The sequence below is a fragment of the Deltaproteobacteria bacterium genome (assembly GCA_019309545.1).
GTDB lineage: Bacteria > Desulfobacterota > Desulfobaccia > Desulfobaccales > Desulfobaccaceae > Desulfobacca_B.
Genome location: JAFDGA010000012.1, coordinates 1 through 55542, shown reverse-complemented (window position 1 = coordinate 55542; position 55542 = coordinate 1). Strand labels below are relative to the sequence as shown.

Here is a 55542-nt window from a genome sequence, read left to right as displayed (position 1 = left end):
CCCGGTAGCTACCGGCAAGCCCTGGGCGCGCAGAGCGGTGACCAGGGCTTCATAAAGCTCTTCGGCGAGCTGGGGAGGGGCCGCCTGGTCAAAGGAGGGCCGCCGTCCTTTGCGGCAATCGCCCAAGATAGTAAACTGGGACACCAACAATACCGCGCCGCCGATGTCCTGGATGGAGCGGTGCATCAGACGGCCGTCACCTTCGAAAACCCGCAGATGAGCAATCTTTTGAGCCATATATGCCACGTCCTGCGGTCCGTCGTCTTGAGCCACCCCGACCAGCGCCAGTAATCCGGGGCCGATGCTCCCGACCAGTTCCCCGGCGATGGTCACTGACGCTGATTTTACCCGCTGCAGCACGGCGCGCATCTCTTCCTCCCCCAACAACAATCCGAAAATTGACACTTTCTTATCACCAGATTATCATAACATAAATGAAGATTTGGAATGCTGTCAAGATTGCTCTGGTCTCCATCCGGCTCCACAAGCTGCGCAGCGCGTTGACCATGCTGGGGATCATCATCGGCGTCGCCGCGGTGATCGTCATGGTGGCGATTGGCAGCGGGGCCCGGGTGGAGATTAACCGGCAAATCGCCGGGGTAGGGTCAAACCTGCTGCTGGTGCTGCCGGGCACTACCACCTCCGGCGGCCTGCGCATGGGGCTGGGCACCGCCCCTACTCTGACCGCTGGGGATGCCCAGGCCATTGTCCAGGAAATCCCAAGTGTCCGTTACGTCGCTCCTTACTGGGGGGATGTAGCCCAGGTGGTTTTTGGCAACCGCAACTGGAGCACCATTGTTAATGGCACGCTGCCGGAAGTGCAATGGGTACGGAATTATGATTTAATCGCTGGGAGGTTCTTCACCGATTCGGAAATCCATCGCGCCGCCCGGGTCTGTGTTCTGGGATATACGGTGGCTAAGGAGCTTTTCGGGGCCGAGAACCCACTCGGTCAGACCATCCGTATCCAAAAGATGCCGTTTACCGTGGTCGGGCAGCTGGCCCCCAAGGGGCGGACCCCTCATGGCCGAGATCAGGACGATGTAATTCTGGTCCCCTTAACTACTGCCCAGAAACGACTGTTTGGCTCCAGCCTGCCGGGTGTGGTAAAATTTATCATGGTGCAAGCTACCGGTCCCGAGACCCTGAAGCAGGCCGAAGAAGAGATTGATCGCCTTCTGACCCAACGACATCACCTACGCCCCGGGCAAGAAAAAGATTTTTCCATCCGTAACCTGACAGAATTATTGAGCGCCCAACAGGAAACCGCCAAAACCATGTCTTGGCTGCTGCGCTCCATTGCCTTTGTCTCCCTGGTGGTGGGCGGAATCGGCATCATGAATATTATGTTGGTGTCAGTGACCGAACGGACCCGAGAAATCGGCATCCGCCTGGCCATCGGGGCCCGGAGCCGGGATATTTTAGGACAATTTCTGATCGAAGCGGTGGTCCTGAGCTCGGTCGGGGGCCTGGTCGGCATTGTGGCCGGCATTGCCACCGCCCACATTATGGCCTATTTTACCCAGTGGCCGGTGTTGATCTCCGTACCTACTTTGGTCGGCTCGTTCCTGATTGCTGGCGCCGTCGGGGTGTTTTTCGGCTTTTATCCGGCCCGCAAGGCTGCACAATTAAACCCCATCGAGGCGTTGCGCTACGAGTAACTTATTAATTTTAATAAAAAATCATTGGCAAACCGTAGTTTATAAATTCTCCTTACCCAAAATGCCGCCGGAAGCGGACGGCGCAGAAGCCAAAGAGGAGCAAGCCCAGGACGGTCAGGCCCACAAACTCCGGCCACAACTGAGTCAGGCCGGCGCCTTTGAGCAGGATGCCGTAGGCGATAATGATATAATACTTTAAAGGAGAGATATAGGTGATCAGGCGCATCCCGAGAGGCATGGCTTCCAGAGCAGTCCAGGACCCGGACAGAAACATGATCGGGGGGAGCACTATCAATAAAAAAAGAATGGTTTGGGGCAGATTCCGGCAAACCGTGGCAATGAGCAGGCCGACCCCGGTGGCGCTGAAGACAAAAAGAGCAGTGGCCACCATATAGAGTAACATGTTGCCGCGCCAGGGCAATGCAAAAATCGGGTAAATCACCAGGAAAAGGCTGAGGAAGGATGACACCAGGACGATAGAGGCCATGGAGATCACCTTGGCCAGCATGATCTCCACCGGGGTGATGGGGGTGACCATCAGTTGTTCGATGGTGCCCCGCTCTTTTTCTCGGACCATGGCCGCCGCCGGTAGCAGAATAGACACCACCGTTATTACACTGAAGAGTTCCATCAGAGAAGAAAACCATTCCGCTTTCTGATTGGGATTATATTTGACCCGCGGTTTGAGCTTCACCTGAGGCTGAAGGTGTTCGGCGCCGGGCACGGTGCGCCCCAGGCGCCGGCCCACCTCTTGAGCAAATTCCCCGGCGATCTGGCTGGCATAACCCAGGGCCAATAGGGCGGTATTTGACAGGGTGCCGTCAGCAATAGCCTGGACCTCGGCGTGATTTTTTTCCACCAGGTCACGGGCGAACCCATAAGGAATGACCAGCACCAGGGAAACGGTGCCTTTATTGAGCAGGGTAACCATCTCTGAGTCAGAATAGATCAGATGGGTCACCCGGAAATAAGGCAGGCGAAACTTTTCCGCCAACTGGACGCTAAGCTGGGTATTATCACGGTCATAGATGGCGGTGGGATAGTTGCGCACCTCGATGTTGAATCCGGACCCAGCCACATAAATCTCGACCGTAAAGAGATAAAGAACAATATAGATCAAGGCCCGGTCCCGGAAAAACTGGAGATATTCCTTGCGGAGCATGGCTAGCAGGCGTTGGAGCATCCTCATCCCACCCGCTTCTTCAATCTGTGAATGCCAAGACCAAGAAAAATTATTAAAAACATCATCAGAATCAACAGGTTACTCCAATAAACCTGAATCCCCAGACCTTTAAGGTAAACCCCCCGAACCAGCTCCATAAAGTACGTGGCCGGCAAAATATAGGCCATGAACTGGGCTTCCGGCCCCATGCTGTTAACCGCGATAAAAAAGCCGGAATAAATGAAGGCGGGGATCATAGTGGTTACCATGGTGATCAGCATGGCCGCCACCTGGGTGCGGAACAGAATGGACATCAGCAGCCCCCAGGCGGTGGAAACCCCGGTATAAATTACCGCCGCCAAGGTCAGAAAGACAAAGCTGCCGCGAAAAGGAACGTCAAACAGATAATCGGAGAGCAGGAAGATCATCACATAATTAATCAACCCAATCCCCAAATACGGCAGGAGCTTGCCGATCACATATTCCCACCGCCGGATCGGGGAACAGTAAATGTTGAAAATCGAGCCGGACTCTTTTTCCCGCACAATGGCAATCGACGCTAACAGGGCGGGATAGAAAAAGAGGGTGGTGACCATCAGGCCGGGGACAATGAAATTTTTGCTCTCCAGATCGGAGTTGAACCAGGCCCGGGTATCCACCTCAATCCAAGGAGGCATAGAGCCCGTTGATGACTGCCACCGCCGGGCTAACTCCTGATTGAACTCCAGATTGATCGCCTCCAAGTAACTGCGACTGGTCAGGGCCCGGTCCGGGAAAGACCCGTCAATCAGGGCCTGCACTTCGGTTTCCTGGCCCAGGGCCAGGGTGCGGTCAAAATCCGGAGGAATAATCAGCCCCAGACGGAGCCGCCCTTTTAGCAATCCCTGGTAAATAGGGCCGTAGTCGAGAAGATAGCGTTCCAGGGTAAAATAGCGCGACCGCCCGACCCGATCAACGTATTCGCGTGATGCTGGAGAACGGTTCCAATCGAGCACCGCGGTGGGGATATTTTTAACATCCAGGGTCAACCCGTAACCGAACAGGATCTTCAAAAACACCGGCACCACGAAAGCCATGGCCAGATAAAGTTTATCCCGGTAGATTTCCCTGGCTTCTTTCCGGACCACACTCTGGAGGCGGCGATTAAGACGCATTAGCCTTCTCCAGTTCAGCGGCCTCGATGAAATATATAAAGGTATCTTCCATGGACAGCGGGATTTCCAGGATCTGATCGAGCGGTAACCGGGCCTGGGCCAGCAGTTGCTGGATCTGCTCCCGGTCCGGGGCCGGGTGCAGGGTGGGAATATGGACCTGGCTGCCGTGCAGGATGGCCTGGGGGAAATGCTTTTGGAGCAGGAGGAAGGCCTCGCGGAAGGTCGGAGTGCAGATGTCCAGGATGCGGCCGGTAGCCGCTTCGGCCTGGACCCGAAGTTCATCCGGGGTCCCCACCGCCACCAGGTGGCCCTGGTGCATCAAGGCCAGCCGCTGACAGTGTTGGGCTTCATCCATATAATGGGTCGAGACCACGATAGTCACTCCGGCGGCCGCCAACTGGTGAATGATCTGCCAGAACTTGCGCCGGGCAAGGGGATCCACTCCCGAGGTCGGTTCATCCAGAAAGACAATCCGGGGACGGTGTAGAATGGCGCTACCGAGGGCCAGTCGCTGCCGGATCCCCAGGGGAAGCCCGGCAGCCATCTGGTCTTCCCGGCCCTGTAGATCGGCCATGGCCAGAATCTCTGGAATGCGGCTTTCTAAATCAGCCGCGGCCATCCCATATATTCCGCCATAGAGCCGGAGGTTTTCCAGCACGGTCAGATCCCGATAAAGGGAAAATTTCTGCGACATATAGCCCAATTGAGACTTGATCTGCTGACGGGCGGAGCGGAGGTCAAGGCCGCCAATGGAGGCCTGGCCGCTGGTAGGAGGCACAATGCCGGTAAGCATCTTGATCACCGTGGTTTTACCGGCCCCATTGGGCCCCAGGAACCCGAAGATTTCCCCTTGCCGCACCTCAAAACTGACCTGATTCACCGCCACGAATTCGCCGAATTTCTTGGTAAGGGCTTCGACGGCGATGGCCGGGGCCGCGGTTTCAATGGCCGGCGGCGCCACCGCGCCTGGAGCCATCATCACCAGTGGAGCCGATTCCCCGGTCTCCTGTTCTAAAGCCCGGATGAACACCTCCTCCAGACTCCGGGGCCGTCCCTGGGCATCAGTGCCGGCCTGAGCCTGGAGGTCGGCCGGAGTTCCCTGAGCAATTATATGCCCCTGGTACATAAAAGCCACCCGATGGCAACGTTCGGCCTCATCCAAATAAGAAGTGGTCATGAGCACCGTGGTCCCCTGCTCCACCACCAGCCGGTTGATGATCATCCAGAATTCCCGGCGGGAAATCGGGTCCACCCCGGTAGTCGGTTCATCTAAAAAGATCAGCTCCGGCAGATGAATTAAGGTACAGCAGAGGGCCAGTTTTTGCCGCATGCCGCCCGAGAGTTGGGCCGCGGGCCGATCCCGAAAGCGTTCCAGGCGGGTGATCTGCAACAACTCGGCCTTATTGCGTTCAAAGGTCGGGGTTGGCACCTCCCGCAGATCGCCGAAAAAATCAATATTTTCATCAACTGACAGGGTGTCGTAGAGGTTGAGCCCCAGGCCCTGGGGCATGTAACCGATATGGGGCTTGACCGCTTCCGGGTTGGCAAAGACATCAACGCCGTTGACCGTGGCCTTTCCTTCGGTCTTGCTCAGCACTCCGGTTAACATCTCGATAATACTGGATTTACCTGCCCCATCGGGCCCTAACAGACCGAAAACCTCTCCCCGTTCAATCGAAAAAGACACTCCCTGGACGGCAGGCTGCCGGCGATAGGATTTAGATAGGTTCTGGACTTCGATAACCTTGGGGTCGGCACTCACCGCGGCCGTTGCCAAGGTACCCCCTCCTGGACCCGAATTACCCCGTCACCCGGCATCCCCGGCTTAAGATAGCCTTCCGGGTTTTTCGCCAGGAGTTCCACGGCAAACACCAGTTTGACTCGCTCAGCGCGGGTTTCGACATATTTCGGGGTAAACTCGGCCCGCTGGGCCACCCGGGAGACCTGAGCCTTGAAGGCCCGGTCGGGAAAGGCATCAACATAAATGCGGGCCTCCTGACCCAACCGGATCTTACCGATATCCGGCTCGTTGATATAGACCTTGAGAAAGAGTTTATCCATATTGACCATGGTAAACAGCGGGGTCCCGGGATTCACCACCTCTCCCGGTTCTACCTCCTTGGTGAGGATTGTCCCTCGCGACGGGCTGTAAATATAGGTATCATGGAGATTGGCCTGGGCTTCCTGAACCGCGGCCCGGGCGGCCGCGAAGCTGGCCTGGACGGCCTCATAGGCTTGCCGTTTCATTTCTACCGTCTTGAGCAACAAGCGGGCCTGCTGCAATTGCGCCTGGGCCAGCTGCAACTCTTGCCTACTGGCCTGGAGACTGGCCCTGGAAGCCTGGTAGGCGGAGGTTACTTGATCCAACCGTTGTTTGGGTACCACTTGGCGGGAAAATAACGACCGGTAACGATCGTAGTCCAGACGATTCTTCACATAAATGGCCTCAGCTTCAACGACCCGCGCGGCTAAGGCCCCGACACGGGCACGGCTTTCAGTAATGCTGGCTTGCACGTGGCGTTCAGTGTAATCCAGGTCTATGCCGGCCTGTTCTACCTGTTTCTGCCAATAATCAGCTTCCTTCTGGGCTCGTTGCAATTGAGCGGTTATCTGGTCCGAGTCCAGCCGGGCCAACAATTCCCCGGGCTCAACCGGATCGCCCTTATCTTTGTTAACCAGGATAACTTTCCCGGCAATCTTAGGAGCAATCACCACCTCGTCGCCCTCGATGCGGCCACTGGCGACCAGCAGGCCTTCGGGCAGGGCATACCACCAGCGGTAGAGCAAAGAGCCGGCCAGCCCTAATAATAATAAGCCGCCGAGGACGCTGATAACGATCTTTTTATTGGGCTTCATGAGATTTTGGTTAAAATAATGACTAACTACCTATTAATGACAAGTTAATCTAGATTTATCTCTTTCTTGCTAAGGGCCGATCACCATCTTTAAAATTTTTGTCGAATGCTTTTCACTTGCTGGGAAAAACAAGGGACTTTTGGTATAATTCTGGGAAATTTATTTTGTAGAATAAATTATTCCACCTTGAATCAATCTTTTCGGATCAGGTCGCCCTGCCGCGCCATTTTCCCGTTGGGGCGGAGATATTGATGCACCCGAGCTATCTCATTGCCTGCCATATCTTTGTATGTTAACATCTGACTGTGTGTGCAGGTCGGTTCGGCGGTCTTTAAGGGATCTAAGTGTCTTTCTTTTACTAACTAATTGCTGGAATTCACCTGATAGCGCACGGGACCAGTAATTTCCATCATTGAACATCTGACGTAATTGTTTACGACCAATACATTTAGAAGGTGAATCTGCCATGAAACCTGCCCTCGATTTAGAGATTCGTGAATGGTTAGCTCGATATCTTGTTGAAGAGATTTCTTATGAGGATTTCTTGGCTTGGTTTGTGCCATCATCTTGGAATGTAGGTCAAAGTGCGAACCAAGCTGTAATTGATCTTGTTTATGAGATTGAGCTCTGGCTCGCCGAATTTTCTAATGATATCTGGAGCGAACAGGAGTTGAAACAAAAGCTCCGTCCCTTAGTCGAAAATTATAGGGTAAATCTGGTAGCCGATTCCTCTATATCATCAGCTTCTGATATTAAGATTGAGCGGTGGTTTTTTCCGTCCTGTCCCTTTGGTATACGACACGTAATGGCATCCGGGTAATTAATTGCTCATTAAGCATCACATCAAACCAATATAACCCTTCTTCTTCCATACGGATGGCTAAATTCAATACCACGTTTACTCCGTGGTCTTCCCCCTCAAAAAGTACAGGCCCCGAGAATTCTGGCATTTTTTGCCAGATGGACTAGTCGGCAGAAGTTTTAGGGTATATTTCCCCCGGGCTTTACCTGATTTAAAAGAAAGTACGGCAAACGCGTTGATTATTATCGAAGGCATGGTTTCTGGAGCATCCGGAGCAGAGATAGTGTGAGTAATACGGTTTACAATGCGAATGGCGCTCAAAGTGCCGTCTTTTTCCTCTAGAACTTTATCACAGAAAAATGCTGCCGCTAAAAAAGGTCCGCTATTCTCAATATCCATCCTATCCACCTTATCAACCCACAATATTATTCAAATTTACTGATTAACCCGACCTATTGCGGCCATATACAGTGCCACTTCTTCCTGGCCGTCGATCTGGAGCAGACGCTCGACCTCGCCATCCAAGAAGGCCCCCACCGGACAACACCCTAACCCTAGCGCGGTAGCCGCCAGGTGCAAGCTTTGGCAGATATGGCCGGCATCCAGGAAGAGATAGCGAATGGCCCGCTGCCGATATTTCCACAGCGACCGCCGCAGAATACCGGACCAGATGAAGACCACCGCGGCAGTACCCAGAAAGCTCTGGTTAAGCCCGGCGGCCACCAGTTCCCGGCGACAATCTCCCGGGCTCACCAGTTCCAGGCCAAATTCCCGGACCTGGAAGTGCCAGATGCCAGGGTTGAGGCCGGTTACCCGGTGGACGGCCACATAGGTCTCGACTGGATAGAGTGCTCCAGCAGATGGGACGGCCCGAAAGGCAAAATTGCGAAACGTCAGAGTGACCCCCTGGCTGGCCCACAATAACCCGGCTAGTGCGGCCTGACTCACAGGGCTATCCAGATAATCCCGGAGCGAGCGCCGCTGCCGGACCACAGTCCAGAAATCGGCCTTAAATTGATCGGCTACGATGGGCAGGCTCACCCGTTGGGTATCCGGGGGATACTCTTTAAAGGCCGGAGCCCGGGCGAAATGCTCCCGCGACTCCCCCAGACTTTCCCGATCATAACGGGTCTCAAAGAGATAGCGGATGCCAATGCCGGCGCCCAGGTCGGTCATGGCCCTAGTCCTCCTTTCGAGGTCGGTTCCGATAATAGATAATTTTCAGCCCTTCCAGGGTTAGAAACTCGTCGACCCGATCCACCGTCTGAGTCTCAGGAGCAATCAGATCGGCCAGACCGCCAGTAGCGATAACCGTCACCGGCTGCTTCAGGGCTTCCTTGATCCGCTGCACTACACCGTCCACCAGCCCGGCAAAGCCGTAAATGATGCCGGCATTCATGCTACTGATGGTATCCTTGGCAATAATGCTGCGCGGTTTCATGAAAATCTCCACCCGGGGCAGTTTGGAGGCCTTATGAAACAGGGCTTCGCAGGAAATGGTCACCCCCGGGGCGATGACCCCACCCAGATATTCCCCCTGGTTGGAGATCACATCAAAGGTGGTGGCAGTGCCAAAATCAACTATGATGACGCTGCCCTTGACCTTTTCATAAGCGGCCACGGCATTGACAATGCGATCAGCCCCGACTTCCTTAGGATTATCATAGTAAATTGGCATGCCGGTTTTAATGCCAGGACCGATTAACAAGGGCTTGACCCCCAGGTAACGCTGGCCGAATTTTTCCAAGGTATTGATCATGGGCGGGACGACACAGGAGATCGCCAAATCAGTATTTGGCTCCAAAGACAAGCCCCGTGATTGAAAAAGATTCCTGAGCAGTAATCCATACTCGTCAGCTGTGGTATCTTTTTCCGTGCGGATGCGCCAATCACTGACCAGGCGGTCATTCTGGTAAACCCCGATCACTGTGTTGGAATTGCCCACGTCAATGACGATGAGCACTTTAAACCCTCCTTAATTTAAGTGAGTCTGAATTAATGCTGCCACTTCCTGGGCGATGGTCTCGACTTCCTGGGAGTCTTCTCCCTCGCACATAACCCGTAACAGAGGTTCGGTGCCGGAGTAACGAATCAGCAAGCGGCCGCGCCCTCCCAGGGCTTTTTCGGCGGCTCGAATCCCCTGGATTACTGGCGGAACTTCAGACAAATCCCTTTTTTCCCGCACCCGAACGTTAAGCAGGGTCTGAGGATAAACCTCCATGACCGAGGCCAATTCTGCCAGGGATTTTTGTTCCCGTTGCATAACGGTTAATAATTGCAATGCGCTCAAGATGCCATCGCCGGTGGTGCTGTGGTCCCGAAAGATCAGATGCCCAGACTGCTCGCCCCCCAAATTACAGCCCATCTGGATCATGGTCTCGACGACATAACGGTCCCCTACCATGGTGCGCACCAGGCGCCCCCCCATCCGCTTGAGAGCCACCTCCAACCCCATGTTACTCATTACCGTGGTCACTACCGTTTTTTTGTGTAAAGTGCCGGCCTTGAGCATGCTGCCCGCACAAATCGCCATCAGGTGATCACCATCTATCAACCGACCTCGATGATCTACCATGATTACCCGATCGCCATCGCCATCCAGGGCCAGCCCCAGATCTGCCTGGTTACGCTTGACCAGGGAACTAATCATTTCCGGGTGCGTAGAGCCGCAGTTATGATTGATATTTTTGCCATTCGGTTTGACCCCGATAGTTATCAGGTTGGCCCCTAGTTCCTCCAGCACCGCTGGGGCTACCCGATAAGTGGCACCATGAGCGCAGTCCAGGACAATTTTTAACCCATCCAGGCTCAGCTCCTTGGGAAAGGTACTTTTTAGATAGGCGATGTAACGACCGCGGGCATCGTCGATGCGAAAGGCCTGTCCCACCTCGGTGGCGGTCGGACAACAGTTCTCAACCTCTGAGCCGGCCATTAAAGTTTCCATGCGGGCTTCCAGTTCATCAGGAAATTTGAACCCCTGGCCGGAAAATAATTTAATGCCGTTATCCTGATAGGGATTATGTGAAGCAGAGATAACCACCCCGGCATCGGCCCGCATGGAATGAGTAATAAAGGCGATGCCGGGCGTGGGCAGCGGCCCTAACAAGAGGACATCCACCCCCATCGAACATATGCCGGCGGTGATGGCATATTCCAGGATGTACCCTGAGATGCGGGTATCCTTGCCCACCACAATGCGATGCCGGCGCTGACTATTCTTGATGACATAAGCCAGAGCCCGCCCCAACCGCAGTGCCACCTCGGCGGTCATCGGGTAAACATTAGCGGTGCCCCGGATACCATCCGTGCCGAACAATTTCCTCATCTCTACCTCTCTCGATTCTGAGTAAATCTGAATTTTATATATAGCATAATTCCCCAATGGCCACGATAGAGATCTTTTATCGTGGTTTTGGCTGGTAAAATTTAATCACCATCTTCATCCCAGAGGATACAATGTACCGGACAGATATCGACGGCCTCTTGAATCTTTTCGGCCGCAGCACCATCCGGGTGCACTACCTGGGCATAACCCAAAGACTCATTGAGCTGAAAAACTTCGGGGCAGACATCCACACAAGCCCCACAGGCCAGACAATCTTCCGAGACGATATAAGGTATCCCCGACATAGTTCAACTCTTGGAGAAGATCGAAATTTGGAGCTGTTAAAAGCTCTTGCCCTGAGGTGAACAGTGATCAGTGAGCCAGTAATTGATGATTAGCTCTCTTACCACCACTGCACTATTTAAAGTTGTTCTGCAAAGCCACGGCTGGCGGCGCCGTAAAAAATGGTCACCGCATAATGACGCCTGCCGCTGCGGCCCGTGCCATAGCGCGATAGCACCGCTGAGACCCGGTGGCGAAAGCGCCGCCAGTCGGCAGCGGCCCCGGTGCAGTCGCTGTACCGCTCCCCCACCACCACCAGATAATGAACGTGGGGGCAGCGGCAAATGGCAGCCAGGGATTGTCCTGGCGGCGGCCAGGCGTAGAGCACCACTTGGGGACAAAATCTCCAGATCTCGGTAAAAACATCTCCCGGCTCAACGATAGGATGAGATGCCAGGCCCGGATTGAATTCGCCTTCCTGACGGTCGATGGCTTTGAAGGCGATTCCGGCCTGCGCCAGCAAGGGGCATAAAGCCGCGGCCAGATATCCCCGTCCGGCCCCGGCCTCCAATACCCGGCTTACCCGGAGCTTTTGCAAAAAGCGGATAAACACCTTAACCCACTGCCTGGAAGGGAAAAAATATATGCCGGTGGCCTGGGACAGAGCCATCAACTCCAGTTCCGCATCCTGATCAGGAGGAAACCGGGCCAGCCATTCCTGCTCGTCCAAAAGATGCCCCAGGGGGTCTGCGGATGGTCCGGGAAGACGGATAAGGGCTTGCGCCTGCTGCTGAAAATATTGCTGTTCCCGCCAACTTTTGAGCTTGGAAAGATTTAGAGAGGTTAACCTGATCATCAAAAAGCCAACGCCAAGCCCTTAGGAAAAATTTATTATAACCGGTATTCCTTATCGGCAGGCCAAACTTGTTGGGTTTATAATACATTTTTATTCCTGGTTGACAAGCCCATATTAACGGCCCAAACGAAGGTTTTTGCCTCAACAGGAAAGAAGATCTTCAGCTTTCGAAAAAATCTGGTATGGTAAATTGTCGACAGGCGATATTTGCTGGTTGAGGATATGATAGCTTATCTTGAAAGGGGACCTCATGATTTTTAGAGTATTCCCCCAATTCAGCCGGTTAGAGTTATATTGCTTAGGTCATAAAATAAATAAACTGGGGTCAGGGAGAAAACGGCTCTCTCATACCCAGTTCCCCAGCCACATAATTGGGGTTGGGAAGGGAGCTTGAGGAGAAGGGGATCAGTGATTTTCGACCCTCCCCTCAGATTAACCTTTTAAATCCTCTGAGTGATAATTAGCTAAATAACCTTTAGATTTTCAGAATGAGGCCGCACATTAGCTCAAAAGATTATTGCCGGGTGAGGTCCCGGTGGCTGGTGCTGATCTTCACCCTGAGCCTGGCACTCATAATCGGGTGTCGCAGTCAGACAGACCAACGCCACACCTTGACAATTGCCGGCTCCACCTCAGTGCAACCCTTTGCCGAAAAGCTGGCGGAAATCTACATGCAGGAGCATCCCGACCTGTTGATCAATGTGCAAGGCGGGGGCTCCAGCGCTGGCATCCTGGCCGTGGAGCAGGGCGCCGCCGACATCGGCACTTCTTCCCGGGACCTGACTCCGGAGGAAAAACACCTGAACGACATTGCTATTGCATGGGACGGGATTGCTATTATCGTACATCCCAGCTGTCCTCTGGAAAATCTTAGCCTGGAGAAACTGCGCCAGATTTTTACCGGCCAGATTCAGAATTGGCGCCAGTTGGGGTTAGAACCCCATGGTATCCACGCCATTACCCGCGAGGAGGGTTCCGGTACCCGCAATGCCTTTGAGGAACTGGTAATGGGTCAGGCGGAAATAACTCCGGCGGCCCTGGTCCAGGATTCGAATGGCTCGGTGCGGGAGATCGTGGCTAACGATCCCTATGCCTTAGGATATATTTCCGTCGGTCTGGTCAATGACCGGGTCAAGGCATTGGCTATTGACGGCGTCAAGCCTAGCTCAATCAACATCAAGGAAAAACGTTACAAACTGATCCGGCGTTTTTATTTTGTCACCCGGGACACTCCCAGCAGGACTGCCAAGAACTTCATCGACTACGTCTTGAGCCGTAAAGGTCAGCTCCTTTTAGAGGTCGAGGGTTTGGTATCAGTTCATTAAGAAACCGATCCGATGGGAAAAGAAAAACTTATTGAAAAAACCTTGTTATTACTGGCCCTATCCGCCATCGGTTCTTTACTATTAATCACCATCTTCATCTTTCTGGAAGGTCTGCCCATCATCCTGGCCACCGGGATCAAGGCCTTCATCCTGGGAACGCATTGGGCGCCCACCAAGGGCCATTTTGGCATTTTTGCCATGATTGTCTCGTCTATTTACGTCACCCTGGGAGCCTTGATCACTGGCGTCCCGCTGGGTCTGGCCTGTGCCATTATCCTGGCTGAATTTTCGCCGCCGGCGCTGACCCGTATCCTAAAGCCGACCATTGAACTGCTGGCTGGGATTCCCTCTGTGGTCTATGGTTTTTTAGGGGTGGTGTTGTTGGTCCCCCTGATCCGCAAATTCCTGGGCGGACCAGGGCTGTCCTTGCTGGCCGGAGCGTTGATCCTGGGAATTATGATCCTGCCCACGGTAATCAGCATCTCCATCGACGCTATCAGCGCCGTGCCCATTATTTATCGAGAGGGTTCTATCGCCCTGGGGGCTACCGAGTGGCAGACCGTGCGCCGGGTGGTGTTGCCTGCCGCCCGCTCGGGAATTATCACCGCGGTGATTCTGGGGATGGGACGGGCCGTTGGCGAAACCATGGCAGTGATCATGGTGGCCGGCAATGCTCTCAAAGTACCGACCTCGATTTTGGATCCGGTCCGCACCCTCACCAGTAACATTGCCCTGGAACTGGGTTATGCCGCAGGCCGACATCGGGAGGCCCTGTTCGCCACCGGTATCGTCCTGTTTATCATTATTATGATTTTAAATACCTTGGCCACTGTCATTACTCGAAGGGAATGACCCGAAAATGCGATTAGATCCATTATTTACCCAACGTTTGATCAAGAGCCTGCTCTGGAGCCTGACCGGCCTGACCATCATTTTATTGGTTTTTATTATTGCCTTTATCTCGGTGCAGGGGTTACCCCAGGTAACCCTGCATTTTTTGTTATCCGATATTCAGGACATGGGACGCTCTGGAGGCATCTTCCCCACCATCGTCACTACCGCTTATCTTACTCTGGTGGCTCTGGTGGTGGCCTCCCCCCTGGGAGTGGCGACCGCCATCTATCTGGTCGAATATACGCGGGAAAGTTGGGTAACCAAAATTATTCGTTTCGGAGCTGAATGCCTGGCCGGAGTGCCCTCCATTATTTTAGGGCTGTTTGGCTTTGTCCTGTTTGTAATGAAAATGAAATTGGGTTGGTCCATCCTTTCCGGCGGGCTGAGTCTGTCGATTATGATCCTGCCCACCATCATTCGTACCAGCGAAGAGGCAGTCAAGGCTGTTCCCCGGGAGTATCGCCAGGTGTGCTATTCTTTAGGGGTGACCAAGTGGCAGACCATTACCCGGGTGGTGTTACCCTCCGCCCTGCCCGGCATCATGACCGGGATTGTGCTGAGCATTGGCCGCTCCATTGGCGAAACCGCGGTGGTATTGTTTACCGCCGGGGCCTCCCTGCGGACTCCGGCCACGCTGTTTGACTCCGGCCGCAGTATGGCGGTGCATTTTTATATCCTGGCCCGGGAGGGACTTTCCATGCCCAACGCCTATGGCACTGCCGCCATTCTGATGATCTCCATTCTGCTGATCAATATCACCGCTTACAGTCTGACGCAACGTTTTATCGGCAAGTATTCCTAAAGACCAGAGAACCTGGCTGAAAATCCGCAAACATGTGGAAAGCGAGATCACAAAAACCTGATGGCTGAGGTAAAAATCCAGGTCCGAGACCTGTCATTTTTTTATGGAGCTTTTCGGGCCCTGGAGAACATCAATCTTGATGTAATCACGGGAGAAATTCTGGGCCTGATGGGGCCGGCCAAAAGCGGCAAAACCACCTTCTTGCGCATTCTCAACCGGATGTCGGATCTTATTCCCGACAGTCGAGTCACCGGCACCGTGCTTCTGGACGGGGATGATATCCTGACCCCGAATTATGATATTGACCTTCTGCGTCGGCGGGTGGGGATGGTCTTTGCCAAACCCATTCCCTTGCCGCGCTCGGTTTATGAAAATCTGGCTTTTGCGCCCCGGCTCCACTTCAAAAAGAGCAGGGCCGAAATGGACGAACTGGTGGAATGGGCCTTAAAGGCAGCCCAACTCTGGGATGAAATCAAAGATCGGTTGCATGACTCGGCCCTGAAGCTGTCCGGCGGCCAGCAGCAGCGTCTCTGTCTGGCCCGTACCCTGGCCATGGAGCCGGAAGTCATCCTGCTGGACGAACCGACCAGCGGCCTGGATCCAATCTCCACCGCCCGCATTGAGGAGACCTTGTCCCAACTAAAAAAAGACTATACTATTATCTTAGTCAGTAATAACACCAAACAAATCGCCCGGGTGGCCGACAAGGTCGCTTTTTTACTGATGAGCCAGTTGATCGAGTACGGCGTCACCCCGCAAGTTTTTACTGTGCCCCAGGACAAACGCACTGATGACTACATCACCGGGCGGTTTGGCTAACGGGCCGGAAACTATGTCAGAACCCATTATTATCCTGCACTTTTTGAATCTCTACTACGGGTCCTTTCATGCTCTCAAGGATATCAATGCCACCTTTAGCCGCAAACGCATTACCGCCCTGATCGGACCTTCGGGGTGCGGCAAATCGACTCTATTGCGAGTGTTGAATCGGATGAACGATCCCATCGAAGGGGTCTCCATCACCGGCCAGGTTCTGATCGAGGGGGAAGACATTTACCGCAAAGGCACCAACCTTATCCAATTGCGCAAGAAAGTGGGCATGGTTTTTCAGCGGCCCAACCCTTTCCCGCTGTCCATTTATGATAATATTGTCTATGGTCCCCGACTCCATGGTCGGCCCCGGAAGGCGGAACTGGAAGACATCCTGGTGCGCTCTCTGGAGGCGGTGCATATGTGGGATGAGGTCAAGGATCGGCTGTCAAGCCCGGCCTTGAGCCTTACCGAGGAGCAGCAGCAACGCCTGTGCATTGCCCGCCTGCTGGCGGTGGAGCCCGAGATTCTGCTCATGGACGAACCCTGTTCGGCCCTGGACCCCCTGGCGACGCTGCAGTTAGAAGAATTGATGCGGGAACTGATCAAGGATTACACCATCATCATCGTCACCCACAACATGCAGCAAGCAGCCCGGGTCTCGGACGACACCGGCTTCATGCTGCTGGGCGAGTTGGTGGAATTTGCCCCCACCCCTCAGGTCTTTACCCGTCCTAAAGATCAACGCACCGATGATTACATTTCGGGGAAATATGGCTAAGGTTTCATTTAGGTGTGGAAATCCGGGGGAACAAGGGCTGCTAGTCCCTGGCCCCCTCTCCAACTTTAAATCTTTTATAAAAAAAGATACTTAAAAATCATCTTGATAAGGCAAAATGAACCAAACCATTATACTAAAAGACAGTCCTAAAGCCTACACCTATGACCTGGACAAGACCTGTGCTCCCGAAGAGACGGTCCAGCGGGTGCGAAGTCGGTTTGCAGAGCTTAACCTGGACATTCTAAAAAATACGCTGCGAATCGACAGTGGCCGTCTCGATATTCCGGTTTATATCAGCCTCTGCGGCATTGACGCGATCCGCACCATCGGTACTCAGAAACAGATGGGCAAAGGTGCGACGCCGGCCCAAGCCGAGGCCAGCGCCCTGATGGAGTTGGTGGAACGCTACAGCTTCTTTGATTTTCTGCACCATGGTCCGTTGATTTATTCCACTCCCCGGCAGCTTTCTGAGACCGTGCTACCTTTTTCGACCCTGGCCCGGTCATTGTTTGATAACGCTCCGGAGGTCGCCCAGGCCGCCGAGATCTACCAGGACTGGCCGCTGCATTTTACTCCAGCCACCAGCCTCACCCATGGCCATGCGGTGATGCTGCCCTTTCACTGGTTTTATCTGATTAATGAATACAATGGCCCAGCCGCCGGCAACTGCCGGGAAGAGGCCATCCTGCAGGGGTTGTGCGAGGTGGTGGAACGTCACGTCGGCTCGATGATCAGCTACGACCGCCTGTTCACACCCGCCATTGACCCGGACTCGGTGCAGGATCCAGTGGGACGCGAGCTGCTAGCCAAATTTCAGGCCCAGGGCATTGTCCTGCATCTTAGGGATTTCTCCCTGGATACCGGCATCCCCACGGTCGGGGTGCTGGCCTATGATCCGGCCACCTTTCCGGAGGCCAGCGAAATCGTGTTTACCGCCGGAACCACGCCGCACCCGGAGAAGTCCCTGATCCGGGCCTTAACCGAGGTGGCCCAGCTCGCCGGAGATTTTGATAAACACACTTCTTATAAACCGACCCTGCCCAAATATCAGAATCTCACCGACGCCAGCTATCTTATGCAACCCGAACCAATGATTGCCATTGATTCGCTACCCAACCGGGCGCATGACAATATCAAGGTGGAAATCGAAAATTGTGTGGCCGCCCTGGCCGGCCGGGGGCTGGAAGTGCTGGTGGTCGACCTTACCCATCCCGACATCCAGCTCCCCGCGGTCTATGTCATAATCCCCGGCACTCATTTCCGGGAGCGCACCCGGAATACTAACGTCATTTTTCACCTGGCCAAAGTCGCCGGTCTGTATGCCGCGCCGGCGGAGGCCCTGGCCGCGCTCCAGCGTCTGAACCAGTCCTTTCCGGGCCGCTTTGATGTGCTGTTTTTCCTGGGGCTGACCCTGGACCAGTTAGGGGCCACGGCCGAGGCCTTAAATTACCTAGAGGCATCTCTGGCGGCCCGGCCTCCGGACCAGGAGGTCGCCAGCGTCTATTGTCACATCGGCTCCTGCCATAAAGACCTGGGAGATTATCGCGCCGCCATCAACGCCCTGAAACAGGCCCAGGCGGCCAACGACCAGTTGAAGGAGGTCTATCACCTGCTGGGTTTCTGCTATTTCAAGCTCAAAGAATTCCACCAGGCAGTGGAATGTTTTGAAAAAGCCATAGAACTGGACCCCGGCTCCGGGATCGACTATGCCAATCTGGGGATTAATCTGCGGGAATTAGGGTTCAAAAAAGAGGCCGCCCACCTGCTGCGCCTAGCTTTGGAGCTGGACCCCGGCCTCGACTTTGCCCGCCAGGCCTTGATCGCCCTGGAAGGATAAGTTGTGGTTGGGTATTTCGCCATTAGGGGCGCGGATCGGCGGGGCGCCCCTCCGTTTTTTTGGGTTGACAAAACCCTATATCAGACTTATATTGAACATTAGTTCAATTATGGGTTTAGATGAGGTAATGGTTAGAAGTTGTTAACGTTTCATTACCTGGCGGGGAAGAGAACCATTTGGCCTTGCGGTTTCTTCCCCGGTTTAATGTTAAGATTCAAACTGTTAAGGGAGGATGACAATGCCTGGTGGCTTTAAAAATAAAGGTGGTCAACGTGGACGCGGTGGCGGCCCTGGTGGCAGGCGGGGTTTAGAGGCAAATTTTAACCGGGGTGGCGGTGGCGCCGGAGCCCAGAGCAATAATTGGGCCACAGCTTCAAACCCTGGTCAACGGCGATCGTCATGGTGGCGCCGCTGGTTGGGTCGCTGGTGGCCAGGATCGTCGTCCCGAGGCCCTGGGGGTAGAGGCAACCGGAGTGGAGGTGGCTGGAACCGGGGCCGGGGCTCTGGGGCCCAGTCCTATGGCGGGGGCCGTGGCCAGTAAATCAAGAAAAATCAATCCGCCCTCAGCTCCGCAAAATAATTTTAGGATTATCCTGAAATTCGCTGAACTGAGGCGATCACTTAAGAAAACCATTGACATTAAGGAGGATTAAAGATATGCCCAGATTTGATGGAACCGGACCACGGGGACAAGGCCCGGGTACGGGGAGAGGTAGAGGATATTGTCGGACCCGTTATGAGGGCCGGGGTCGCTTCGGCCCAGGCCGCGGAGCAGGATCAGGCCGGGGCCTTGTATGCCGATTCCAGGGCCGTGGATATGGAGCACTGGCGTGGGACCCAACTCCGGCGGGTTATCTCCCTGGGAGGGGGGCCTACCCTACCCGGCAGCCGGAGCTGGCCGAACTCCAGACCCAGGAACAGATGTTGACCCAGGAACTACGGGCGCTTAGGGACCGAATTGCGGCTCTGGAAAGCTCCACCGGCTGAATCAGACGGTCAGGTTAAAAAATTTACCTAAAAACTAAGTACTAGCCTTAATTCGGGCGTGAGGTTGATCTTCACGCCCGTGATGATAATAAAATTGACAAAAAATTGTTAAGAGCAGAGGAGTAAGGAGTACAATGAAGACCATCGCAGTCAGCGCCATCGAGAAAAGTTTCGATTCACCGGTAGATCCCCGCTTTGGCCGGGCCAAGTATTTTGTTGTGGTAGATCCGGAAACTATGGAATGGGAAGTCCTGGATAATACCTCTAATAATAACGCCGCGCACGGAGCCGGCATTCAGACCGCCCGTCTGGTGTCCCAGCACCGGATCAAAACCGTTCTCACCGGCAACTGTGGGCCGAATGCCTTCCAGACCCTTCAGGCCGCCGGGATTCAGGTGGCAATCGGGGTTAACAGCACAGTACGCCAGGCGGTTGAGCGATTCAAGCGTGGCGAAATAAATATGGCCCAGAATCCCAATGTCAAAGGGCATTGGAGCTAAAATCAGGATCAACCTGAGGATGGGATGGCATTAGCGGCTTCTTCAGGGCACCACGGGTATTTGGCAATGGAAGGCTCAATGCCATCGACTTGACTTTTTAAACTTTTAGTCATCTAATTAATTAAGAAATTTTCTAAGGAGGATTTGAACATAATGCACGATTCTTCTCATCATCAGGGGGGTCCCAGTTGCTCCACCTGTGGACACCAGCATCATCACGATGAAGAAGCCCAACAAGAGGAACGCCAGCTGCGCAACGCTCTCCAGCAGATTCGCCATAAACTGCTGGTGATGAGTGGGAAGGGCGGCGTCGGCAAAAGCAGTGTGGCGGTGACCCTGGCCTTAGCCCTGGCCTGGCGGGGTTTCAAGGTGGGCATCATGGACGTCGATCTGCACGGACCCAATGTACTGCGGATGTTAGGGTTGAGGGAGGCCCTGGACCTGACCCATGGTAGCTTTGTGCTACCGGGCGATCTGTCCGATAATTTGAAGGTGATCTCCATTGAGGCCCTGATGCAGAACCGGGATTCGGCGGTTATCTGGCGGGGTCCGCTCAAACACCGGGTCATTCAACAATTTATCACCGATGTGGAATGGGGCCAGCTTGATTACCTGATCATCGATTCCCCGCCCGGCACCGGCGATGAACCCTTGTCGGTGGCTCAGACCATACCGGATGCTCAGGCCATTATTGTTACCACTCCCCAGGAAATCTCTCTGGCCGATGTCCGCAAGTCAATCAATTTCTGTCGCAAGGTCAACATGAAAATTCTGGGCCTGGTCGAAAACATGAGCCACCTGATCTGCCCCAAATGCGGCGAACAAATCCCCTTGTTTAAATCCGGCGGCGGGGAAAAGACGGCCCAGGTTATGAAGGTGCCGTTATTGGGCAGCCTGCCCTTTGATTATAATGTCGTTGAAGCCGGCGACGCCGGGCAGATGCCGCTGCTGAAACTTAAAAAGAGCCCCTACCTGGAAACTTTTAAACCCATAGTAGATAATATTGTCGAAATCCTGGACAAAGAAGCGGCAGAGAAAAGGACCCAGGCCCGGCAGCCAGGTACTGCAAAATTCGCTTTCCCGTTGGAAAATGGGCGCTTGGCCGAGCATTTCGGGCATGCCCAGCAATACGCCCTGTTGACAGTACAAGATCATAATATCTTAAACCAGGAGGTGGTCACCCCGCCCCCCCATGAGCCCGGCGTCTTGCCGGCCTGGATGGAAGAGTTAGAGGTAACCCATATCTTTGCCGCGGGCATGGGGTCGAGGGCCCAGGCACTGTTTCAGCAGAAGGGTATCGAGGTCATAACCGGAGCACCGTTGCTTTCTCCCGAGGAGTTACTCCAGCAATACTTTGACAAGTCCCTGGTGACCGGTCCTAATGTTTGTGATCATTGATGAGGCCGGGGAATCATGAAAATTGCTATCGCCAGCGGTAAGGGCGGCACCGGCAAAACCACCCTGGCGGTCAACCTGGCGGCCGCCCTGGGAAATCAGGCACAACTGCTGGATTGCGACGTCGAGGAGCCTAATGCCCATCTGTTTCTGCCTCTGTTCCAGGCAGAGAATGAGACCGTCACGGCGCCGGTCCCCCAGGTTGATCTGGACCGCTGTAATTTCTGTGGCGCATGTGGCCAGATCTGCCAATTCAGCGCCATCGTCCCCTTGGAGCAGACGGTGCTGATTTTCCCGGAAATGTGCCATAGTTGTAGAGGCTGCTTTCTGGTCTGTGAAGCAGAGGCCATTCATGAGAGGACCCGGCAACTGGGAGAAATCCAAAGTGGTGTGTGCCAAGAGGGAGTGCATTGTGTCTATGGCCGCCTGCGGGTTGGTGAAGCCATGGCCCCGCCGCTGATCCGTGAGGTTAAAGGCCGGATGGACCTCAGCCGGACGGTAATCATCGATGCCCCCCCGGGCACTTCCTGCCCGGTCATCGCCGCCCTTAAGGACGCCGATTACGTGATACTGGTGACCGAGCCGACGCCGTTTGGCTTCCATGACCTGAAGCTGGCGGTAGAGACCGTCCGGACCATGGGGCTGCCCATGGGAGTAATCATCAACCGGTCGGATGTCGGGACTCCAGAAGTGCAAGACTATTGCGACCGGGAAGATATACCGGTGCTCCTGTCTTTGCCTTATTCCCGGCAGATAGCCGAAGCCTATTCCCGGGGCCAGTTACTGACCGCGGCCATTCCGGGATTTAAAGAGCAGATGGTAGGACTGATGGAGCAGATAACGAAGGGATGGCAAGGATCATGAGGGAACTGGTAATCTTGAGCGGTAAAGGCGGGACCGGTAAAACCTCGATCACCGCCGCCCTGGCAGCCTTAGGGGAGTCCCTGGTGGTGTGCGATTGTGATGTCGACGCCGCTGATCTGCATCTGCTGCTGGCTCCCACCATCAATGAGAGTTATCAATTTTCCGGCGGGCACAAGGCCCGGATCGATCCGGATCGTTGCACCCAGTGCGGCCAGTGTCGGGAATTATGCCGCTTCGAGGCCATCACCCCCGATTTTCAGGTCGATCCCTTTTCCTGCGAAGGGTGTAAGGTCTGCGTCCACTTCTGTCCCGAAAAGGCCATTGACTTCCTGGACACCGTCGACGGCGAATATTACGTCTCCGACACCCGCTTCGGGCCCATGGTCCATGCCCGCTTGCACATCGCCGCGGAAAACTCTGGCAAACTGGTCACCGTGGTCCGGCGCAAAGCCCAGGAGATCGGCGAAGCCCACCACAAAGACTATATCCTGGTGGACGGCCCTCCGGGTATCGGCTGCCCGGTGATCGCCTCCCTAACCGGGGCCCATGCGGTGCTGCTGGTCACTGAGCCTACGGTCTCCGGCCGCCACGACCTGGAACGGGCGGCGACCCTGACTGCCCATTTCCAGATACCCACTTATGCCCTGATCAACAAATGGGACCTCAATCCGCAGATCACCGAGGAGTTAACCCGTCTCTGTCAGGAACGCAATTTTCCGGTACTGGGACGTCTGCCTTATGATCCGGTGTTTATTAAGGCCATGGTGGCAGAAAAAACTTTGCCGGAGTATACTGATGGATTTTTGATCGAGGAGTTTAAAAATCTTTGGCGCAAGCTGCAAGCGGCCCTGCAACATACCTCTTGAAATTTTGCCTTATTTAAAGGGGGGCCGTTGCTAACCGCTTAACCAGGCCCCCTTTGTGGCCTTGCTAGGCTAAATAATCTTTATGCTTATAAGTCGGCCGGTTCTCTTTCTGAACTATGGTTTCAGACCAAAGCGATCACCGGTAGTTGCGGCCCCGGCCGCCGAAAGAGCCTCTCTGCTGTTGTGGTCTGGCTTCATTGACTGCCAGGGGACGGCCTTCCACCATCCGTTTATTAATCATAGAGATGGCCTTCTGGCCTTCCCGTTTGGTTCCCATCTCCACAAAACCAAAGCCCCTAGGCTGACCGGTAATCCGGTCAGTGATAATCCTGGCTGAGACCACCTCCCCGGCTTCGGCAAACAGCTCTTTCAATTGATCTTCGGTGAACTGGTAGGACAGGTTGCCAACATACAATTTCATGCTCATATCCTTTCTATCAAACATTCCCTTTCCGGAATTTCTGTTGTTTGGGTTGCCCGAACTAAGCATCCTCATTCTGGCTCTCGGCGGTCTTTTCTATCGATTCAGTCTGGGATTTGTTCTGTCGGTGTTTCATCTTAGCTTCGTGTTTTGCCTTGCGGGCCAGCTCTTTGGCCCGTTTTTCCCAGCCGTAACGTTTTTTTGCCACTAATCTCCTCCATCTGGTTTAAGTGGGCAGAACTCCGCTCACTTTATACAAGCGGAGTTCTGCTCATCAGGCGTCAATTGCTTAAAGCTTAACGACGTTCTGAGCCTGGAGACCTTTCTGACCTTGGACTACCTCAAATTCCACTTCCTGGTCTTCCGCCAGGGACTTAAAACCTTCGCCCTGAACTGCACTGTGATGCACAAAGACATCCACACCGTTCTCCCGGGAAATAAACCCATACCCTTTAGCGTCATTAAACCACTTAACTTTGCCGGTTTCCTTCATTTACTTATGATCCTCCTGAAATAGTAATACAATTTCCTGCCCCAAGGCAGGACCAAAAGAGCAGTGAGGCAAAAAAAAATCGGAGGGCGATTCAGATCCCCTTCCGATTTGTCCAGGGCCAGCGATCTTGCTTGCCTGCTTTTTACTCTAACATGCTACTTTTAGGTTAATTTAATCTATATGACGGTTATTGTCAAGTAATTAATCGAGCCGCCCTTGCCGCCGCTTCATATACCTGGCTTCCTGTAACAGATTCTTGATGCCGGTGCAACTGGACACAATGCCATGCCGTTTTACTAAAATTTCATGAAAATGCTTATTATGTGGTCAAAGTAGTCATTGACCCACAGCCCCAGCACCTTTTCCACTACGTTATAAGACGCCTGCCGGGCCGAAGGCCGCCCGCCTTCTGCGGATGGTCCGTTGGGTCACTCCCCAAATATCTGCCGCCTGCAGCCATTTGATCTCTCTGGCCAGCGCCTTCATTATCACTTCCAGCACCTTCATCGCCCGCCTCATGGCGGATTCCGGATAAGTCTTCATTTGCTATCAACAGCACCACCCTTACCATTCGAGGAATTCCACTTAAAGTCGTCATCTACATTTTATCAAAGGAAATATTTATTACTCAGGCCATCAATTAAATGAATGGGGATCAGAAAAAACGGCTCCTGGGCGGGGAGCCGGCTTATTGGTCAATCTAACACGGGGTTGTCGATTTACCATCAGCACCCGGAAGGATAGGAATCAGGCAAAGGAGTCGCATTACGGTGTCGCCGACATTCTTGAACTGGTGAGGCTCCTCCGGCGGCACATATACCGTATCGCCGACCTGCAGGCGGGTCTCTTTCCCGCTGGCATCAATATATATTGGTGCCCCTTCCAATACAAAAATTTCGTGTTCCTCCCGGTGAGCATGAAATGAAGTGTGGCCCTGGGGCTCGAATTCCATCACCCGCATGGCAAAATGGGGACAGCCATCGGCTTTGGTCCACAGGTAGCGGGCGGATAGGCCCTTAAATCCGGTTCGGGCAATAGCCACCGGCTCTGCCTCAGTAAAATGTTTTTTTTGCATGTGTGGCCTCTCTTGGGTTAAGGGGTGGCTCTATCGACAAGTCTAATTTATTAACCGAAAACCAAAACCCCAGGTGGCATTAAACGGTTTTTAAGATATCTTTCACCACATAAAGCACTCTAGCTTTTTGGTGCAGTTCCTCTTCCAGGGCCTTTAATTTCTCGAATGGCAGATCCATGATGCGGATATAGACCCGCCGATAGCCTTCCGCGGCGATATCGTTGGAACTCAAAATGCTCACGGTCCGCCCCCCGTGCCCCCGGATGATATCCGCCAGTTCTTTTATAGAGCCGGGACGGTCTTCCAGTTGAAAAGCAAACTGAATATTCCCCTTATAGATGCCGGTGATATTGACAAAGGCCCGGAACACATCCGATTCAGTGATGATTCCGACCAGCTCCTGATCTTCATTGACCACCGGCAAACCGGAAACCTTGTTTTCCAGCATTATTACCGCGGCCCGTTCAACGGTTTCATCCGGACCGATGGTCAAGGGATTTTTGGTCATGATCTCCCTGACCTTGATTTCGGCCAAAAGATAGTAAAGTTCGTGAATATCGAGGGATGTGGCCTTGGACGGCGAAGCTTCTTTCAGGTCCCGATCGGAAATAATCCCGGTCAGTTTGCCCCGATGCAGTACTGGCAAGCGGCGAATGCGTTCCTCCTTCATGATGTGCAAGGCCTTCATCATCGAGGTATTCTCATCCACCGTTACTAAATCCGAAGTCATCCATTCCCGTACCAACATGTCAGCCTTCCTCCTTTCGGGTGCCGCGGGCTAACCAAACTTAGCTGCTAACCGCTATTGATTATAACCGATTTCTTATTTTTCAGGAAAATTATTTCATATGGAAAGATCAGTGAGTTTCCAACGGGCAATAAACCGATGGTGTTGGCAAGTTAGCGGTTCCGCGGGAGGACGGCCCTCAGGGAATTTAATCTATAAAATCATCTATGGGCTTCCGGTGCCCTGAAAATCGGGAAAATTCCAAATGAGGGTATTAAATTGGGCCCTTGGTCATAGCAAGGCTTATTTACTAATGCGGTTTCTTAGACTTTTTGGAAAAGACCACAGGCGGTTCCTCCCCTTTAACCAGGCGGACAATATTATCCTGATGCCGGAACAGAATGAGCACCGAGATGAGGCCGGATACCACTAAATTAGGGGTGGAATCTGAAAACAGGCCTACGGCCAGCGGCATGAGCCAGGCCACGGCCAGTGAGGCCAGAGAAATCATTCGGTAATAGCTCACCACTGCCACCCAGACCGCCACCAAAAGTAAGGCGGCCAGGGGACAGAGGGTGGCAATCACTCCCAAACCCGTAGCTGCTCCCTTGCCGCCCTTGAACCGCAGGTAAAGAGGATGGATATGGCCCAAAACCGCCACCAGACCCACTGCGGCAATGGCCCAGCCGTGCCAGGCTCCCAGAGCCACTGGGCCAAAGCGGGCCACAAAGACCGGGAGCGCCCCTTTCAAGGCATCCCCGAACAGAGTGAATACCCCCGCATTACGTCCCAGCAGTCGATAGACATTGGCCGCGCCGATATTCCCGCTTCCGGCCTCCCGGGGGTCGGGGCCGCCCATCAGCCAGGCGATAATCAGACCGGTTGGAATGGACCCCAATAAATAAGCTGCCAGCAGCAATCCTAAAAAATCACCCATCTTATCCGTCTCCGCAGATCATAACCCACCTTTTCCAGATAGCCACGGGGAGAGGAAAAGACTCGCTTTCCCGCCTATCTCCCCCAAATTCAAGTTTACAGTCTGACCGGCAGGCCTTTCTGGTGCAGGTACTCTTTGGCAGCCTGGATGGAAATCTCCCGGAAGTGGAAAATCGACGCGGCCAACACCGCATCAGCCTTGCCTTTTACCACTGCCTCATAGAGATGCTCCACCTTTCCGGCCCCGCCCGAGGCGATTACCGGCAACTGGGAGGCCTCTTTGATTTTGCGGGTCAGTTCCAGGTCATAGCCGGTTTTGACCCCATCGGTATCCATGCTGGTGGGCAAAAGTTCGCCTGCTCCCAGGTCCCGACACTTATGGGCCCAGGCAATGGCATCCTGGCCAGTCGGAGTCCGGCCGCCGTGAGTCACCAGTTCATAACCGGAGGGCATCTCGCTATTACGCCGGGCATCAATGGCCACCACCAAGCGTCCTGACCCCACTATTCGAGCCGCGGCTTCGATCAGGGCCGGGCGTTGGATGGCCGCGGTGTTGATCCCCACCTTGGCCACCCCCACATCCAGTAACCGCTGGATGTCGGTCAGCGAGTGCACCCCGCCTCCCACAGTTAAGGGAATGGAAATCGCTGCCGCCACCTGCCTGACCAGATCGATGGTCGTGTGACGGCCCTCGACGGTGGCGGTGATATCCAGCAAGGCCAGTTCATCCGCCCCTTCCTGTTCATAGAGGCGAGCATTTTCCACCGGATCGCCGGCATCGCGCAGATTGACAAAGTGAATCCCTTTGACCACCCGGCCGTCTTTAATATCCAAACAGGGTATGATGCGTATATAATCCATCAAAATCTCCCCCAGGCAAGCTAGCGACCAAGATTGCCCGGTCCTCAGGATTGATCTAAAAATTTTTGCATATAAATAACGTCAAAATCTTTGCCAAATTTTTGGCCTACTCTTTTTAATACACAGTATTCGTTAAAGCCATGTTTCTTATGAAAATTAAAACTAATGGAATTTAACGATGACAGGGTGGCCACTACCGTATCAATGCCAAGCTTCCGGGCCTCATCGGTTAACATCAGTAGCAGCCTGGTTCCCAAACCCTTCCGCAGGTGATCCGGCAAAATAAAATAGGTTAACTCCGCGGTGCGCCGGAATACCTTAAAGCGCTGATAGGGCCGCATCAGCCCGAAACCAACAATTTCATCTTCAGTTTCAATTATATAAAAAGGATAGCCTTTGCTCAGTTTTTTTAACTTGCGAAAAAATTCCGGCCCGACTTGTTCTTCCGGGAAGGCCGCAAAGCTATGGCTGACATAATAATTAAAAATGTTGACCACGGCTTCACCGTCCGGGTCGGCAACTGGTCGGATGATATATTCCATATCGAAACTGAGGCTTAAAATTTATCCGCCTCAAAAATAGCATATTCAAACTTCGGAACTCAAAGAGGGCTAAGGCTCCACTACCAAAGCCCTATTGATGACCACCGGCTCTTGCGGCACGTTCTGATGGAGACCCCGAGTGGTAGTAGGTACGGCTTTGATTTGGTCCACTACCTCCTGACCCTTGACCACCTTGCCGAATACTGCATAACCCCAACCCCGGGGGGTTTTGGCAGTGTGGTTAAGCGGGCGGTTGTCCGCCACATTGATGAAAAACTGGGAGGTGGCGGAATGAGGCTCGGCGGTGCGAGCCATGGCGATGGTGTAAGCGTCGTTGCTCAGGCCATTATCGGCTTCATTCGGGATCGGTTCCCGGGTGGCCTTGGGTTGCAAGTTGACGTCCATCCCGCCCCCCTGGATCATAAAGCCATTGATAACCCGATGGAAGATCGTGCCGTTGTAATACCCGTCTTTCACATATTGCAGAAAATTTTCCACGGTTTTCGGAGCCTTTTCCTGATTTAGCTCTAAAGTGATGTCGCCCTTAGTAGTTTCCAGTTTGATCAAGATCGGCTTCCTTTCTGCCCGGCTGCTTAGCCCGGCGCTAAGAGTAAATAGCAAAATTAAAGCGGCCCCCAGGGCCAGCCTGGCACCCCCACACCCTTTATAAAATTTCATCTCGATTCCCCCTTGTTAAATTCTGCCTGCGAGGGCGGTCAGTTCCGGCTGCACTTCAGGGGCCCAGGTCCCAGACCGCAGGGCCAGTTTATCAAATCCCAAACCCTGGAGCAAATCGAAAAACACTCCGGCCTCGGCTAAGTTCTTAAAACGATAATACGGTGTTATCATGTATAATCATCCTGAGTTAAACTTGGGTTGTTTCTGCGTCCCTTACCTGATATTTTAGTTAAACCTGAAATATTACTCAAACCTGAAAAAAACAGCATTTGGGAGAGGGGGTAGGGGTCTCTGACTCCTCCCCCCTCTCCTCAGACTAACTTTTTAAATTTTCGGCGTAATAAGTGAATAATGCCGATTAATAGTGAATTGGCCGTGCTGGAGATTAGCGACCTGGAAGTCTATTATGGCAGCATCCCGGCCTTGAAGCGGATTTCGCTCCAGGTACCGGAGGGGCTGATCGTCACCCTGATCGGGGCCAACGGCGCTGGAAAATCCACCACCATCGGGGCCATTACCGGTCTAGTTACGCCCCGGCGGGGGCGGATTATTTTCACCGGCCAGGAAATCCAGGGCCGTCCCACCCATACCATCATGCGCCTAGGTCTGGCGGTCTGCCCGGAGGGCCGCCGGGTCTTTGCCAATCTGACCGTTAAGGAAAATCTGATTCTGGGAGGCTATCATCGGCGGGATAGCCGGTCCTGGCGCCAGGACCTAGATTGGCTTTTTGAACTGTTCCCGCGGCTCCATGAACGTCTGGAGCAAACAGCCGGTACCCTAAGCGGTGGCGAGCAGCAGATGTTGGCCTTGGCCCGGGCCTTGATGTCTCGCCCCCGCCTGCTGCTGTTGGACGAGCCTTCTTTGGGGCTGGCTCCCCTGCTGGTCCAGGAGGTGTTCAAGACTTTGGAGTTCATTCACCGCCGCGGCACCACTCTCTTGCTGGTCGAACAAAACGCCTTGGCCGCCCTAAAAATTGCCCATTACGGCTATGTCCTGGAGACCGGACGAGTAATCCTGGAAGGTTCCGGGGCGGAGTTACTCCACCACCCGCAGGTAAAGGCGGCTTACTTGGGGGAGGCCTAGAATTTCTCAGCAAGGTCAGAGTAAATCTAGACGATTTTTATAATTAGGAAATAAGTGAGAAATGAGGCAAAAGGCCCCGGGGGGGGAATTATTTACTATCGCCCGGCAGCCTTTTTCTCGTCATCAATATGATGCTTACGGGGATTTTATGCGGCTGGGGGCTTTCTCGGTGGTAGACCGCCACAGCAGCGAGTTACAGACCAAACATGTAGCCAGCCGTATCGTTTTTGATGAAACCGGCTGCAGCCATTGCCTCAAGTGTGCGACCTCCTGCAGCGAGATGCGGGTCTCCCTGACTCCGGAAGGGCAGCGGCTGTTGGGACCTTCCCCCAACTACTGTACGGCTTGCCGCCTTTGTGTAGAACATTGCCCGCTACTTTTGGAATTGCGCCAGGATGAGCTGCCTACGGAATTACGGATTGCTCCCCAGGTTCATTATACTGGTGGCGAGGCCACCTTGCTGTCCGGACCAGGAACTGAAGAATATATCGAATTTCTAAAACAACAAGGCACCCAAGGCAGGGTGGGGGGAGACGGGGCACTAACCACGGTTTATCAGGGAGATTCCCTAATCCCCGATGATAACGATCGACCCTGCCAATTGCGGCAATACCTCTGGCAACTCGGTGAGGGACAGGAACCGGAACGGCCGCTTTTGATCACGGTTTTTTACCGGGCGACGGGAATTCTCAGCCCCCCTTGGTCATCCGGCGACTTCATGCCCGAGCGGCCTTGCTGATCGCCACTGACTCTGGAGACCTTGAGCTGGAACTGGCCCGGCGTTTGGAAACCTGCGGCTCGGATTTTGTGGCCTTTATCGACCAACAGAAATGGGGGTTGATCGGTGCCGGTCATCCAGCCGCACCGCAATTGTATAATCAACGCCGGTTGCGCCGGGACCACCATCTGGAGGAACTGGTCCTGGCAGGGCAGGTGGATGTGGTAATCACCTCGCACCTCTCGGCCTTGTCCCAGTCTGTTGGCTCCCCGGCCCTTTGAGGCTTTCACCTTCAGCCATGAGCCGCTGATCAATGAACTGCGGGAACATTGCCGGGCGGTTGGGCACCGCTATCCGGAGTTGTTAGCTCCGGAGGTGGAGCAGGCCAGAACCTATTTATCCGACATACCTCGTTATTCCGCCGAGCTCCATGCCCGTTATCGCACCTGGGGAATTGCCCCGGTATATTACCGTTGATGAAGTCAATCCCTCTGAAAAAGTGGGAGCGGAAAAATTGCTCGGACTGGCCCGGGCCGCGGGTGCTTTGCCGGTGACCTTTACAGCTTCCCACGGGTGGCGGTTGTTTAGCGAGATTATCCCCCAGCTGGTGGGAGCCAGGCTCGAATGTCTGTTCGTCTTGACCAAACGGGCGCTGGCCGCGCCCGCCCTTAATATTGAGGAGAGTCATACCGATTTCATGACCTTTCGGGATGACGGGGCCATAATGCTGTCCCCTAAAAGTGTCCAGGAAGCAGATGGTCCCCAAACTTCTTCCTCCCTTTCAGGTCAGGCGTAGGGAATGAATCCGAATATCTTGGAAATTGGGGTCGATGGCACCCAGGGTGAAACCCTGGTGGTGGAATGGGAGCTTATTCCCGGGCAGAGCGGGGCGCAATTCTGGCAAAGTCTGGCCCCAGAAACGCGACATCGACTGGCTTCGATAGCCGATCCCCTAAAAATACTATACCAGACTCTGATGGAAGCCAGCACGGTGAGCGGTATTTGTCGCCTGTGCCTGGTGCGCTACCGGCCCCAGTCCACGGGATTAGAGAGAGGAGGGGAGGCCGGCCAATTTGTTGACGTACTGGCCCTGGAGAGCCTGGCGGCCGAGGCGGTGATCAAGACCGACGGCTGGCCAGGCTATAGTTTCCTGGATGCTTATCCCGGTCTCTATCATGAGTGGCTGGTGCCCGGATCGGGGAAGGAAGCGCCCAAGGTCTTGCCTTGGGCCCACGCCTTGATCGCCAATATTAAAGGCAACATCCGGGGTATCCACCATGGCGTCAGCCCCGAGCCTCTGCCCCGTTACCTGGCGGAATTTTTCTATCGTTTCAACCGCCGCTTTTGGGAACCGCAAATGTTTAACCGCATGCTTCATGCTTGTCTCAATTCAGCTACTATCACATTTTCAGAGCTAAGGATATAATCGTTTACAAAAATCAACCGGACATTTGAATGTGCTATTGACAGCAGGAGAATTTTCCCTTGTTGCAGGTAAACTTTCATGTTATAAATACTTGCTTAAATTCACACGTCCTGGTAGGCCAGGCTGGTGCTTGGTTAGCAAGTCTTCCTGGCGATAGCCAGGGCGGCGGAAAAAACCAGAAGGAGTAATGTATGGCGTATGTGAGTATGAAAGAATTGTTGGAGGCCGGGGTCCACTTTGGCCATCAGACCAGACGCTGGAACCCCAAGATGAAACCCTATATCTTTGGGGCCCGCAATGGCATTTACATTATCGATTTGCAAAAAACCGTACAGCTGTTCAAAATCGCCTATGAATTTGTCGCTGAACAAGTGGCTACCGGCGGGAAAGTCCTCTTTGTAGGTACCAAAAAACAGGCCCAGGATACCATCTATGAAGAGGCCAGCCGGTGTGGCATGTATCATGTCAATCATCGCTGGCTGGGCGGTATGTTGACCAATTTTCAGACCATTCGACGTTCCATTGAACGCTTGAAAACCTTTGAGAGCATGAAGGAGGACGGTAGCCTCAAGCGTTTCCCGAAAAAGGAAATCCTAGCCATGGAGAAAAAGGCGGCCAAACTGGAAAAAGCCCTCGGCGGCATCAAGGACATGGACCGTCTTCCCAACCTTCTGTATGTGGTTGACCCCCATCGGGAGAATATTGCCGTCCATGAGGCTCGGAAACTGGGGATTCCGGTGGTGGCCATTGTGGATAGCAACTGTGACCCTACTGAAATTGATTATGTGATTCCCGGCAACGATGATGCTATCCGAGCTATTCGCCTGCTGACCTCCCGGATTGCGGATGCCTGTCTGGAAGGGCTCCAGCGGATGGAGGAGCGCCGCCAGGCAGCCAGTGATAAAGCCGAAGAAATGGCCGCGGCAATGCCTGAAGCAGAAGTCGGCGGCGAATCGGCGGAGGCTGCGGGGGAAGAGGCGGAGCCGCAAATCGGGGAAGAGCTTGAAGATTCAGAACCGCAAGAAATCAATGTCTGAGCCGGGGTCCGTAATAGTAACCGCCAGGCTACGCAAGAATATTCAAGTTACCAATAACACACCTTAATGACATAATCTAGGCCGAAAACTACTCATCTATCCGGTCCTGATTTAAAATCTGTCCCTGATGAGGTTATAAGAGTTGGCCGAGGAGAAACGAATTGCAAATTACCGCGGAAAAGATCAAAGAACTGCGTGACAAAACTAATGCAGGAATGATGGACTGCAAGAAGGCTTTGACTGAAACCCAGGGTGATATGGACCAGGCCGTTGTCCTGTTGCGGCAAAAAGGTCTGGCGATCGCCCAGAAACGCTCCGGACGGGCAACCAGCGAAGGCTTGATCCATGCCTACATCCACTTCGGGGGCAAAATCGGGGTCCTGGTGGAGGTAAATTGCGAAACCGATTTTGTCGCCAAGACCCCGGCTTTTCAAGAATTCGTCAAAAATCTGGCCATGCAGATCGCGGCGACCAACCCCTTATGCCTCCGGCCGGAAGAGATCCCCCCCGAGGTCCTGGAAAAAGAGAAAGCTATTTTCCGGGCCCAGGCCCTGGAAAGCGGCAAACCAGAGAATGTGATTGATCGGATCGTTGAGGGGCGGCTGAAAAAATTTTATTCTGAGGCCTGCCTGTTGGAACAACCTTATGTCAAAAATCCCGATATCCTGATCCAGGACTACCTGAACGAAATAATTGCCCAGGTGGGCGAGAATGTTACTATCCGGCGGTTTACCCGCTACCAATTGGGAGCCGATTGAGCAGGCCGATCCCTGACCAGCAACCGCTAGCATGGAGTCAACCAAACTGAAGTACTCTCGCATTCTGTTAAAGATGAGTGGCGAAGCCTTAGCCGGGGACCAGAAGTTTGGTCTCTGTCCTAAGACGGTGCGAGCCATTGCCCGAGAAATCAGAGAAGTGGTAGATTTGCAGGCGCAGGTAGGAATAGTCATCGGGGGGGGCAATATTTTTCGGGGGGTGGCCGAAAGTGCCCGTAATATGGAGCGCACCGTAGCGGATCAGATGGGCATGCTGGCCACGGTGATTAATTCGCTGGCCTTACAGGATGCGCTGGAAAAAGAAGGGGTGCATTGCCGGGTGATGTCGGCCATTGCCATGCATGAAGTAGCGGAGCCCTATATCCGCCGCCGGGCCTTAAGACATATGGAAAAGGGTCGAGTGGTGATCTTTGCGGCTGGAACCGGCAGCCCCTATTTTACCACGGACACCGCGGCGGCTTTACGGGCCATCGAGATCGGCGCCCAGGCCTTGCTCAAGGGCACTAAGGTTGACGGGGTTTATGATCGGGACCCTGCTCTAGATCTACAGGCTATAAAATTTGATAAATTGAAACATTTGCAAGTTATCCAACAGGGGCTTAAGGTGATGGATAGCACGGCGGTGACCATGTCGATGGATAATAAGTTGCCAATCATCGTCTTTAAGCTTCTGGAGCCTGGGAATATGAAGAAAGTGGTCCTGGGTGAAAAGATCGGTACCTTGGTGGAGAGCGATGATCATGAAAGATGAGATACTTGGCGAGATGCAGCGGAAAATGGATCGGGCTCTGGAGGTATTGAGCAAAGATTTTTCCCGGATTCGCACCGGCCGGGCCTCAGTGGCCCTGTTGGAGGGCATCAAGGTAGAATGTTACGGCACCACCATGCCCATTAACCAAGTGGCTTCCCTGGCTGCGCCCGAAAGCCGTTTGCTTACCGTCCAGCCCTGGGACCCCAGTATAATTTCGGACCTGGAGAAGGCTATCCTGAAGTCAGACCTGGGGCTGACCCCCAGCAACGATGGCAAGATCATACGGATTCCGATTCCGGCCCTGACTACCGAGCGCCGCAAGGATCTGGTCAAAACCATTAAAAAAATGGCCGAAGAAAGCAAAGTGGCTTTAAGAAACTTGCGGCGTGAAGCCAATGAGCAATTAAAGGATTTGAAAAAGGAAAAGCTGCTGAGCGAGGATCAAGCCTTTAAAGCTCAAGAAGAGGTGCAGAAAATCACCGATGACTACATCAAGCAGGTAGACGGTCTGGCTGCCGAAAAAGAAACAGAAATCATGTCTTTTTAACAAGACTTGGGGGAACCTTTGTCTGAACTGCTGCAGCAATTAGACCTGAGCCGACTGCCACAACATGTGGCCATTATTATGGATGGCAATGGCCGGTGGGCCAAGCAGCAGGGCTTGTCGCGCCTGCGCGGCCATCATACCGGAGCCGAGTCGGCCCGGGAGGTAGTCCGGACGGCCCGAGAAGTGGGCATCCGTTATCTCACCCTGTACGCCTTCTCGGAAGAGAACTGGCAACGGCCCCGCTCCGAAGTCCAGGCCCTGATGATCCTTCTCAAGCAATACCTGCGCCAGGAACTCCCAGAGATGTTGGAAAACGGCATTGCCTTTCAGGTGATTGGCAATATCCGCCACTTGCCCCTGGATGTCCAGGAGGAGGTTGCCGCCATAGTCTCGGCTACTGCGGCCAATCAGGAAATGACCCTAACTCTGGCTCTGAGTTATGGGGGACGGTCCGAGATTGTCCAGGCCGTCCAAGCTGCCTGCCAAGATGTGCAAAGTGGTCGGGTAACGGTTGCCGAACTGACCTCCGAACGCTTTTCAACCTACCTTTACACCTCGGACTTCCCCGACCCGGATCTGCTTATCCGGACCAGCGGCGAATTTCGCCTGAGCAATTTCCTGCTCTGGCAATTGGCCTATACCGAACTCTATTTTACTGATACCTTGTGGCCGGATTTTCGACGGACGGAGTTTTTGCAGGCGTTATTGGCCTACCAACAGCGGAATCGCCGTTTTGGCCTTACACAGGAACAGATTGAGGCCCAGGCGCCTCCTGCTTCTCCCTATTGAAATAGTCCAGAAGAGCTTGAGCGGCTGGGCGAGTCAGTCCCGGGACCGCCAGCAACTCGTCCAGGCTGGCCTGTTGCAGGGCGGTCAGGTCCGAGAACCGGCTTAAGAGACTCTTTTGCCGTTGCGGTCCGATTCCCGGGATCTGGGACAGGGCTGATCGCAAAGCTTCCTGACGGGACTGCTGACGGTGGTAGCTGATGGCAAAACGGTGTGCTTCATCACGCAAATGCATCAGCAGCAGTTGACCGGGAGAGCCCGGAGGTAGGAACAGCGGATTTTTGCGTCCGGGGAGGTAGAGTCGATCCCGGACCACTTTGCCGCTAGGGCTGATGCCAGCCTTGGCCAACCCGACCACCGGAATCTCGGCCGCCAACCCCAAATCTTCCAGGGTCTTGACCACTACCGCCAATTGCCCCCGGCCACCGTCGATGACCAGCAGGTCCGGCAGTTGCTGGCCGGCCCGGCCATAATGACGGTGCACCACTTCGGCCAGCATGGCGAAATCATTCTGACCCTCTACCTGTCGGATGCGAAACCGGCGGTAGCCTGACTTGTCCGGCTGTCCGTCCCTAAAGGTTACCAACGCTCCCACCGGCTGGCTGCCCTGCAGGGTGGAAATATCCAGACCTTCCAAACGCTGAGGCAGTCGCGGCAATTGAAGGCGTTGCTGTAGTTCCACCAAGGGATTGGCCCTGACCCCGGCTTCGAGACGCGCCTTCAGAGCGGCCCGGGCATTGTCTGCGGCCAGGCTTAAGAGGCGGCTGCGATGGCCTTTGCGGGCAGCCAGGATGCGAATCGGGGAGCGCTGCTGTTCTCTTAATAATTTCCCCAACACCTGCTGGTCTTTTAGCGGCAAGGGCAGCAAGATCTCCTCCGGTACCGGCCGCCCCGGCGTGTAATATTGTTTGAGAAACGCCTCCAGCAATTGGGCATCATCAGTGCCCGGCTGGGTAAAATCATAAGTTAGGCTGCCGGTAACCATGCCCCCTCGCACGAACAACAGCAGCACCAAAAACTGATCGCCTTCTCGGGCCAGACCCAGCACATCTTGATCTTTGAAGCTGGAAGTGGCAATGCTCTGCCGTTCCAGGAGGCGGTTGATGGCGGCCAGTCGATCGCGGTGTATTGCCGCCTGCTCAAAATTCAGGTGCGCGGCCGCGGCCTCCATCTGGGCCCGCAACTGCCGCCGCAATTTTTTGTTCTGACCCTGCAGAAACCAGAGGGCTTCCTGAACTGCCTGGCGGTATTCTGCTTCAGAAACCAGGCCCACACAAGGGGCCAGACAGCGCCCTAACTGATAATTCAGGCAGGGGCGGGATCTTTTGGGGATGCCTTTATCCTTGCAGGTCCGCAGTCGAAAAGCCCGTTTCATGATCCGTAGGATTTCCCGGATGGCCACCGCGGACACAAAAGGGCCGAAATAACAGGCCCCATCGGTAGCAAAACGCCGCACCAGAGCCAGGCGCGGGAAGGGTTCCCGAAGGTCCAGGCGGATACACAAATAATTTTTATCATCTCGCAGCACCACGTTGAACCGGGGCCGGTGTTCTTTGATGAGATTGCGCTCCAGGATCAGGGCCTCAACCTCAGTAGGGGTAAGCAGGAAATCGACCTGAGCCATTTTCTGCAGCATCAGCGCGGTCTTGGGATCAGGCTGGCCCCGAGCCTTTAAGTAGGAGCTGAGGCGATGCTTGAGGTTTACTGCTTTACCGACATAAAGCACGCGCCCGGATTTATCTTTGAACAGATAAACCCCGCAACTGGTCGGAATCTGGGGTAAAGCCGCGGCCAACGCCGGGGATAAGGTCTCAGCCTTTGACATGGACAGCGATATCCTCTCTTTATTAGAATAACAGGGCAATCAAGCCTGTCAAGTCGATCCAGAAGGGAGCCGCCGATGACCTTTGCCATTCGCCCATTGGGACAGACCGGAGCGCAGGTAACACTCTTGGGCCTGGGCGGAGAAGGGGTATTGCGCACCTATGGCCAGGAGCGGGGCCAGGTGCGGTTTATTGGGGTAACCGGCCACCATGACCCGGCAGTGCTGCGCCGGGCTTTGGAACTTTATGAGTTCGACACCGTCCTGCTGCCAATTAACCCGGCCGAACCGCAATACCTCAGCTTTCTGCCTCTGGCCGGCGAGGCCGCGGCCCGCGGCTTGAGAGTGGTGGGGATGTAAGTGCTTTGCCGGGGATTGTTGCCCCAACTCCAGGTAGCGGAGTTGCGCCACTTGGTGACCTATGCCTTGAGTCAGCCGGTCAGCCTGGTGGTCATCGGGGCCGATTCCGTTCCCTAGGTGCTGGAACTTGCCGCCGCAAGGCGCGATTTCCACCCGCTCCCGGATACTGCGCAACGCTGCCTGGAAGAAGCCGTGGCGCCCTTTGCCCGCGGCCTGATGTATTATAAGCCCTAAGACGACATTACCACTCAGGCCAGAAAATAAATGAATGAGGTCAGAAGCAACAGCTATCGGGAGAGGGGGCCAAGGAACGGTCCCCCGGTCCTCCCCTCAAATTAACCTTTATTTTACCCAATTATCCAAATGGGCCAGCAGATGCCGGTTGAACTCGGTCGGGTTTTCCAAGTTAGTACAATGGGCCGACTGGGGGATGAGGTGGAGGACCGCATTTGGAATCTGGGCCTGTAAATATTTGGCCAAGCCGATGGGAGTGGCCTGATCTTCGGCTCCCACCAATATCAGAGTCCTGACGTCGATTAAAGGCAACAGCCAGCGATAATCACTGCTAAAGGTGGCAATGAGTCCTTGCCGGTAGGGACCCCGCCGGGTAGCCGCAGTTATGTCGATCAGTTCCTGGCGGAGCGCCGCCGGGGCTTCCCGCCGCAGGATTAGAAAGCTGAATAGCTGAGCCCAATCGCGCATCGACATACTATCCAGAAGTTGCAGGAATTCCCCCAGCCGCTGCGAATCAGGGAAAAATGCGGTGGTATCGGCCAGAATTAAGGATTTTACCTGGCCCGGGTAGCGGAGATAAAGCTCCAAGGCAATCATCCCCCCCATCGACAGACCGCAGAAATGGGCCTGTTCAAGGCCGAGCTTTGTCATCAGAGCGATGATATCATCGGCAAAAGTCCGGATGGTGATAGATTTCTCAGGCCGGTAGCCTGACTGCCCATGACTACGCAAATCCATGGCGATAGTCCGGCAATGGGGAGAAAGCTCCTCCATCTGGAAACGCCAGTTGGTAGCACTGCCGCCCAGGCCGTGAATGAAGATGAGCGGTTCGCCAGCACCTTGATCATAATAATTGAGTTCAATGCAGGGGGAGTGGAAAATGCAATCAATGGCGATTTTTTGCGGGGTCAGCATAGGCATCTTTACCTCGTGGAAAGGTTACGCAATTTAAGCAACTTGCCGGGTCGCCTCTAGGTACCTCAGGAAATATTCCAGTCAAATTCTGCCAGTAGGGGAAAATGGTCGGAGATTTGGCGGCCTCTTTTCGGGCGCACTACCTGGGCGGCTCGAGGTGCCAGTTTCTGGTTGACGTAGATATAATCAATCCGCAACAGCGGCAGGCGGGTGCTAAAAGTCCCACCCCGCCCATGCCCGACCTGATGCCAGACATCGGCCAGATGTTTGCGGAGGTAATGGGATACATAGCTCTGGGGCAAAGAGTTAAAGTCTCCAGCCACCAGGATAGGGAGAGCCTTATCTCCGCCCGGGGCGTAAAGGCGGGCCAGCAGACGGCGCATCTGAGCGGCCCGCTCGCGCGATAAATGGCCCAAGTGGACGTTGAATACCCGCAACGGCCCCCCAGGAGTAGCAATTTCTACCTCCAGGCAGCCGCGAGGGGCGCGGCGCAAAATGGTCAGATCATGATACCGGGTCTGGCGAATCGGCCAGACCGAGAGCACCGCATTCCCCAGGACTCCCCCGGTATGGTAGCGGACCGGGGCAAAAGCCCACCAGAAGCCCAGGTTTTTGCCGAGCCATTCCCCTTGATTCTCCCAGCCGAAGCGGGTGGGCCCCTGTTTGACTTCCTGTAAGCAGATCACCTGGGGACCAACGCTGCTCAATATTCCTACCAGGAATTGCATCTTCCGCTGGCCTTTGCCAAAACCGCCATGGATGTTATAAGTCATAGCCTTAAACAACAAAAATCATTTTCCTTTCAGGGCTTGTTTTCGGGAACCTCTCTGGAGAAAATTAAAAGTTTCTGGAATCTTTACTCCCCCGGAGGCCAAAGGAGCAGCCAACAGCAGACCTGAGGTCGGGGCAATGTGCAGCAACAGGCGATCAATGGTAGCCCGCATATACCAAGGAAATTCCGCGGCGGAGGCCGGGACTACGGTGTAAGCGAGGACAATGGCGGCTAGGTTTCCCAGAGTTACCAGACCCAGAAACATGGCCGGCGAGCAGAGAGCAGTCCGGCCCGACCAGACTAAGGTTAACATTACTACCGGCCAGAATAATCCAAAATAGGGAGGCCAGACCAGTGACTTCGACAGGTAAACGACGGCTTGCCAGAGTTGGGTCGGGAAGAACCCGCCCAGATGGCCGGCCCCCACATGCATTTGCTGCGTCAGGCAAAAATAGCGCCAGGGAAGGTAAAATAACAGGGATAGCAACCCTGCTCCGGCCAGGGAGGCGAATTTTTTTCCCTGGGCCAATGGCCGCAGCCAGAGCAGGGTGATCACCGCCGCGAGGAAGTTGATTAATACCAAGGGCCCCCCCTCATACTTACACCATAACATTCCGCCGCTAAAAATGCCCACCAGAATCATACTCCCCTTGGGGGTCTCTTCTTTGAGCCAGAGGAAAAGCAGACCAGCGGCTATAAAGGTATAGTAAGCCAGGGCCAGGTCGGCATAGGCAATAAACAGGTGAGTGATCAGGGTGGGGCCGTTTAACACCAGGAAGGCGGTAGCGAGCAGAGCTTCCCGGCGCTCGACCCTTAAGCGCCGCAAAAAACTGTAAAATATCAATATAAGGCACCCCCCCCAGAAGGGGAATAAGGCCTTGACCAGATGATCGATTATCCCACCCAGCCAGAAATAAAGATAGGCCATTGCCAGAGGCACCAGGTTGGGGTAATAATTATGGGCCTCAAATCCGGTTAAATCGATAGCCCGGCTTGAGTAAAAGGCCTTGGCCTTGAGCCCCCAGATGGTCACCGCATCCCAGGCCCACATGGGGTAAAGCAAGGCCCGGAGCAGGGCAAAGCCAAAAGTGAACATGAGCAGTGCCAGTAAAGCCCGGTCGATACCGGTCCAGCCAGCCCCGTAGCCCAGGGTAAGGAGCTTCCGGACCCCAGACCAGAGCTGGCGAAGATCATGTTTCCAGAGCAACCGCCGAGGGGTTAAAAACAGAGTGGGGGCAAGCCCCATTACCCAGGGTCCCAGCACCCAACCGAGGCCAAAGGGAATCCTGAAGAAAGTCAGGACCAACATCCACAGCGTCAGGGCCAGACCCCCCAGGCCGAAGCCCAGGGAGAACCGCTCCAGGCTGGTAAAGCCGGACTGGGTGGGAAGCAAGACTACCAGCAGGCCATAGCCCACCGACTCAATCGAGGCCAACCCCAGACCCAGCCACAGCAGGGTCAACAGGCCCTCAATCATAGTAGCCCCTGACCAGCAGTTGGGATCGGACCCGATAAACGGCCCCGGCGCTGGTTTCCAGCAAAGACTGAAAGCCCGGATGGCTGGGATTGTTCAGATAATATTGGGCCGCTGGTGGCATATCACCGCGCACAATCAGATAAGCGGCCTGTTCCCGGATCAGGCGATTAAACAGCGGCGTCGGGGTGATATGCGGTGGCAACAGCACATGACGGCGAGGATAAAGCAGGTAGCGGACCTCATTTTCCTTCCCGGCCTCATATTTGTCTAAAAAAACATACGTGGCGGAAGCTGGAATAATCTCCTGAATTTCGGTTAGCCCTTGAAAAAAAGGCTCTTGTTGACGAACGGCAGCGCCGACCTGTCCGGCCAGCAGGCGCTGGACTAGATCCCGGCCCTCCGGAGCGAACCGCCACCCCAGCCAGCCGATCTGCGCCAGCCAGAGAGCCAAAATTGTAATAACCGCCCACCCGCCGCGGCTACCATAGTTTCGGCGCATGACTAATCCCACCAGCGAAACCTAATGATATGGAACAACGCCGCGATGCCATCCCGCCAGGTAATCTTTTTGCCGTGGTCGTAATCCCGGCCGTCATAAGAGATCGGCACCTCGTAAATCCGGCAGCGTTTTTTGGCGACCTTGGCGGTCAACTCTGGTTCCACCCCGAAACGGTTGGACTTGATCTGGATGTCCTTGATGATCTCCGCCTTGAAGGCCTTGTAACCGGTCTCCATGTCACTCAGATTGAGATTGGTGAACATATTGGAGAGGGTGGTAACCACTCGGTTACCCAGATAATGCCAGAAAAATAACACCCGGTGGGGAGCGGCCCCGATCAGCCGGCTGCCAAACACCACGTCGGCTAAACCCTTTTCAATCGGCTCCAGCAACACCGGGTAATCACTGGGGTTATACTCCAGGTCGGCGTCTTGAATTATCACCACGTCCCCGCTTACTTGAGCAAAGCCGGTGCGCAGCGCCGCGCCTTTACCCTGATTCCGTTGATGATAAAATATTTTCAGGTTATTAGAGGTCTGAGCCAGCCGGTCCAGAATCTCCCGAGAATTATCGGTGGAGGCATCGTCCACCACGATGATCTCTTTATCGTAGGGGGTTGCCTGGATGCGCCGCATAATCTCTTCTAAGGTATTCTGCTCATTATAGACCGGGACCACAATGCTTAGTTTCATCGAAAGGGTTTCTCCTCTTGGCTTAAACCAGAGAATAAGGCGCAATCATCCTTAACTTGTCTGAATTATATATATTTCTAATATACCGTCATTGCTGTCAAGTACTTCTAATTTTCGGTTGACAGGCAAAGAATAGTTGTGGTAATGACTGAAAGGTCATTTTATTGACTAAATATCCACTTTACTTATCGCTAAAACATGAAGTTTCCCAAAAATGCCTCTAAAAAACAGGTCTTGGGAGAATTTCGAACAGTGGCCATCATCGCCGCGGCCAAACAGGTGATTGCTGCCAAAGGTTTTGCCGCCACCACCATGGATGAAATTGCCGAGGCCGCGCAGATCGCCAAAGGGACTATTTACCTCTATTTCAAGAGTAAGGATGATCTCTTTCAGGCAGTAATTTTCAGTATCATGAAGAATTTGGTCGCCCAAGTACAAGAGATCCGAGCGAGCTTCAGACCGCCGCGGGAAAAAATTCACCAAATTCTTAAAGTTATGTTGGAAAACCTGGAAGCCGAGCAGGCGTTTTTTCGGGTTTACGTCAGTGAATTTCCCTGTCTGCTGCCGCGCCCGGCCGACGGCACCACTACCGTCATTGATCTCGACCAGGACTTTGTGGCGGCTATTGCTGCGGTGCTGGCGGAAGGAATGCAGACCGGAGATTTTATTTCCCAAGAGCCTCGTAAGGTAGCCTATGTGCTGCGCGGTATGACCCGGGCGCTGGCGATCCATAAGATGGTCGAGCCTTCCTCCCAGTCACTGCTGGAGTCTTTGCCCTTGCTCTCCAATCTGGTCCTGCAGGGTCTGGCCCCAACCCTGGAGAAGCCAGAGTCTGGCCACCAGAGGCCGAAATGAGTCAGTCTTATCAATGCATGTTGGCCCTGGTCTGTTCGGTACTGATTGCTCTGGCCGGTTCGGTCCGGGCCGCAGAGACCGAATTGCCGCGGTCACCACTAAATCTGGAAGAGGCGCTCAACCTGGCCTGGAAGAAAAATGCCAGTCTGAAGGTCAGCCGGCTGGAGCAACTGATCGCCGGGCAGGAGGTGGTGCGGGCCCGTTCCGGGTATTTACCTAAAGTCGATGCCCGGACGACCCATACCTTTTACGATGATCCGGTTAAATTTCGGGGTATGGAGATCGGCGGCCCCGGCGGCACCTTTACCTTTTCCATGACCGACCGAAACTTCTGGTCTAATCGGATAACCGTTGATCAGACCATCTATGATTTCGGGGCAACGGGTTCGCGTTATCGCCAGTCAGTACTAGGAGAGGAAATCGCCCGGTTGAACACCGGCAATACCCGGGATGAAATCTTTTTCCAGGTGGCCCAGCTCTATTTCCAAGTACTGAGGGCTGAAAAGCTGGTAATCGTAGCCCGACAAGAAGTGGTGCAGCTTCAGGAGCACCTCAAGGTGGCCCAGGATCTCTATGAATTCGGGTTAGTCACCTTCAATGATGTTCTTCAGGCCCAGGTGGCTTTGGCCGATGCCCGGCAACAATTGATCCGCGCCCAAAATACGGTGGTTAATACTCGGGCCGCGTTCAATAAACTTTTGGATCTGCCGGTAGATCATCCTACCCGGCTTCAGGAAGAGAGCGGCATAACTCTGCCGACCTGGAATCAGCAGGAAGCCACCGAACTGGCCCTGGGACAGCGCAGTGATCTCAAAGCTGCCAATCGCCGGGTATTGCAAGGGGAAAAAGGGGTGACCAAGGCTCGGGCGGGTTATTACCCCCGGCTTTTTGCCCAGGCCGGCCATATCTATGAGCAAAATGATCTGACTGTCCATGATAGTCAATATTTTGCCATCTTGGGATTGCAATGGAATCTGTTCTCCGGACTGGATACCCGCGCCCAGGTAGCTCAGGCCCACCAGCGACTGCAGCAACTGCTGGTCCAGAGGCAGGATCTGGCTGAACAGGTGAAATTGGAGGTACAAACCGCTTACCTGGCCCTCAAGGAGACCGCCGAGCGCATTGGGGTAACCAAAGATGCCGTGGCCCAGGGCGAGGAAAACCTGCGTCTCAACCAGGAACGCTATAAGGAACAAGTAGGCACAGCTACCGACGTGATTGACGCTCAGACCTTGCTGACTCGTGCCAGGGTTAATTATTTTAATGCCATTTTTGACCATCAGATAGCCAAGGCCCAGATGTTACGGGCTATGGGGCGCATTAATGGTTTGGCGGCCAACGATGACTTGACCGCTAACGGCCAAAAACATGGTAGAAAAAGAACCGACCAGTAAAAAAACCGGCGGCAAGACCAAGAAGATCGTAATCCTGGTAGTGATCTTGCTCTTAGCGGTCGGGGGGGGGGTGGCCTACTGGTGGTATAGTCGGATCTATGTGTGGACCGACAATGCCTATGTGTCCGGCCATCTGGCAGTCATTTCTCCCAGAGTCTCCGGTCGGGTGGCGGAAGTTCTGGTCTCGGATAATTGGTTTGTAAGCCAGGGTCAAACCCTGGTCAGGTTGGACCCCACCGATTTTGAAGTGGCGGTGCAGCAAAGCCAGGCAGCTTTGGAACGGATTCGTGACGAAGTAGCCCAGAAATATATTGCCGTGGCCGCGGCCCAGGCCCACATCGCCAAGGCCCAAGCCAATTTTGGTAAAGCTACGACGGACCAGAACCGTTACCAAAATCTGTATCAGCGCCGGACCATCTCCAAAGAAACGCTGGATCGCACCCAGACCAACTATAAAGTGACCCGGGCCGAACTGGCCGCGGCGAAAGAAGAATACCGTCAGGCCTTAGCCGCCATTGGCGGCTCTGTCAAAATCCCCAAGGAAGAACAACCCGCGGTGAAAGAAGCGCAGGCCAAGCTGCAACAGGCCCGACTTAACCTCCAATATACCACCATCACGGCTCCCTTTGAAGGGTACGTAACCAAGAAGAATGTCGAACCGGGCAACTGGGTCAATCCCGGCCAGGCTCTGATGATGTTAGTGCCGCTAGAATATGAGGAGGTGTGGATTGAGGCCAATTATAAAGAGACCCAGCTTACCCATGTCCACCTGGGGCAACCAGCGGAAATTGAAGTAGACACCTATCCGGGAGTTACCTTTCGGGGCCGGGTTGACTCCATCATGGCCGGTACGGGAGCGGTGTTCTCGCTGTTGCCGGCCGAAAATGCCACCGGCAACTGGGTCAAAGTGGTTCAGCGCATTCCGGTTAAAATTACCTTGGTCCCGCCGATACCCAAAGATCGGCCCTTACGCATCGGCATGTCGGTCATTGCCACCATTGATACTCGGGATCGGACCGGCCCGAGGCTCCTTAATCGCCAGTTACAAAAATTAGGGAAATTACCGAAATTATCGGCCCGATAGGAAGGGACCCATGTACCGCAAAATCTTGGTGGCCACCGACGGCTCGGAGCACGCCCGGCGAGCCGTGGAGCGGGCGGCTTGTCTGGCCCGCTATACCCAAGGTCAAGTAACGCTGGTTACGGTTCTTCGTTTACCCACATCTTATTTGCTAGCCCTGGGCAGTAGCATCGGTATGGGGTCGGAGCCTTGGGCCGCGCTCCAGCGTGCCAGTGAGAGGATCTTGGAGGCAGATCTGATCTTTCTGTTGAAACAGGGAATTACAGCTGCGAGGGAAATGAAGGTAGGTAATCCAGCACACGAAGTACTGCGGCTGGCTCGGGAAGGAAGATTTGACCTGATCATTGTCGGCCGCCGCGGTCGCGGCTTAACCGAATCATATTTCTTGGGGAGTGTTTCGGATCGGATCAGCCATGAGGCTCCCTGCGATGTCCTGATTGTCCAGTGATTGGAAGCCTAAAGGACCACCGATGACCGGAGAACCGGCTGCACCAGAGACGGATAATCAGAGTCCCAGCCGCCAAGTTAATAAGTGGCTGATTACCATCGCGGTGATGGCCGGCACCTTCATGGAAATCGTCGACACCACGGTGGTGAATGTGGCCCTGCCCCATATGGCCGGCAGCCTGTCCGCCAGTGTCGATGAAGCGACCTGGGTATTGACCTCCTATCTGGTCTCTAATGCCATCGTGCTGCCCATTACCGGCTGGTTGGCCGCCCTGTTTGGCCGCAAGCGCTTTTTACTCCTTTGCCTGGCTCTTTTTACCGGCACCTCGGTTATGTGCGGCGCCGCCCCCAACCTGGGCTTCCTCATTTTATTCCGCATTTTTCAGGGCATTGGCGGTGGGGCCTTACAGCCTATTTCCCAGGCCATCTTGCTGGAAACCTTCCCGCCCCGGGAGCGAGGCATGGCCATGGCCCTCTGGGGGATCGGGGTAGTGATCGCCCCCATTGTCGGCCCGGTGTTGGGAGGTTGGATCACTGACAATTATAGCTGGCGCTGGGTGTTTTACATTAACCTGCCGATCGGGATTTTCTCACTGATCATGACCTTTTTCTTTATCTTTGACCCGCCGTATATCCGAACTCAGCGGGCCGGACGGATCGATTATTTCGGCCTGGGCCTTCTCTGTGTCGGCCTCGGGGCGCTCCAGATCGTGCTGGATAAAGGCGAACGGGAAGACTGGTTCTCGTCGGCATTTATCGTCCGGTTGTCGATTACTGCAATAGTTGCCCTGGCAGTGCTGATCTACTGGGAGCTTAAGACCCGTGAGCCAGTGGTTGATCTACGTCTGTTCAAGGAAAAAACCTATGCCTTGGGCGTCACCATTATGTTTTTCTTCGGTTTTGCCCTCTATGGCAGCATTGTCCTCTTACCGTTGTATCTTCAGACCCTGATGGGTTATGACGCCACCCTGGCCGGTATGGCGCTGGCTCCCGGGGGCTTGGGCTCTTTGCTGATCATGCCGGTGGTGGGACGCTTAACCACTATGGTGGACAACCGGATTCTGATTGGCCTGGGGCTGGTAATCAATGGTGTGGCCATGTACATGATGTCTAATTATAATCTTCAGCTTGATTTCTGGCATGCCATGCTGCCACGCTTTATTCAGGGCTTTGGCTTGGGGATGACCTTTGTCAGTCTGACGACGGTTACCATGTCCAAAATCTCCCAGGAACGCATGGGTAATGCCACCGGCATGTTCAATCTGCTGCGCAATCTGGGAGGCAGTTTCGGCATTGCCACCGTGGTTACCCTGCTGTCCCGGCGCAGCCAGTTTCACCAGTCTCGACTAGTGGAGCACATTAACCCCACCTCCATCAATTTCCAGCAATGGGCGGCCAGGGTGCAGGAATGGTTCGGCACCTCGGGAGGGGTTGAAACCGGGTTATTAGACCGCCAGTGGCTGGCCGCCTTATATCAAGAGGTGCTGCGCCAGGCCAATATGTTGGCCTTCTGCGACGATTACTGGCTGTTGACCATTATTTTTGCCCTGCTCATTCCTTTAGTCCTACTGATGCGGCGTCAGGATCCCCGGGCCGGACTCAGGATTAGAAGAAAATTAGATAATATTTAGAATATTACAGATCTTATCCTGTCACAAAGTCGCCCCGAACAGAAAAAATGGTTGTATATCCTGCCAGAAAGCGATAAAGATTGTCTATAATGGGAGTAAATTTATTGTATTTTCAAAATAGTCGCAAAGATCATTCGCTTTCGGCTTGAGGAAAGCATCCATTGGTCATGAACCTATTCAGCGGGTTTTTATAATATTTTTAGGGAGATTGGAGATGAACCAGAAAGCTCAGGCCCTGCGATATCTATTTGCTCAGCCAGGTATTATCCAGGTGGCCGGAGCCCATAATGGCTTAGGGGCGCGATTGGTAGAAGCCGCGGGATTCGAGGCTATCTGGGCCAGTGGTTTGGAAATCTCGGCCTCGTACGGAGTTCCCGATGCCAATATCTTGACCATGACCGAATATCTGGAAGCCGCTCGTAATATCAACGAAACGACCTCTTTGCCGGTCATTGCTGATTGCGATACTGGTTACGGCAACTCCAGCAATGTCATCCGCCTGGTCAAGAAATATGAAGCGGCTGGCATCGCCGCCATCTGTCTGGAAGATAAGTGTTTTCCCAAAATGAACAGTTTTATTACCATTAACCAGGAACTGGCCCCAGTGGCTGAGTTTGTCGGCAAGATTCTGGCAGCCAAAAATGCCCAGTGCTCATCGGACTTTATGGTTATCGCCCGCACCGAGGCCTTGATTGCTGGCTTTGACCTGGAAGAAGCCTGGCGACGGGCTGAGGCTTATGCTGAGGCCGGAGCTGATGCCATCCTGATTCACTCCAAGGTTAACAATCCTAGAGAAATCCAGGCCTTCATGGCCGGTTGGGGCAGGCCCCTTCCGGTTATTGTGGTACCTACCAGTTATCCACAAGTGACCATTGAGGAATTGGCCGCCTGGGGGATTAAGATGGTGATCTACGCCAACGCTGGCATCCGGGCCGCGGTTCGGGCCATGACCAAGGTGTTTCAGACCCTAAAGCAGGCTGGCTCCTTACAGGCTGTAGAGCCTGAGCTGACTCCTTTAAGCCGTATCTTTGATCTACAACAGATGACCCGCTTTCGGGAAGACCAAAAGAAATATCTGCGCCACATCGACGATGATTATGCGGTGATCATTCCCGCTGCCGGTCATACTCAGAGTGATGATACCCTAAACCAGCTATTGGAAGAACGGCCGGTGGCCATGTTGGATCTGAACGGGAAGCCGCTCTTGAAACGCAATGTGGAGAGTCTGCGCCAGCTTGGTCTGAATAATATTGTGGTGGTGACCGGCTACAAGGGCGACCTGATCAATTTGGAGGGTATTACAACCATCTTCAATGCGGAATTTAATCAAAGTCATATCTTGCATTCCATCATGACCGCCCGCGACTATTTTGCCCCCCAGAACCTGATAATTTATTCGGATATATTGTTTGAACCTGGCATTATCCAGAGGCTGCTGGCCCATCCTGGGGATCTGGTTCTGGTAGTCGATGATTCTTTTGCCAATTTTTCACCAGCCACCAAGAACCTGGATCTGGTGGTGGCCCAACAGAAACCCTACCAGGGCAAGCGCCGTCTACTGGAGCATAATCATAATCAGGCGGTACGCATTGGCCAGCAAAGTATTGCTGCGGATGAGGCCGATTACGAATTCATTGGTATTGCCAAAATTTCTGCCGCCGGCGGGCGCGCCTTGAAAGCAGTCTATGATGACTGCGCTTCGCTTTATAATAACCGCCCTTTTCACGAGGCCCCTACTTTCCTCCGGGCTTCTTTTACTGATCTGCTGCAAGAGATGATCGATCGCGGCTTTCCAGTGATCCTGATGGAGGTCAATTCCGGTTGGATGGAAATCCAGACTTTTGCGGATTATCGTCAGGCCTGTCGTCTGTTCTCCAACTGCCGCCCGTCAGATTCAGGAACTTTAGGGCAAGACAAAGACCGGCTCAGCTCCTTAGAAAGCCAGTTTCCTGATGGAACCAGGCAAAGACACCAGCAATGTGGACAGTTGATAAATTATTAAAATTGCTTAGCGATCTGGGCTGGGGCCCTTATATCGGGGTTCCCTGTTCCATCCTGAAACCGCTTATCAGCCATCTGCAAGCTGACTCCACTTTAACCTATATTGCCGCCACCAGCGAAGGCGAGGCCATGGGTATTGCCGCTGGCTGGACTTTGGCAGATTACCGACCGGTCATTTTGATGCAAAACTCGGGGTTGGGGAATGCCGTCAATCCTCTAACCTCACTGCAGCTCATTTACCGGCTGCCCTGTCTGCTGATGGTTTCCTGGCGGGGGGAGCCGGGCCGTCCGGATGCTCCCCAACACCAGTTGATGGGACAGATTACCCCGTCTTTGTTGTCACTGCTGGGGCTTCCGTCAGAGGTTTTAAGTGGCGACCCTCAGGCCGACCAGGCCAAAGTCGAACATCTCCACCGGGAGATGGTGTCTCACTCCTCGCCGGTAGCCCTGATTGTAACCCGGGGAACCATATCTCCCGGAATCGAATCTAAATCTCCGGGGCGCTATCCTCTATTACGTCGGGAAGCAATTGATCTGCTCATGGAAGTCTTGGGGGGCCAGGCCGCAGTAGTGGCCACCACCGGCAAGATTTCCCGGGAACTCTGTGCCCTTAGCGACAGGACGCACAACTTCTATATGGTAGGCTCCATGGGTTGTGCCAGTGCCTTGGGCCTGGGACTGGCCCTGGCTCAACCCGAGCGCCGGGTAGTGATTGTCGATGGTGATGGCGCCTGTCTGATGAAGCTGGGTAATGTGGCCACTATTGGCCACTATCGGCCCCGAAATTTAATTCATCTGGTGCTGGACAACGAATCTTATGATTCCACCGGGGGGCAGGCCACCGTTTCCAGCACCATCCCTTTGGAGGGCGTAGCTCGAGAAGCCGGGTATGCCACCGCCCGGCGGGTGGAGGCCAGCCAGGACTTAAGGGAGCAATTGCAATATGCCCTGGCTTATCCCGGTCCACATTTTTATTTAGTCAAAGTGGCTTCGGGAGCAGCGACCGACCTGGAGCGCCCCCGACTGTCCCCGGTCCAGCTGAAAGAACGCTTTATGGCCTTTGTCAGCCGACCGCCGGAGGCCGCGGCATGATTACTGTAATCTTAAGCGCGGGAGTGGGCCGACGTTTGGCCCCGTTGACCGATAGCTTACCCAAGGCCTTGATTGACATCGGCGGCCGCCCCTTGCTAGGGCACATGTTACACGCCTTACGCCAGTACGGCCTGACCGAAGTGGTGCTCGTTGTCGGCCATCAGCGGCCGTTAATGGAGGCCGCGGTAAACCACCACCGGGACGGGCAAAGAATATATTTGGTTTATAATGAGCGGTTTGCCGATTCCGGTAGCCTGTATTCATTATGGCTGGCGCGGGCATATCTTAAGGAGGCCTTTGTCTTCATGGATGCGGATCTGTTGTTTAATCCCCAGATCCTGGCTGGTCTGGAGGCCCAGCCGGATAAAAGTTGCCTATTGGTAGGTCCCTTAACAGAGGATAGCGGCGAGGAGGTCAAGGTCTATCACCACCAGGGCCAAGTCAACGCCATTGGCAAAAACCTTAAAACTGAGGGGACACTGGCCGGAGAGGCGTTGGGGATTGTCAAGATCGCCGCCCCTGAGGTGCCTCTGGCCTTAGAGCTGATGGCCGAACTGGTACAAGCAAACCAACAGGCCGAACATGAGGAGCTGTCCCAAGCCCTGGCACAGCATCAGCGTATCTGGGTGCAAAATATCGGCGATTTGAGTTGGTTGGAGATTGATTTCCCCGAGGATGTCATCCGGGCCCGCGAGCTTGTCTGGCCCGCCATTCAACAACAATTAACCTCAAGGGCATCCTGGTCCGGTTAACCAAAGTCTGTAAGATTGCTGGACTAGCAAAGAGGTGATACCGTGAAGGTGTGAGGAGCCTAAAGCCCGCGGCGTAAAAATTAACCACTGGAGACCCCGTTGATATCCGTAGCGCGCAAAATTCTGTTGAATCCGGGTCCGGCGACCACCACTGATACGGTCAAAGCCGCCTTGGTAGTCCCTGACATCTGCCCCCGAGAACAGGAATTCGTCGAGGTGATGCGCCAGGTGCGCCAAGACCTGGTCCAGATCGCTGGAGGCGATGTCGACTTCCATACTTGTGTATTATTGGCTGGTTCCGGCACCGCGGCCATGGATGCGGTGCTCAATTCGGTGATCCCCCCAAATCGAGGTGTGGCCGTGATCAACAACGGGGCGTATGGGGCCCGCCTGGCTGAAATTGCCCGTTGCTACCAATTGCCCTTGGTGGAGATCAATTTTGCCTGGGGGGCATGGCCAGACCTCGAACTTATCGATCAAACAATTCAATCCAACCCGGAAATCAGCCACCTGGCCTTGGTGCACCATGAGACCAGCACCGGAATGCTAAATCCTCTTCCTGAGATCGCCGCGCTGGCCCAAGACCGGGGCCTGAGCCTGATTGTTGACGCCATCTCCAGTCTGGGCGGAGTACCGGTTGATGTTCGGCAGCAGCACATTGATTATCTGTTATGCACCTCGAATAAATGCCTCCAGGGTATGGCCGGTCTGAGCTGGGTGATTTGCCGCCGCGAGGCATTGGAACAAAGTGGTGAGCTGCCGGGTCGGTCCTATTATCTCAATCTTTATCAGCAATGGCGCCATTTTGAGGCCAATGGCCAGATGCGCTTTACGCCGCCGGTGCAAGTGGTCTATGCCCTGGCCCAGGCCATCCGCGAGTACCTGGCGGAAGGGGCGGAGAACCGCTTCAGGCGCTATCGCCAGAATTGGCAGACCCTGGTTGCCGGCCTCCATCAGCTCGGATTTAAAACATTGCTCCCCGAGGCGCAGCAGTCCCCTCTGCTTACTACCGTCCTGGAGCCGGATGATCCCCATTACCATTTTGGCCGACTGCATGACGCCCTTTATCAACGTGGATTTACTATTTATCCAGGGAAGTTAAAGAATGACCGAACCTTTCGCCTGGCTAATATGGGGGCGATCAATCCTGAAGATATCAAGGAGTTCTTAGCGGCCCTCCGGGAAGTGCTGGAAGAGTTGCAAATCAAAGTTATTTAAAGGACTGCCTATGGTTGAGGAAGCCGTTATCCTGATGCCGGAGGAAAAACTTAACTGCCTACCCTCCTATCTGTTTGCCCCGGTAGCCGGTGTACCACTGCTGCAGCGGGAACTCTTTGGCCTCTGGCGGGCCGGCATCACCTCGGTAACCATTATGGTGCCGCCTGCCGCCCAACCCGACCTGGAGCGGCACTTATCGCAAGTCCTAAAATTAACTGAAAATATTAAGGTTATTTCCGATTGGGAGACTTTATGGGCCCAGACTCTGAACGGGACTAAGGATAATCCCCGCTTGGCGGTCCTGGCCAATATCCTGGCTGATCCGCGATTTTTAGCCAGATTGGTTAATTACCCGGTGCCGCCGGGAAAGCTGGCACTGGGGTTGATGGAATCACCTGACCCCGCCCAAGGGAATAAAGATCAAGAAAGGGCAAAGCGGATCTCATATCCTGTCATACTGAAGGATGGCCTGGTGACTTCACTTGGTTTCTCGGACTCAGCCAACGGGCTCCAAGCTGCTGGTTTGGTGCTGTTTTCCCCCACCGCCTGGCAGAATTGGCAACATTGGCAGCAAGGCCATAAAAAGCCATTAGATTCGTTCTTATCGGACCCCGAAACTCCACTTTTCGCCTATCTATCCCAGCAGGTTAGGGAAAATCGGGTGTTAGGAGTGGTCAGCGATCCGGTTTATATTTCTGCTATCCATCATGATCGGGACCGGGCCGAAGCCACGGCCCGTCTAATCGCTGCGGCCGATGGCTCCCCTTTAGGTGATGGTCGCCTGGAAACTACCTTGAATCGGACCATGGCCCGGAAACTTTTGCCCTGGGTGCTGGCCTCCTCGGTGACTCCGAATCAGATCACGGCGGCCAGTCTGTTGCTTGGTCTGGTGGCGTCCCTGGGATTTGCCGTCGGCACTTATGAAGCCTCCCTGGCTGCTGGCCTATTGCTGCCTCTGGTCATGGTGCTGGATTGCCTGGATGGTATGGTGGCCCGACTGAAGTTTCAGGAATCGGGGCTTGGGGCCAGACTCGATCTTTATGGCGACACCATCCTAAATCTGATTATTTTTTGGGGAATTGCGGTGGGCCAATATCGGGCTTCGGGACATCCTCTGTTCCTGGGCTTGGGTCTGTTGCTGACCCTGGGTTATCTGGCCTGTTGGTGGTTGTTAGATATCCCGGAGGTCCGGCATTGGGATCCGGCCCATTCGCCCCTCGGGGCTCGCCTGTGCCCCTCAAAGCTCAAAAAGGCCGGCAAATTCCTGGAGGAGGCAGTCAGTCGGGACTTTTTCTATATTATCCTGTTGGGTGCTCTGATTAACTGTCTGGATTATCTTTTTATCGGCATTGCGGTGGGCACCAATGTCTTCGCTCTGTTCCTGTTTAAACGGCAACGGCATGGCCAAGTTTAAAATCATACTGGTGGTCCTATCCACCCTCCTACTGTTCTGGATGCTCCAAGCCGTGGGCTGGGACGCCATCGGGCGACATCTGCGGCTGGTGGGATGGTATTGGCCCCTGATTCTCCTGCCCTATTTACTGGTCAATCTGCTGGACGCCATTTCCTGGCGCTTGACCATTGACTCCCCTCCAGAGGCAGTCACCCTTTGGCATCTGTTTTTTAACCGTCTGGCCGGAGAGGCCATCAATGTCCTCACCCCCACGGCCAGCCTCGGAGGTGAGCCTTTGAAGGCCATGATGTTGCAAAAAAGGGGAGTATCCTTAACCAATGCCACCGCCTCTGTAATTATCAGCAAGGGCATTCTGGTGTTGAGCCTGGTGGCTTATATACTTTTGGGTCTGGCCCTGGCCCCTTTTCTGTTTATGTTGCCGTCCCACTGGCTATTGTTGCTTATCCTGGCCGCTCTGGGTTTGGGACTGGCCGGATTGATCTTTGTCTTAGGACAGAAACATGGACTATGCCAGATGGGTATGAAGTTATGCCAGAAAATCAGATTTGTGCCCCGGATTTTACAGGACCAAGAAGCAGCCCTGTGCCGCCTCGACGCCCAGATGACAGCCTTTTACCAGCATCATCGCCGGAAGTTTTATCTGGCCCTGGGATTTTTCCTGCTGGGCTGGCTCTGCCATGGCCTAGAGGTATATCTCATTTTTTATTTAATAGGCCAACCGCTCAGCTTAGTGACCGCCCTGTGTCTTGATGCCCTGGCGATTCTGATCACCTCGCTGGCCTTTTTTATTCCCGGCAATCTGGGGGTTCAGGACGGAGGCAATATCTTATTGACCATGGGACTCCACCTGGGGGCCATTCTGGGGGCCAC

General features: G+C 54.2%; 65 protein-coding genes (1 of these 65 only partly in view). 37 read left to right on the top strand and 28 right to left on the bottom strand.

Features of this window, described 5'->3' with window-relative positions:
• On the bottom strand, positions 1-369 hold the 5' portion of the coding sequence (locus JRG72_05320; GenBank protein MBW2134639.1) for a D-tyrosyl-tRNA(Tyr) deacylase. It extends 81 nt beyond the left edge of the window; the window shows 369 of its 450 coding nt (coding positions 1-369); it begins with the start codon at positions 367-369; the stop codon falls past the left edge of the window.
• A gap of 65 nt (positions 370-434) precedes the next feature.
• Between JRG72_05320 and JRG72_05315 the strand changes: the two genes are divergently transcribed.
• Positions 435-1661 carry an ABC transporter permease gene (locus JRG72_05315; GenBank protein ID MBW2134638.1) on the top strand — a complete coding sequence of 409 codons (1227 nt, stop codon included), beginning with the start codon at positions 435-437 and terminating at the stop codon, positions 1659-1661.
• A gap of 52 nt (positions 1662-1713) precedes the next feature.
• Here the strand turns inward: JRG72_05315 and JRG72_05310 are convergent, their stop codons facing one another.
• Genes JRG72_05310 through JRG72_05295 form a run of 4 tightly spaced genes read right to left on the bottom strand, consistent with a single transcriptional unit; the run spans position 1714 to position 6833 of the window.
• A complete protein-coding gene (locus JRG72_05310; GenBank protein ID MBW2134637.1) occupies positions 1714-2850 on the bottom strand; it encodes an ABC transporter permease in 1137 nt (378 codons plus the stop codon).
• The gene (locus JRG72_05305; GenBank protein ID MBW2134636.1) at positions 2847-3977 is read right to left on the bottom strand and encodes an ABC transporter permease; all 1131 of its coding nucleotides are present in this window, start codon (positions 3975-3977) and stop codon (positions 2847-2849) included. The genes JRG72_05310 and JRG72_05305 overlap by 4 nt, the downstream gene beginning before the upstream one ends.
• Positions 3967-5739, bottom strand: coding sequence for an ABC transporter ATP-binding protein (locus JRG72_05300; protein ID MBW2134635.1), 1773 nt, complete (start codon positions 5737-5739; stop codon positions 3967-3969). The genes JRG72_05305 and JRG72_05300 overlap by 11 nt, the downstream gene beginning before the upstream one ends.
• The gene (locus tag JRG72_05295) at positions 5736-6833 is read right to left on the bottom strand and encodes an efflux RND transporter periplasmic adaptor subunit (GenBank protein ID MBW2134634.1); all 1098 of its coding nucleotides are present in this window, start codon (positions 6831-6833) and stop codon (positions 5736-5738) included. Before JRG72_05295 ends, JRG72_05300 begins: the two co-directional genes overlap by 4 nt.
• 466 nt (positions 6834-7299) lie before the next feature.
• Between JRG72_05295 and JRG72_05290 the strand changes: the two genes are divergently transcribed.
• Positions 7300-7653: a hypothetical protein gene (locus tag JRG72_05290; protein ID MBW2134633.1), complete on the top strand. Its 354-nt coding sequence runs from the start codon at positions 7300-7302 to the stop codon at positions 7651-7653.
• A gap of 78 nt (positions 7654-7731) precedes the next feature.
• On the opposite strand, the gene JRG72_05285 is transcribed toward JRG72_05290, so the two are convergent.
• The 6 genes from JRG72_05285 to JRG72_05260 all read right to left on the bottom strand — a co-directional run bounded on the left by JRG72_05285 (position 7732) and on the right by JRG72_05260 (position 12098).
• A complete protein-coding gene (locus JRG72_05285; GenBank protein MBW2134632.1) occupies positions 7732-8034 on the bottom strand; it encodes a hypothetical protein in 303 nt (100 codons plus the stop codon).
• Positions 8035-8070: 36 nt separating this feature from the next.
• A complete protein-coding gene (locus JRG72_05280; GenBank protein ID MBW2134631.1) occupies positions 8071-8811 on the bottom strand; it encodes a SagB/ThcOx family dehydrogenase in 741 nt (246 codons plus the stop codon).
• 4 nt (positions 8812-8815) lie between these two features.
• Positions 8816-9598 (bottom strand): type III pantothenate kinase, encoded by a 783-nt coding sequence (locus JRG72_05275; GenBank protein ID MBW2134630.1) that lies wholly within the window; start codon positions 9596-9598, stop codon positions 8816-8818.
• A 12-nt stretch (positions 9599-9610) separates the two neighbouring features.
• A complete protein-coding gene (locus JRG72_05270) occupies positions 9611-10960 on the bottom strand; it encodes a phosphoglucosamine mutase (GenBank protein ID MBW2134629.1) in 1350 nt (449 codons plus the stop codon).
• 101 nt (positions 10961-11061) lie between these two features.
• The gene (locus JRG72_05265; protein ID MBW2134628.1) at positions 11062-11265 is read right to left on the bottom strand and encodes a ferredoxin; all 204 of its coding nucleotides are present in this window, start codon (positions 11263-11265) and stop codon (positions 11062-11064) included.
• Between the two features lie 116 nt (positions 11266-11381).
• Positions 11382-12098, bottom strand: a complete 717-nt coding sequence (locus tag JRG72_05260) for a hypothetical protein (protein MBW2134627.1) — start codon at positions 12096-12098, stop codon at positions 11382-11384.
• A gap of 488 nt (positions 12099-12586) precedes the next feature.
• On the opposite strand from JRG72_05260, the gene JRG72_05255 reads away from it, so the two are divergent.
• From JRG72_05255 to JRG72_05200, 12 genes are all read left to right on the top strand, one after another.
• Positions 12587-13423 carry a phosphate ABC transporter substrate-binding protein gene (locus JRG72_05255; GenBank protein ID MBW2134626.1) on the top strand — a complete coding sequence of 279 codons (837 nt, stop codon included), beginning with the start codon at positions 12587-12589 and terminating at the stop codon, positions 13421-13423.
• 12 nt (positions 13424-13435) lie between these two features.
• On the top strand, positions 13436-14275 hold the full coding sequence (gene pstC / locus JRG72_05250; GenBank protein ID MBW2134625.1) for a phosphate ABC transporter permease subunit PstC: 840 nt from the start codon (positions 13436-13438) through the stop codon (positions 14273-14275).
• A 7-nt stretch (positions 14276-14282) separates the two neighbouring features.
• Positions 14283-15119 (top strand): phosphate ABC transporter permease PstA, encoded by an 837-nt coding sequence (gene pstA / locus JRG72_05245; protein MBW2134624.1) that lies wholly within the window; start codon positions 14283-14285, stop codon positions 15117-15119.
• Positions 15120-15179: 60 nt separating this feature from the next.
• Positions 15180-15938, top strand: coding sequence for a phosphate ABC transporter ATP-binding protein (locus JRG72_05240; protein ID MBW2134623.1), 759 nt, complete (start codon positions 15180-15182; stop codon positions 15936-15938).
• Between the two features lie 13 nt (positions 15939-15951).
• The gene (pstB, locus tag JRG72_05235; protein ID MBW2134622.1) at positions 15952-16710 is read left to right on the top strand and encodes a phosphate ABC transporter ATP-binding protein; all 759 of its coding nucleotides are present in this window, start codon (positions 15952-15954) and stop codon (positions 16708-16710) included.
• A 115-nt stretch (positions 16711-16825) separates the two neighbouring features.
• Positions 16826-18547, top strand: coding sequence for a YcaO-like family protein (locus JRG72_05230; GenBank protein ID MBW2134621.1), 1722 nt, complete (start codon positions 16826-16828; stop codon positions 18545-18547).
• A 335-nt stretch (positions 18548-18882) separates the two neighbouring features.
• Positions 18883-19200 (top strand): hypothetical protein, encoded by a 318-nt coding sequence (locus JRG72_05225; GenBank protein ID MBW2134620.1) that lies wholly within the window; start codon positions 18883-18885, stop codon positions 19198-19200.
• A gap of 4 nt (positions 19201-19204) precedes the next feature.
• Complete coding sequence (locus tag JRG72_05220; GenBank protein ID MBW2134619.1) at positions 19205-19534, top strand: DUF5320 domain-containing protein; 330 nt, start codon at positions 19205-19207, stop codon at positions 19532-19534.
• A gap of 134 nt (positions 19535-19668) precedes the next feature.
• Positions 19669-20034 carry a NifB/NifX family molybdenum-iron cluster-binding protein gene (locus JRG72_05215; protein ID MBW2134618.1) on the top strand — a complete coding sequence of 122 codons (366 nt, stop codon included), beginning with the start codon at positions 19669-19671 and terminating at the stop codon, positions 20032-20034.
• 153 nt (positions 20035-20187) lie between these two features.
• Positions 20188-21432 (top strand): P-loop NTPase, encoded by a 1245-nt coding sequence (locus JRG72_05210; protein ID MBW2134617.1) that lies wholly within the window; start codon positions 20188-20190, stop codon positions 21430-21432.
• A 15-nt stretch (positions 21433-21447) separates the two neighbouring features.
• Complete coding sequence (locus JRG72_05205; protein MBW2134616.1) at positions 21448-22293, top strand: ATP-binding protein; 846 nt, start codon at positions 21448-21450, stop codon at positions 22291-22293.
• Positions 22290-23159 (top strand): ATP-binding protein, encoded by an 870-nt coding sequence (locus JRG72_05200; GenBank protein ID MBW2134615.1) that lies wholly within the window; start codon positions 22290-22292, stop codon positions 23157-23159. Before JRG72_05205 ends, JRG72_05200 begins: the two co-directional genes overlap by 4 nt.
• A 136-nt stretch (positions 23160-23295) precedes the next feature.
• Here JRG72_05200 and JRG72_05195 read toward each other — a convergent pair whose 3' ends face one another.
• The 11 genes from JRG72_05195 to JRG72_05145 all read right to left on the bottom strand — a co-directional run bounded on the left by JRG72_05195 (position 23296) and on the right by JRG72_05145 (position 29063).
• Entirely contained in the window at positions 23296-23586 is a 291-nt protein-coding gene (locus JRG72_05195; protein MBW2134614.1) for an RNA-binding protein, read from the bottom strand.
• A gap of 55 nt (positions 23587-23641) precedes the next feature.
• On the bottom strand, positions 23642-23788 hold the full coding sequence (locus tag JRG72_05190) for a hypothetical protein (GenBank protein MBW2134613.1): 147 nt from the start codon (positions 23786-23788) through the stop codon (positions 23642-23644).
• A gap of 81 nt (positions 23789-23869) precedes the next feature.
• Complete coding sequence (locus tag JRG72_05185; protein ID MBW2134612.1) at positions 23870-24073, bottom strand: cold-shock protein; 204 nt, start codon at positions 24071-24073, stop codon at positions 23870-23872.
• A 372-nt stretch (positions 24074-24445) separates the two neighbouring features.
• Positions 24446-24616, bottom strand: a complete 171-nt coding sequence (locus JRG72_05180; protein MBW2134611.1) for a hypothetical protein — start codon at positions 24614-24616, stop codon at positions 24446-24448.
• A 157-nt stretch (positions 24617-24773) separates the two neighbouring features.
• On the bottom strand, positions 24774-25148 hold the full coding sequence (locus JRG72_05175; protein ID MBW2134610.1) for a cupin domain-containing protein: 375 nt from the start codon (positions 25146-25148) through the stop codon (positions 24774-24776).
• A gap of 79 nt (positions 25149-25227) precedes the next feature.
• Positions 25228-25896, bottom strand: coding sequence for a CBS domain-containing protein (locus tag JRG72_05170; GenBank protein MBW2134609.1), 669 nt, complete (start codon positions 25894-25896; stop codon positions 25228-25230).
• A gap of 289 nt (positions 25897-26185) precedes the next feature.
• Entirely contained in the window at positions 26186-26812 is a 627-nt protein-coding gene (gene plsY, locus JRG72_05165; GenBank protein ID MBW2134608.1) for a glycerol-3-phosphate 1-O-acyltransferase PlsY, read from the bottom strand.
• Positions 26813-26907: 95 nt separating this feature from the next.
• Positions 26908-27672, bottom strand: coding sequence for an imidazole glycerol phosphate synthase subunit HisF (gene hisF / locus JRG72_05160; GenBank protein MBW2134607.1), 765 nt, complete (start codon positions 27670-27672; stop codon positions 26908-26910).
• Between the two features lie 44 nt (positions 27673-27716).
• Positions 27717-28214: an N-acetyltransferase gene (locus JRG72_05155; GenBank protein MBW2134606.1), complete on the bottom strand. Its 498-nt coding sequence runs from the start codon at positions 28212-28214 to the stop codon at positions 27717-27719.
• 69 nt (positions 28215-28283) lie between these two features.
• Complete coding sequence (locus JRG72_05150) at positions 28284-28892, bottom strand: peptidyl-prolyl cis-trans isomerase (protein ID MBW2134605.1); 609 nt, start codon at positions 28890-28892, stop codon at positions 28284-28286.
• Positions 28893-28907: 15 nt separating this feature from the next.
• A complete protein-coding gene (locus tag JRG72_05145; protein MBW2134604.1) occupies positions 28908-29063 on the bottom strand; it encodes a hypothetical protein in 156 nt (51 codons plus the stop codon).
• Between the two features lie 180 nt (positions 29064-29243).
• Here JRG72_05145 and JRG72_05140 point away from each other — a divergent pair, with 180 nt between their 5' ends.
• From JRG72_05140 to JRG72_05090, 11 genes are all read left to right on the top strand, one after another.
• The gene (locus tag JRG72_05140) at positions 29244-29975 is read left to right on the top strand and encodes an ABC transporter ATP-binding protein (GenBank protein MBW2134603.1); all 732 of its coding nucleotides are present in this window, start codon (positions 29244-29246) and stop codon (positions 29973-29975) included.
• A 61-nt stretch (positions 29976-30036) separates the two neighbouring features.
• Complete coding sequence (locus JRG72_05135) at positions 30037-30714, top strand: hypothetical protein (protein ID MBW2134602.1); 678 nt, start codon at positions 30037-30039, stop codon at positions 30712-30714.
• The gene (locus tag JRG72_05130) at positions 30675-30974 is read left to right on the top strand and encodes a hypothetical protein (protein MBW2134601.1); all 300 of its coding nucleotides are present in this window, start codon (positions 30675-30677) and stop codon (positions 30972-30974) included. The genes JRG72_05135 and JRG72_05130 overlap by 40 nt, the downstream gene beginning before the upstream one ends.
• On the top strand, positions 30955-31170 hold the full coding sequence (locus tag JRG72_05125; GenBank protein ID MBW2134600.1) for a hypothetical protein: 216 nt from the start codon (positions 30955-30957) through the stop codon (positions 31168-31170). The genes JRG72_05130 and JRG72_05125 overlap by 20 nt, the downstream gene beginning before the upstream one ends.
• A complete protein-coding gene (locus JRG72_05120; protein ID MBW2134599.1) occupies positions 31124-31489 on the top strand; it encodes a hypothetical protein in 366 nt (121 codons plus the stop codon). Before JRG72_05125 ends, JRG72_05120 begins: the two co-directional genes overlap by 47 nt.
• A gap of 3 nt (positions 31490-31492) precedes the next feature.
• Positions 31493-32119 carry a transposase gene (locus JRG72_05115; protein MBW2134598.1) on the top strand — a complete coding sequence of 209 codons (627 nt, stop codon included), beginning with the start codon at positions 31493-31495 and terminating at the stop codon, positions 32117-32119.
• Between the two features lie 191 nt (positions 32120-32310).
• A complete protein-coding gene (rpsB, locus tag JRG72_05110) occupies positions 32311-33156 on the top strand; it encodes a 30S ribosomal protein S2 (GenBank protein MBW2134597.1) in 846 nt (281 codons plus the stop codon).
• Between the two features lie 161 nt (positions 33157-33317).
• On the top strand, positions 33318-33914 hold the full coding sequence (gene tsf / locus JRG72_05105) for a translation elongation factor Ts (protein ID MBW2134596.1): 597 nt from the start codon (positions 33318-33320) through the stop codon (positions 33912-33914).
• 31 nt (positions 33915-33945) lie between these two features.
• A complete protein-coding gene (locus tag JRG72_05100; GenBank protein ID MBW2134595.1) occupies positions 33946-34683 on the top strand; it encodes a UMP kinase in 738 nt (245 codons plus the stop codon).
• The gene (frr, locus tag JRG72_05095) at positions 34673-35230 is read left to right on the top strand and encodes a ribosome recycling factor (GenBank protein ID MBW2134594.1); all 558 of its coding nucleotides are present in this window, start codon (positions 34673-34675) and stop codon (positions 35228-35230) included. Before JRG72_05100 ends, frr begins: the two co-directional genes overlap by 11 nt.
• 30 nt (positions 35231-35260) lie before the next feature.
• On the top strand, positions 35261-36019 hold the full coding sequence (locus tag JRG72_05090) for an isoprenyl transferase (protein MBW2134593.1): 759 nt from the start codon (positions 35261-35263) through the stop codon (positions 36017-36019).
• On the opposite strand, the gene uvrC is transcribed toward JRG72_05090, so the two are convergent.
• Complete coding sequence (gene uvrC, locus JRG72_05085; protein MBW2134592.1) at positions 35970-37841, bottom strand: excinuclease ABC subunit UvrC; 1872 nt, start codon at positions 37839-37841, stop codon at positions 35970-35972. The genes JRG72_05090 and uvrC overlap by 50 nt on opposite strands.
• Before the next feature lie 75 nt (positions 37842-37916).
• Here uvrC and JRG72_05080 point away from each other — a divergent pair, with 75 nt between their 5' ends.
• Positions 37917-38198: a hypothetical protein gene (locus JRG72_05080; protein MBW2134591.1), complete on the top strand. Its 282-nt coding sequence runs from the start codon at positions 37917-37919 to the stop codon at positions 38196-38198.
• A 342-nt stretch (positions 38199-38540) separates the two neighbouring features.
• Here JRG72_05080 and JRG72_05075 read toward each other — a convergent pair whose 3' ends face one another.
• From JRG72_05075 to JRG72_05055, 5 genes are read right to left on the bottom strand one after another with little or no spacing between them, the layout of a single operon-like run.
• A complete protein-coding gene (locus JRG72_05075; protein MBW2134590.1) occupies positions 38541-39353 on the bottom strand; it encodes an alpha/beta hydrolase in 813 nt (270 codons plus the stop codon).
• A gap of 59 nt (positions 39354-39412) precedes the next feature.
• A complete protein-coding gene (locus JRG72_05070; protein ID MBW2134589.1) occupies positions 39413-40135 on the bottom strand; it encodes an endonuclease/exonuclease/phosphatase family protein in 723 nt (240 codons plus the stop codon).
• A gap of 3 nt (positions 40136-40138) precedes the next feature.
• Positions 40139-41596 (bottom strand): hypothetical protein, encoded by a 1458-nt coding sequence (locus tag JRG72_05065; protein MBW2134588.1) that lies wholly within the window; start codon positions 41594-41596, stop codon positions 40139-40141.
• Positions 41589-42095 carry a hypothetical protein gene (locus JRG72_05060; GenBank protein ID MBW2134587.1) on the bottom strand — a complete coding sequence of 169 codons (507 nt, stop codon included), beginning with the start codon at positions 42093-42095 and terminating at the stop codon, positions 41589-41591. Before JRG72_05060 ends, JRG72_05065 begins: the two co-directional genes overlap by 8 nt.
• A gap of 2 nt (positions 42096-42097) precedes the next feature.
• Positions 42098-42787: a glycosyltransferase family 2 protein gene (locus JRG72_05055; GenBank protein ID MBW2134586.1), complete on the bottom strand. Its 690-nt coding sequence runs from the start codon at positions 42785-42787 to the stop codon at positions 42098-42100.
• A 198-nt stretch (positions 42788-42985) separates the two neighbouring features.
• Here JRG72_05055 and JRG72_05050 point away from each other — a divergent pair, with 198 nt between their 5' ends.
• From JRG72_05050 to JRG72_05000, 11 genes are all read left to right on the top strand, one after another.
• Positions 42986-43642, top strand: a complete 657-nt coding sequence (locus JRG72_05050; protein MBW2134585.1) for a TetR/AcrR family transcriptional regulator — start codon at positions 42986-42988, stop codon at positions 43640-43642.
• Complete coding sequence (locus JRG72_05045; GenBank protein ID MBW2134584.1) at positions 43639-45036, top strand: TolC family protein; 1398 nt, start codon at positions 43639-43641, stop codon at positions 45034-45036. The genes JRG72_05050 and JRG72_05045 overlap by 4 nt, the downstream gene beginning before the upstream one ends.
• A complete protein-coding gene (locus JRG72_05040) occupies positions 45011-46120 on the top strand; it encodes an HlyD family secretion protein (protein ID MBW2134583.1) in 1110 nt (369 codons plus the stop codon). The genes JRG72_05045 and JRG72_05040 overlap by 26 nt, the downstream gene beginning before the upstream one ends.
• Positions 46121-46130: 10 nt before the next feature.
• Positions 46131-46565, top strand: coding sequence for a universal stress protein (locus JRG72_05035; protein ID MBW2134582.1), 435 nt, complete (start codon positions 46131-46133; stop codon positions 46563-46565).
• A gap of 22 nt (positions 46566-46587) precedes the next feature.
• Positions 46588-48195, top strand: a complete 1608-nt coding sequence (locus JRG72_05030; protein ID MBW2134581.1) for a DHA2 family efflux MFS transporter permease subunit — start codon at positions 46588-46590, stop codon at positions 48193-48195.
• A 214-nt stretch (positions 48196-48409) separates the two neighbouring features.
• Positions 48410-50197 carry an isocitrate lyase/phosphoenolpyruvate mutase family protein gene (locus tag JRG72_05025; GenBank protein MBW2134580.1) on the top strand — a complete coding sequence of 596 codons (1788 nt, stop codon included), beginning with the start codon at positions 48410-48412 and terminating at the stop codon, positions 50195-50197.
• Complete coding sequence (aepY, locus tag JRG72_05020) at positions 50173-51288, top strand: phosphonopyruvate decarboxylase (GenBank protein MBW2134579.1); 1116 nt, start codon at positions 50173-50175, stop codon at positions 51286-51288. Before JRG72_05025 ends, aepY begins: the two co-directional genes overlap by 25 nt.
• Positions 51285-52040, top strand: a complete 756-nt coding sequence (locus JRG72_05015; protein MBW2134578.1) for a phosphocholine cytidylyltransferase family protein — start codon at positions 51285-51287, stop codon at positions 52038-52040. The genes aepY and JRG72_05015 overlap by 4 nt, the downstream gene beginning before the upstream one ends.
• A gap of 99 nt (positions 52041-52139) precedes the next feature.
• The gene (locus JRG72_05010) at positions 52140-53258 is read left to right on the top strand and encodes a 2-aminoethylphosphonate--pyruvate transaminase (GenBank protein ID MBW2134577.1); all 1119 of its coding nucleotides are present in this window, start codon (positions 52140-52142) and stop codon (positions 53256-53258) included.
• A gap of 10 nt (positions 53259-53268) precedes the next feature.
• Positions 53269-54672: a CDP-alcohol phosphatidyltransferase family protein gene (locus JRG72_05005; GenBank protein ID MBW2134576.1), complete on the top strand. Its 1404-nt coding sequence runs from the start codon at positions 53269-53271 to the stop codon at positions 54670-54672.
• The coding region (locus JRG72_05000; GenBank protein ID MBW2134575.1) for a flippase-like domain-containing protein at positions 54659-55542 on the top strand (884 nt) is incomplete at its 3' end. The genes JRG72_05005 and JRG72_05000, both read left to right, overlap by 14 nt.

Excerpts from the sequence above, each read along its gene's own strand:
- JRG72_05220 (MBW2134619.1), top strand. The coding sequence starts at position 19,205 with ATGCCCAGATTTGATGGAACCGGACCACGGGGACAAGGCCCGGGTACG.
- hisF (MBW2134607.1), bottom strand. The coding sequence starts at position 27,672 with ATGGATTATATACGCATCATACCCTGTTTGGATATTAAAGACGGCCGG.
- JRG72_05265 (MBW2134628.1), bottom strand. The coding sequence starts at position 11,265 with ATGTCGGGGATACCTTATATCGTCTCGGAAGATTGTCTGGCCTGTGGG.
- JRG72_05135 (MBW2134602.1), top strand. The coding sequence starts at position 30,037 with ATGAGGCAAAAGGCCCCGGGGGGGGAATTATTTACTATCGCCCGGCAG.
- JRG72_05230 (MBW2134621.1), top strand. The coding sequence starts at position 16,826 with ATGAACCAAACCATTATACTAAAAGACAGTCCTAAAGCCTACACCTAT.
- JRG72_05305 (MBW2134636.1), bottom strand. The coding sequence starts at position 3,977 with ATGCGTCTTAATCGCCGCCTCCAGAGTGTGGTCCGGAAAGAAGCCAGG.
- JRG72_05310 (MBW2134637.1), bottom strand. The coding sequence starts at position 2,850 with ATGAGGATGCTCCAACGCCTGCTAGCCATGCTCCGCAAGGAATATCTC.
- JRG72_05210 (MBW2134617.1), top strand. The coding sequence starts at position 20,188 with ATGCACGATTCTTCTCATCATCAGGGGGGTCCCAGTTGCTCCACCTGT.
- JRG72_05120 (MBW2134599.1), top strand. The coding sequence starts at position 31,124 with ATGCCCGTTATCGCACCTGGGGAATTGCCCCGGTATATTACCGTTGAT.
- JRG72_05035 (MBW2134582.1), top strand. The coding sequence starts at position 46,131 with ATGTACCGCAAAATCTTGGTGGCCACCGACGGCTCGGAGCACGCCCGG.
- JRG72_05255 (MBW2134626.1), top strand. The coding sequence starts at position 12,587 with ATGAGGCCGCACATTAGCTCAAAAGATTATTGCCGGGTGAGGTCCCGG.
- JRG72_05115 (MBW2134598.1), top strand. The coding sequence starts at position 31,493 with ATGAATCCGAATATCTTGGAAATTGGGGTCGATGGCACCCAGGGTGAA.
- JRG72_05180 (MBW2134611.1), bottom strand. The coding sequence starts at position 24,616 with ATGAAGACTTATCCGGAATCCGCCATGAGGCGGGCGATGAAGGTGCTG.
- JRG72_05025 (MBW2134580.1), top strand. The coding sequence starts at position 48,410 with ATGAACCAGAAAGCTCAGGCCCTGCGATATCTATTTGCTCAGCCAGGT.
- JRG72_05215 (MBW2134618.1), top strand. The coding sequence starts at position 19,669 with ATGAAGACCATCGCAGTCAGCGCCATCGAGAAAAGTTTCGATTCACCG.
- JRG72_05170 (MBW2134609.1), bottom strand. The coding sequence starts at position 25,896 with ATGTTGGTACGGGAATGGATGACTTCGGATTTAGTAACGGTGGATGAG.
- JRG72_05175 (MBW2134610.1), bottom strand. The coding sequence starts at position 25,148 with ATGCAAAAAAAACATTTTACTGAGGCAGAGCCGGTGGCTATTGCCCGA.
- uvrC (MBW2134592.1), bottom strand. The coding sequence starts at position 37,841 with ATGTCAAAGGCTGAGACCTTATCCCCGGCGTTGGCCGCGGCTTTACCC.
- aepY (MBW2134579.1), top strand. The coding sequence starts at position 50,173 with ATGTGGACAGTTGATAAATTATTAAAATTGCTTAGCGATCTGGGCTGG.
- pstC (MBW2134625.1), top strand. The coding sequence starts at position 13,436 with ATGGGAAAAGAAAAACTTATTGAAAAAACCTTGTTATTACTGGCCCTA.
- JRG72_05005 (MBW2134576.1), top strand. The coding sequence starts at position 53,269 with ATGGTTGAGGAAGCCGTTATCCTGATGCCGGAGGAAAAACTTAACTGC.
- JRG72_05015 (MBW2134578.1), top strand. The coding sequence starts at position 51,285 with ATGATTACTGTAATCTTAAGCGCGGGAGTGGGCCGACGTTTGGCCCCG.
- JRG72_05280 (MBW2134631.1), bottom strand. The coding sequence starts at position 8,811 with ATGACCGACCTGGGCGCCGGCATTGGCATCCGCTATCTCTTTGAGACC.
- JRG72_05065 (MBW2134588.1), bottom strand. The coding sequence starts at position 41,596 with ATGATTGAGGGCCTGTTGACCCTGCTGTGGCTGGGTCTGGGGTTGGCC.
- JRG72_05030 (MBW2134581.1), top strand. The coding sequence starts at position 46,588 with ATGACCGGAGAACCGGCTGCACCAGAGACGGATAATCAGAGTCCCAGC.
- JRG72_05075 (MBW2134590.1), bottom strand. The coding sequence starts at position 39,353 with ATGCCTATGCTGACCCCGCAAAAAATCGCCATTGATTGCATTTTCCAC.
- JRG72_05055 (MBW2134586.1), bottom strand. The coding sequence starts at position 42,787 with ATGAAACTAAGCATTGTGGTCCCGGTCTATAATGAGCAGAATACCTTA.
- JRG72_05145 (MBW2134604.1), bottom strand. The coding sequence starts at position 29,063 with ATGATAACACCGTATTATCGTTTTAAGAACTTAGCCGAGGCCGGAGTG.
- JRG72_05270 (MBW2134629.1), bottom strand. The coding sequence starts at position 10,960 with ATGAGGAAATTGTTCGGCACGGATGGTATCCGGGGCACCGCTAATGTT.
- JRG72_05200 (MBW2134615.1), top strand. The coding sequence starts at position 22,290 with ATGAGGGAACTGGTAATCTTGAGCGGTAAAGGCGGGACCGGTAAAACC.
- JRG72_05260 (MBW2134627.1), bottom strand. The coding sequence starts at position 12,098 with ATGATCAGGTTAACCTCTCTAAATCTTTCCAAGCTCAAAAGTTGGCGG.
- pstA (MBW2134624.1), top strand. The coding sequence starts at position 14,283 with ATGCGATTAGATCCATTATTTACCCAACGTTTGATCAAGAGCCTGCTC.
- JRG72_05060 (MBW2134587.1), bottom strand. The coding sequence starts at position 42,095 with ATGCGCCGAAACTATGGTAGCCGCGGCGGGTGGGCGGTTATTACAATT.
- rpsB (MBW2134597.1), top strand. The coding sequence starts at position 32,311 with ATGGCGTATGTGAGTATGAAAGAATTGTTGGAGGCCGGGGTCCACTTT.
- JRG72_05285 (MBW2134632.1), bottom strand. The coding sequence starts at position 8,034 with ATGGATATTGAGAATAGCGGACCTTTTTTAGCGGCAGCATTTTTCTGT.
- JRG72_05140 (MBW2134603.1), top strand. The coding sequence starts at position 29,244 with ATGCCGATTAATAGTGAATTGGCCGTGCTGGAGATTAGCGACCTGGAA.
- JRG72_05155 (MBW2134606.1), bottom strand. The coding sequence starts at position 28,214 with ATGGAATATATCATCCGACCAGTTGCCGACCCGGACGGTGAAGCCGTG.
- JRG72_05185 (MBW2134612.1), bottom strand. The coding sequence starts at position 24,073 with ATGAAGGAAACCGGCAAAGTTAAGTGGTTTAATGACGCTAAAGGGTAT.
- pstB (MBW2134622.1), top strand. The coding sequence starts at position 15,952 with ATGTCAGAACCCATTATTATCCTGCACTTTTTGAATCTCTACTACGGG.
- JRG72_05295 (MBW2134634.1), bottom strand. The coding sequence starts at position 6,833 with ATGAAGCCCAATAAAAAGATCGTTATCAGCGTCCTCGGCGGCTTATTA.
- JRG72_05315 (MBW2134638.1), top strand. The coding sequence starts at position 435 with ATGAAGATTTGGAATGCTGTCAAGATTGCTCTGGTCTCCATCCGGCTC.
- JRG72_05100 (MBW2134595.1), top strand. The coding sequence starts at position 33,946 with ATGGAGTCAACCAAACTGAAGTACTCTCGCATTCTGTTAAAGATGAGT.
- JRG72_05240 (MBW2134623.1), top strand. The coding sequence starts at position 15,180 with ATGGCTGAGGTAAAAATCCAGGTCCGAGACCTGTCATTTTTTTATGGA.
- JRG72_05150 (MBW2134605.1), bottom strand. The coding sequence starts at position 28,892 with ATGAAATTTTATAAAGGGTGTGGGGGTGCCAGGCTGGCCCTGGGGGCC.
- JRG72_05040 (MBW2134583.1), top strand. The coding sequence starts at position 45,011 with ATGGTAGAAAAAGAACCGACCAGTAAAAAAACCGGCGGCAAGACCAAG.
- JRG72_05205 (MBW2134616.1), top strand. The coding sequence starts at position 21,448 with ATGAAAATTGCTATCGCCAGCGGTAAGGGCGGCACCGGCAAAACCACC.
- plsY (MBW2134608.1), bottom strand. The coding sequence starts at position 26,812 with ATGGGTGATTTTTTAGGATTGCTGCTGGCAGCTTATTTATTGGGGTCC.
- frr (MBW2134594.1), top strand. The coding sequence starts at position 34,673 with ATGAAAGATGAGATACTTGGCGAGATGCAGCGGAAAATGGATCGGGCT.
- JRG72_05290 (MBW2134633.1), top strand. The coding sequence starts at position 7,300 with ATGAAACCTGCCCTCGATTTAGAGATTCGTGAATGGTTAGCTCGATAT.
- JRG72_05050 (MBW2134585.1), top strand. The coding sequence starts at position 42,986 with ATGAAGTTTCCCAAAAATGCCTCTAAAAAACAGGTCTTGGGAGAATTT.
- JRG72_05080 (MBW2134591.1), top strand. The coding sequence starts at position 37,917 with ATGACCTTTGCCATTCGCCCATTGGGACAGACCGGAGCGCAGGTAACA.
- JRG72_05045 (MBW2134584.1), top strand. The coding sequence starts at position 43,639 with ATGAGTCAGTCTTATCAATGCATGTTGGCCCTGGTCTGTTCGGTACTG.
- JRG72_05195 (MBW2134614.1), bottom strand. The coding sequence starts at position 23,586 with ATGAGCATGAAATTGTATGTTGGCAACCTGTCCTACCAGTTCACCGAA.